The 57671-nt window shown below is 42.5% G+C and carries 36 protein-coding genes and 1 pseudogene (1 of these 37 cut by a window edge); 14 read left to right on the top strand and 23 right to left on the bottom strand.

Translation table 11 applies throughout. From position 1 onward, the window contains the following. The 4 genes from ACFQ1M_RS12715 to recA form a co-directional block, all read right to left on the bottom strand. Positions 1-1418, bottom strand: the 5' portion of a protein-coding gene (locus tag ACFQ1M_RS12715; protein ID WP_386408779.1) for an outer membrane beta-barrel protein. The gene continues 247 nt to the left of window position 1, outside the view; the window shows 1418 of its 1665 coding nt (coding positions 1-1418); it begins with the start codon at positions 1416-1418; the stop codon falls past the left edge of the window. Continuing rightward, entirely contained in the window at positions 1419-1970 is a 552-nt protein-coding gene (locus ACFQ1M_RS12710; protein ID WP_386408778.1) for an RNA polymerase sigma factor, read from the bottom strand. A 29-nt stretch (positions 1971-1999) separates the two neighbouring features. Beyond that, positions 2000-2413 (bottom strand): hypothetical protein, encoded by a 414-nt coding sequence (locus ACFQ1M_RS12705; RefSeq protein WP_386408776.1) that lies wholly within the window; start codon positions 2411-2413, stop codon positions 2000-2002. A gap of 95 nt (positions 2414-2508) precedes the next feature. Beyond that, entirely contained in the window at positions 2509-3516 is a 1008-nt protein-coding gene (recA, locus tag ACFQ1M_RS12700; protein ID WP_386408774.1) for a recombinase RecA, read from the bottom strand. Between the two features lie 471 nt (positions 3517-3987). Here recA and trhO point away from each other — a divergent pair, with 471 nt between their 5' ends. The 9 genes and pseudogenes from trhO to ACFQ1M_RS12655 all read left to right on the top strand — a co-directional run bounded on the left by trhO (position 3988) and on the right by ACFQ1M_RS12655 (position 20757). Then, on the top strand, positions 3988-5019 hold the full coding sequence (gene trhO / locus ACFQ1M_RS12695) for an oxygen-dependent tRNA uridine(34) hydroxylase TrhO (protein ID WP_386408772.1): 1032 nt from the start codon (positions 3988-3990) through the stop codon (positions 5017-5019). Positions 5020-5197: 178 nt separating this feature from the next. Next, positions 5198-6514 carry a PSP1 domain-containing protein gene (locus tag ACFQ1M_RS12690; protein ID WP_386408770.1) on the top strand — a complete coding sequence of 439 codons (1317 nt, stop codon included), beginning with the start codon at positions 5198-5200 and terminating at the stop codon, positions 6512-6514. After that, on the top strand, positions 6507-6983 hold the full coding sequence (locus ACFQ1M_RS12685; RefSeq protein ID WP_386408768.1) for a gliding motility lipoprotein GldH: 477 nt from the start codon (positions 6507-6509) through the stop codon (positions 6981-6983). Before ACFQ1M_RS12690 ends, ACFQ1M_RS12685 begins: the two co-directional genes overlap by 8 nt. Positions 6984-7063: 80 nt before the next feature. Beyond that, positions 7064-9415 carry a penicillin-binding protein 1A gene (locus tag ACFQ1M_RS12680; RefSeq protein WP_386408766.1) on the top strand — a complete coding sequence of 784 codons (2352 nt, stop codon included), beginning with the start codon at positions 7064-7066 and terminating at the stop codon, positions 9413-9415. A 156-nt stretch (positions 9416-9571) separates the two neighbouring features. Next, a complete protein-coding gene (locus ACFQ1M_RS12675; RefSeq protein ID WP_386408764.1) occupies positions 9572-10273 on the top strand; it encodes a CoA transferase subunit A in 702 nt (233 codons plus the stop codon). Between the two features lie 33 nt (positions 10274-10306). Beyond that, positions 10307-10670 (top strand): annotated as a pseudogene (locus ACFQ1M_RS12670) (four helix bundle protein). A gap of 98 nt (positions 10671-10768) precedes the next feature. Next, positions 10769-11425: a CoA transferase subunit B gene (locus ACFQ1M_RS12665; RefSeq protein WP_386408762.1), complete on the top strand. Its 657-nt coding sequence runs from the start codon at positions 10769-10771 to the stop codon at positions 11423-11425. A 381-nt stretch (positions 11426-11806) separates the two neighbouring features. After that, positions 11807-18208: a fibronectin type III domain-containing protein gene (locus ACFQ1M_RS12660; RefSeq protein WP_386408760.1), complete on the top strand. Its 6402-nt coding sequence runs from the start codon at positions 11807-11809 to the stop codon at positions 18206-18208. A gap of 248 nt (positions 18209-18456) precedes the next feature. After that, the gene (locus ACFQ1M_RS12655; RefSeq protein WP_386408758.1) at positions 18457-20757 is read left to right on the top strand and encodes a GEVED domain-containing protein; all 2301 of its coding nucleotides are present in this window, start codon (positions 18457-18459) and stop codon (positions 20755-20757) included. A gap of 126 nt (positions 20758-20883) precedes the next feature. On the opposite strand, the gene ACFQ1M_RS12650 is transcribed toward ACFQ1M_RS12655, so the two are convergent. From ACFQ1M_RS12650 to ACFQ1M_RS12615, 8 genes are all read right to left on the bottom strand, one after another. Continuing rightward, positions 20884-22422, bottom strand: coding sequence for a carboxypeptidase-like regulatory domain-containing protein (locus ACFQ1M_RS12650; RefSeq protein WP_386408756.1), 1539 nt, complete (start codon positions 22420-22422; stop codon positions 20884-20886). Between the two features lie 321 nt (positions 22423-22743). After that, a complete protein-coding gene (locus ACFQ1M_RS12645) occupies positions 22744-25800 on the bottom strand; it encodes a type I restriction endonuclease subunit R (protein ID WP_386408754.1) in 3057 nt (1018 codons plus the stop codon). Position 25801: 1 nt separating this feature from the next. Continuing rightward, the gene (locus tag ACFQ1M_RS12640) at positions 25802-27184 is read right to left on the bottom strand and encodes a restriction endonuclease subunit S (RefSeq protein WP_386408752.1); all 1383 of its coding nucleotides are present in this window, start codon (positions 27182-27184) and stop codon (positions 25802-25804) included. Further along, on the bottom strand, positions 27172-28917 hold the full coding sequence (locus ACFQ1M_RS12635; RefSeq protein ID WP_386408750.1) for a DUF262 domain-containing protein: 1746 nt from the start codon (positions 28915-28917) through the stop codon (positions 27172-27174). Before ACFQ1M_RS12635 ends, ACFQ1M_RS12640 begins: the two co-directional genes overlap by 13 nt. Further along, on the bottom strand, positions 28917-31262 hold the full coding sequence (locus ACFQ1M_RS12630; protein WP_386408748.1) for a type I restriction-modification system subunit M: 2346 nt from the start codon (positions 31260-31262) through the stop codon (positions 28917-28919). The genes ACFQ1M_RS12635 and ACFQ1M_RS12630 overlap by 1 nt, the downstream gene beginning before the upstream one ends. Continuing rightward, the gene (locus ACFQ1M_RS12625) at positions 31259-31408 is read right to left on the bottom strand and encodes a helix-turn-helix domain-containing protein (RefSeq protein ID WP_386408746.1); all 150 of its coding nucleotides are present in this window, start codon (positions 31406-31408) and stop codon (positions 31259-31261) included. Before ACFQ1M_RS12625 ends, ACFQ1M_RS12630 begins: the two co-directional genes overlap by 4 nt. Before the next feature lie 269 nt (positions 31409-31677). Continuing rightward, positions 31678-31827, bottom strand: a complete 150-nt coding sequence (locus tag ACFQ1M_RS12620; RefSeq protein ID WP_386408745.1) for a hypothetical protein — start codon at positions 31825-31827, stop codon at positions 31678-31680. Between the two features lie 189 nt (positions 31828-32016). Then, the gene (locus ACFQ1M_RS12615; RefSeq protein ID WP_386408744.1) at positions 32017-33702 is read right to left on the bottom strand and encodes an ABC transporter ATP-binding protein; all 1686 of its coding nucleotides are present in this window, start codon (positions 33700-33702) and stop codon (positions 32017-32019) included. 179 nt (positions 33703-33881) lie between these two features. On the opposite strand from ACFQ1M_RS12615, the gene ACFQ1M_RS12610 reads away from it, so the two are divergent. The 3 genes from ACFQ1M_RS12610 to ACFQ1M_RS12600 all read left to right on the top strand — a co-directional run bounded on the left by ACFQ1M_RS12610 (position 33882) and on the right by ACFQ1M_RS12600 (position 45076). Beyond that, a complete protein-coding gene (locus ACFQ1M_RS12610) occupies positions 33882-37460 on the top strand; it encodes a S8 family serine peptidase (protein WP_386408742.1) in 3579 nt (1192 codons plus the stop codon). A gap of 211 nt (positions 37461-37671) precedes the next feature. After that, the gene (locus tag ACFQ1M_RS12605; RefSeq protein WP_386408740.1) at positions 37672-41181 is read left to right on the top strand and encodes a S8 family serine peptidase; all 3510 of its coding nucleotides are present in this window, start codon (positions 37672-37674) and stop codon (positions 41179-41181) included. A gap of 178 nt (positions 41182-41359) precedes the next feature. Next, positions 41360-45076: a S8 family serine peptidase gene (locus tag ACFQ1M_RS12600; RefSeq protein WP_386408738.1), complete on the top strand. Its 3717-nt coding sequence runs from the start codon at positions 41360-41362 to the stop codon at positions 45074-45076. Between the two features lie 56 nt (positions 45077-45132). Here the strand turns inward: ACFQ1M_RS12600 and ACFQ1M_RS12595 are convergent, their stop codons facing one another. The 3 genes from ACFQ1M_RS12595 to ACFQ1M_RS12585 are packed head-to-tail and all read right to left on the bottom strand — an operon-like array spanning position 45133 to position 47509. Beyond that, positions 45133-45846 (bottom strand): 3'-5' exonuclease, encoded by a 714-nt coding sequence (locus tag ACFQ1M_RS12595; protein ID WP_386408736.1) that lies wholly within the window; start codon positions 45844-45846, stop codon positions 45133-45135. Then, positions 45836-46987 carry a serine hydrolase domain-containing protein gene (locus ACFQ1M_RS12590; RefSeq protein ID WP_386410857.1) on the bottom strand — a complete coding sequence of 384 codons (1152 nt, stop codon included), beginning with the start codon at positions 46985-46987 and terminating at the stop codon, positions 45836-45838. The genes ACFQ1M_RS12595 and ACFQ1M_RS12590 overlap by 11 nt, the downstream gene beginning before the upstream one ends. A 48-nt stretch (positions 46988-47035) precedes the next feature. After that, positions 47036-47509 (bottom strand): methylated-DNA--[protein]-cysteine S-methyltransferase, encoded by a 474-nt coding sequence (locus ACFQ1M_RS12585; RefSeq protein WP_386408734.1) that lies wholly within the window; start codon positions 47507-47509, stop codon positions 47036-47038. A gap of 147 nt (positions 47510-47656) precedes the next feature. On the opposite strand from ACFQ1M_RS12585, the gene ACFQ1M_RS12580 reads away from it, so the two are divergent. Further along, a complete protein-coding gene (locus tag ACFQ1M_RS12580) occupies positions 47657-48160 on the top strand; it encodes a hypothetical protein (protein ID WP_386408732.1) in 504 nt (167 codons plus the stop codon). Positions 48161-48220: 60 nt separating this feature from the next. Here ACFQ1M_RS12580 and ACFQ1M_RS12575 read toward each other — a convergent pair whose 3' ends face one another. The 4 genes from ACFQ1M_RS12575 to hemB all read right to left on the bottom strand — a co-directional run bounded on the left by ACFQ1M_RS12575 (position 48221) and on the right by hemB (position 51287). After that, positions 48221-49315 carry a CNNM domain-containing protein gene (locus tag ACFQ1M_RS12575; RefSeq protein ID WP_386408731.1) on the bottom strand — a complete coding sequence of 365 codons (1095 nt, stop codon included), beginning with the start codon at positions 49313-49315 and terminating at the stop codon, positions 48221-48223. Between the two features lie 61 nt (positions 49316-49376). Next, positions 49377-49787 carry a c-type cytochrome gene (locus ACFQ1M_RS12570; protein ID WP_386408729.1) on the bottom strand — a complete coding sequence of 137 codons (411 nt, stop codon included), beginning with the start codon at positions 49785-49787 and terminating at the stop codon, positions 49377-49379. Positions 49788-49881: 94 nt separating this feature from the next. Beyond that, the gene (locus ACFQ1M_RS12565; RefSeq protein WP_386408727.1) at positions 49882-50250 is read right to left on the bottom strand and encodes a tellurite resistance TerB family protein; all 369 of its coding nucleotides are present in this window, start codon (positions 50248-50250) and stop codon (positions 49882-49884) included. Positions 50251-50297: 47 nt separating this feature from the next. Then, positions 50298-51287 carry a porphobilinogen synthase gene (gene hemB, locus ACFQ1M_RS12560; protein ID WP_386408725.1) on the bottom strand — a complete coding sequence of 330 codons (990 nt, stop codon included), beginning with the start codon at positions 51285-51287 and terminating at the stop codon, positions 50298-50300. Positions 51288-51350: 63 nt separating this feature from the next. On the opposite strand from hemB, the gene ACFQ1M_RS12555 reads away from it, so the two are divergent. Beyond that, positions 51351-53993, top strand: a complete 2643-nt coding sequence (locus ACFQ1M_RS12555) for a DEAD/DEAH box helicase family protein (protein WP_386408723.1) — start codon at positions 51351-51353, stop codon at positions 53991-53993. A 1-nt stretch (position 53994) separates the two neighbouring features. Here ACFQ1M_RS12555 and hemF read toward each other — a convergent pair whose 3' ends face one another. The 4 genes from hemF to hemE all read right to left on the bottom strand — a co-directional run bounded on the left by hemF (position 53995) and on the right by hemE (position 57660). Then, positions 53995-54897 carry an oxygen-dependent coproporphyrinogen oxidase gene (gene hemF / locus ACFQ1M_RS12550; protein WP_386408721.1) on the bottom strand — a complete coding sequence of 301 codons (903 nt, stop codon included), beginning with the start codon at positions 54895-54897 and terminating at the stop codon, positions 53995-53997. After that, positions 54897-56081, bottom strand: a complete 1185-nt coding sequence (locus ACFQ1M_RS12545; RefSeq protein ID WP_386408719.1) for a GNAT family N-acetyltransferase — start codon at positions 56079-56081, stop codon at positions 54897-54899. The genes hemF and ACFQ1M_RS12545 overlap by 1 nt, the downstream gene beginning before the upstream one ends. 62 nt (positions 56082-56143) lie before the next feature. Next, complete coding sequence (locus ACFQ1M_RS12540) at positions 56144-56629, bottom strand: DUF6973 domain-containing protein (protein ID WP_386408717.1); 486 nt, start codon at positions 56627-56629, stop codon at positions 56144-56146. Continuing rightward, the gene (gene hemE / locus ACFQ1M_RS12535) at positions 56629-57660 is read right to left on the bottom strand and encodes a uroporphyrinogen decarboxylase (protein WP_386408716.1); all 1032 of its coding nucleotides are present in this window, start codon (positions 57658-57660) and stop codon (positions 56629-56631) included. Before hemE ends, ACFQ1M_RS12540 begins: the two co-directional genes overlap by 1 nt. Between the last annotated feature and the right edge of the window lie 11 nt (positions 57661-57671).

Below are 57671 nucleotides of genomic sequence, written 5' to 3'. Positions count from 1 at the left end.
AATAATGTGCTCGCGCCCGCGATGAGGTTAATTCCCAGTTTGTTACCAACAACACGATATTTTATCTCTAAAGGCACTTCTAAATAGCCCATTTGCTGATTCATCGCCCCATCAAAGGCGGTGGCATCAATAGCACCCAATTCTGCAAAGGATTCTGTACTGGATATAACAGCTGCGCCGCGATCCGCAATGGCCATTGTGGCAAGTGAGCCATCATAGGTAATGGTAGAAATGGTGGTAGGAGCCACTGTAGGCGCAAATGAAATGTCATTGGTAGTATATCCCACGGTCACCTTGTTAATTCCCGAGCGTACGCTAAGACGGTCTGTGACGTTGTAGGCCACGTTAACACCATAACTTAAATTGACATCGCCATTTTTTCCGTTGTCACTAAATTGGGAATGTATCGGAGAACCTTCACCGATAGTATTGTAATATACTGGGGCCACAACAGGATTGACACTCCATTTTTTGTCATTATTGTTAGCCGCAATGGCTTCTTTTTCAGAATTCATAGTCTCTAACTCCTTTTCACTGATCACATCGAATAAAGATTTCTTTTTAGAAATTTCCGTGATGTCCTCTTCAGCTTCTCTTTCGGGAGTTATATCTTTCAATTTTTCGGATTCTACGATATCTGTTTTGACTATGGTCTTTTGCGTATTAGGCAATTCGGTGCTCAAAAATTCACGCTTTTCTTGGTTTTGATATAAAAGCGGAATATTGTTCTTGGCCAAGGCATCTTTAGTGACGGGAGCTATGGCCTTGTCTGTGGTAAGATTTTTCTTTTCGTTTTGAAAGTTTGTAGGAGTATTTTGCTTTTCATGCCGTTTCTGGGTATCGTTGTCGATACCGACAATAGCATCTTTTTCCTGTTGCTTTTGAAGTGGAGCCCTACCCCGTTGCTCTATTTTTTGATCGATCTCAGCTTCCAGTGATGGCTCATTCTTGTCTTGAGAGACAACAGGCTTGTTATTAGGTTCTAAAATAGGTGTTGCCAGCTCTGTTTTTGAAGAAGGAACTTCTTCGTCAATTTTTTCTTTTTCTTCAGTACTGGCAACACCATTCGTTGTAGCTTCTTCGTCTATGGTTATACCGTTGTTTGGCGATGCTTCTGTTCCTGTACCACTATCACGGGCACTGGGATCAGATGCGGCGTCACTCGTATTTTTAACATCTGTAATCGGTGTATTACTATCAAAATCTGTTTTGGTATCAAAGTCGTAGCCAATCATAAAAAGAAGGGCCAATACGGCGGCGACACCACCTAGTTTCAACCAAAGAGGGATGATCCGTCTCTTTCGTTTTTTTTCTTGAAGCGTGGCTTCGATATTTTCCCACACGCGATCTTCAGGAACAACCTCAAAATCTTTGAAGCGTTCTTGAAACAGTCTATCTATATTTTTCTGATCACCCATTTATAACGAGTTTACATTTTTTTTTTCGAGCGCTTGATGCGCTATGATCTTTTCTTTCAAAATTGCTCTACCTCTTGCCAAATTGGATTTTGAGGTTCCCTCACTGATGTTGAGCATGTCGGCTATTTCTTTGTGAGAATAGCCATCCAACACGTAGAGGTTAAAAACCAGACGATATCTATCTGGTAATTCCTGGATTATCTTCAATAAAAAATCCAAGGAAAGATGGTTCTCATCGACTTCAAGGGAGGTTTCTTCTTCAATTTGATTTTCATTCACCAGATTGAAAACGCCCTGGCCACGATATTTTTGAAGCACAGTATTGATCGTAATTCGTCGCAACCAACCCTCAAACGAGCCTTTGCTTTGATATTGTTTTATCTTACTAAAAATAGTGATGAAACTATCTTGTAAATTATCCTCTGCTTCACTCTTATTCCTTGAATATTTGAGGCAAGTAGAAAAAAGCTTGTTCGCAAATAAGCGATATAGTTCCTCTTGCGCCTTACGGTCACCTTTCTTACACTGTTGTATGAGTCTTTCTAAACTCAAGATGGTTTGTTGGTGGTTGAATGTTAAGATTACTCTATAACGGGCACTTCGATTATTAAAAATAGGTCTTCACCGTTGTCATCTTTCCCTTGCCAAAATCGAAAGGTATACGTACCGGTGTAAACGACCGAAAAATCGAAAGTGAAATCCCTAAGTTCGTCTGTCAGTTCGGTGCAATCAGCACTGTTCGCCACAGTATTTATAACGGCCACCGTACGTTGCAACTGAGAATCTCGAGAAAAAGAAACATCGAAAAATCCGTGACAGGTGGAAGGACGAAAATAGTTTAGAGTAATCTGATGTGTTTCGTTGAGCATAAAAGTATCTGGCATCTCTACCGATACTATAGGAACAAACTCAAATGTAAAATCATTTGAATCATCGTCCAAACTACAGGAAGACACAAAAATGGTCAAAGCTAAAAGGGCAATTATTTTTTTCATGATATAACTATTACTTTTTATAGATGCATCACCATACAAAAGGTTGCTTATATAATCAAAAAAATCCCGTAATGGGATTTTTAAGTAAGGCTTTCTTATTCAGCTAAGATTTTTATGGCTTCTTTAATTTTGCCTTCTAGCTCTTCCAAGAGCTCTGGATTGTCTTGGAGCAGCGTTTTCACCGCATCGCGTCCCTGCCCGATCTTGGTGTCTCCATAGCTAAACCAAGAACCACTTTTCTTAATGATCTCATAATCCACACCCAGATCGATGATCTCGCCAATTTTAGAGATGCCTTCTCCGTACATGATATCAAACTCGACCTGTCTAAATGGAGGTGCCACCTTGTTCTTTACAACTTTTACACGAGTTTTGTTCCCCGCGACCTCGCCATTGGTATTCTTTATTTGTGTGGACCGTCTAATGTCCAATCGCACGGAGGCATAAAACTTCAGTGCATTACCACCTGTAGTGGTTTCAGGATTTCCAAACATGACCCCTATCTTTTCTCTCAACTGGTTAATGAAGATCACCGTGCAATTGGTCTTACTTATGGTAGAGGTAAGTTTTCTTAGGGCTTGAGACATTAGTCGTGCGTGCAAGCCCATTTTAGAATCACCCATTTCTCCCTCGATCTCACTTTTTGGCGTCAGTGCTGCAACCGAGTCGATAATTACAATATCGATAGCGCCAGAGCGAATTAGGTTGTCAGCGATCTCTAGGGCCTGTTCTCCGTGATCTGGCTGCGATATAATTAAATTGTCAATATCTACTCCAAGCTTTTCTGCATAAAAACGGTCAAATGCATGCTCAGCATCAATAAAGGCCGCAATTCCGCCTGCCTTTTGTGCTTCCGCAATGGCATGCAAGGTCAATGTGGTCTTTCCAGATGATTCTGGACCAAAAATTTCTATGACCCTTCCTCTGGGATAACCTCCTACGCCTAGTGCGAGGTCCAAACCAAGTGAACCAGTAGGAATGACCTCGACCTCCTCGACCACAGAATCACCTAATTTCATCACTGCACCCTTACCGTAGGCCTTATCTAGTTTATCTAATGTGAGTTTTAATGCTTTTAATTTTGCATCTTTTTCAGAGCTCATATACTTTTAAATATTTCAGAATTGAATAATAAAGCTAAAATACTACTTCTTTCACAGCGCCCCAAAATTATGACGCAACCTTTTCGTAGTTGCAGTATCTAATTAGGGAAAGCAATGATTACCCTCTTTATGAGGACAAACAAGAAAATAATAGTTTTTAAAACATTTGTGATCCAAACGCTCAATGGATTACTTGATGGTGGCTAGCTTCGTTATTGATTGTACATAGAAATGTAATAAAATTAATAACGAATTAGCTAGTAAAAGAGCCGCAAACCTGTGGCTCTTTTATTTTTTGATAGGACCCAATGCCCATTTTGCAACCGAAGGTCAACTAACTCCGAATATAGTTCAAGGGTCTAATTTCGTGAATAGCATTTAACCCACTTTCAACTTCCGTGCAAATCCAGAGAAAATCCTATATTTGCCGCACCTTAATTGATTCTTTTTAACTTAAACTATTGGTATAGCATGCAACTGTACAATACATTAAGTGCAAAAGAAAGAGCGGCGTTAATTGAAGAGGCCGGCAAAGAGCGCCTCACACTCTCTTTCTATCAATATGCACATATCGGAAATCCCGAAATTCTAAGAAATCATCTGTTTATCACTTGGGACAAGCTAGACGTTCTCGGTAGGATCTATGTGGCCAAGGAAGGGATCAATGCCCAACTTTCCGTGCCCGCCGAAAATTTTGAAGCTTTCAAGGAGCATTTGGATAGCATCTCTTTTTTGAATGGAGTTCGATTGAATATCGCCGTGGAGCAAGACAATAAATCATTCTTAAAACTTAAAGTGAAAGTACGACACAAGATCGTCGCAGATGGATTGGATGACCATACTTTCGATGTTACCGACAAGGGAGTCCACGTAGATGCAGAAGGATTCAACAAATTGCTGGACGATCCAAATACCGTCTTGGTAGACATGCGCAATCACTATGAAAGTGAGATAGGTCATTTTAAAGGAGCCATCACTCCAGATGTAGATACCTTTAGAGAATCATTGCCCATCATCGAAGATGATTTAAAAGCGCATAAGGAAGATAAGAACCTGGTCATGTATTGTACTGGTGGTATTCGATGTGAGAAGGCCAGCGCCTATTTCAAGCATAAAGGATTTAAGAAGGTATTTCAACTGGAGGGTGGTATCATCGAATACACCCGACAGGTTGAAAATAAAGACCTTGAGAACAAATTCATAGGAAAGAACTTCGTATTTGATGAGCGACGTGCCGAACGAATTTCTGAAGACATCATCGCCAATTGTCATCAATGCGGAAAACCATGCGACACTCATATAAATTGTGCCAATGAAGGCTGCCACCTCTTATTTATTCAATGCGAGGAATGTGCAGAAAAGATGAATCATTGTTGTTCGGAAGACTGCAAGGACATCGTAGCACTTCCTTATGAAGAGCAAAAATCACTGAGAAAGGGAAAGAAGGCCAGTAATAAGATCTTTAAAAAAGGACGATCCTCCGTCCTGAAGTTTAAGAGCTGATCATAGTTTCAACCACCTGCAAAGGTGGTTTTTTTTATGCCTATTGTCCAAAACAATATTTTAATTTACCCCTATTAAATAGTATATTTACCAAATTGTATTAATGGTTATTAACGGATACAACCATCGACAAGATCAACTATTCAGATAGGTCGATGTTCCACTATATATAATAAGAATGGGATGTACCAGTTGTTCTACAGGTAAAGACGGACAACCTAGAGGTTGCAAGAATAACGGCACTTGTGGCTCCGATGGATGTAATAAACTCACAGTTTTCGATTGGTTATCAAACATGGCATTGCCAAATGGTCAAAAACCTTTTGATTGCGTCGAAGTAAGATTCAAAAATAGCAGAAAGGCGTTTTTTAGAAATACGGAGAACTTATCCTTAAGTATTGGTGATGTTGTTGCTACCGAGGCATCCCCAGGACACGACGTTGGTATCGTAACACTGACGGGCGAGTTGGTAAAGGTGCAAATGAAGCACAAAAAAGTATCGCTCGACTCTGACGAGATCAAGAAAATATACCGAAAAGCCTCGCAAAGAGATGTAGAAATATGGTCGGCATCTAGAAATAAGGAAGCGGAAGTTCAAAAACGTGCAAGGGAACTGGCCATACGGCTTGGATTGGAGATGAAGATCTCTGATGTCGAGTTTCAAGGCGACGGGTCTAAGGCGACCTTCTACTATACTGCCGAGGGGCGTGTCGATTTTCGTCAACTCATAAAAGACATGGCCAAGGCTTTCAATATTCGTATCGAAATGCGGCAAATAGGATACCGACAGGAAGCTGCCAGATTGGGAGGTGTGGGTTCATGCGGAAGAGAACTGTGTTGCTCTACATGGCTTACAGATTTCAGATCGGTGAGTACGGCTGCAGCTCGATATCAGCAACTTTCATTAAATCCTCAAAAGCTTGCAGGTCAATGCGGAAAGCTAAAATGCTGTCTCAATTTTGAGTTGGATGCTTACTTGGATGCGCTGAAATCTTTTCCAAAAGCAGATACCAAGGTGATGACTGCAAAAGGAAAAGCAGTATGCCAAAAGATCGACATCTTTAAAGGATGGATGTGGTTCGCCTACGAAGGTGAATGGATGAACTGGTACAAGTTAAAGACCTCTCATGTTCACGAGATCTTAGAGCTTAATGCCAAAAATGAACCTGTGCCAAGCCTGGAAGAATATGCCTCAGAGTTAGAGGAAGATACCAAAATCGACTTTGAGAACGTTGTAGGACAAGATAGTCTTACGCGATTTGATCGTCCGAAACGAAAAAAGAGCCGGAGAAAGAATCAAGGAAGAGGAGGACAACAGGCAACAAAAGGTCAGCGAGGAAAATCTAAAGGGAATCGACCTCAAAAAGAAAGCAGCGGAGCAACAAAGGATCAACAACAAAAGCAGCAGAAAGGCGGAGGCAATCAAAAGAAACGAAGACCTAACAAAAACCAAAGAAGAAATAAAGCCAGACAACAGGGAGATAAAAATGAATAGGACATTTCTATGGATGGCCATAGCCATTTTATTTATTTCCTGCGATGGGAAGCAGGTCTACGATGAGTATCATAGCTTCTCCGATGGATGGGATGCCAAAGAACAGGTGTCATTCAAGTTCGAGCAACCCGTGGAATCCGACAGATATGATCTGTTCGTAAACCTCAGAAATGACAACAGTTTTCCATTCAGCAACATTTTTCTCATCATTGAGATGAATTTTCCCGAAGGGAAAGTGATCACCGACACTTTGGAATATGAAATGGCCAGACCTGATGGCGAATGGCTTGGTAAAGGGTTCACCGATGTAAAGGAAAACAAGCTCTGGTATAAAGAAAATATCACCTTTCCCGAAGAAGGGGACTATAGCGTGACCATAAAACATGCCATGCGAAAGAATGGCGACGTGTCCGGCATCGAAAAGTTGCCGGGAATATTGGACATTGGCTTCAGAATTGAAAAAAAATAAACGTACTTCGGGGCATGCCCTCGAAAACCCGTATAAGAGCGGTCAGGTTGAAATAAAGATTATCGAATAAACCTACATTTATGGCGATAAAAAAGACAAAAAAGAAAGGAATGTCTGCAAAAGAAACGCAGAATAATTGGAAGTATATAAAGTGGTTTTGGATCTTGTTTGCGAGCGGATTTGCAATGGTGACCCTTGTTTTCCTGATGGCCTCATGGGGTTGGCTAGGCGAAATGCCCACATTTGAAGAATTGGAGAATCCAGAGACCAATTTGGCAACCGAGATCATCTCTTCCGACAATAAGACACTGGGAAAGTTCTTTAATGAGAATAGAACGCCGATCAGTTACAATGATCTGCCAGAAAATCTGATCAAAGCCTTAGTGGCAACCGAAGATGAACGCTATTACGATCATTCAGGAATCGATGCGCGAGGAACACTTCGAGCGATGGTCAAGATGGGAAAAGGAGGCGGAGCAAGTACCATTACCCAACAGTTGGCCAAATTACTATTCACAAAAAAAGCCTCACAAAACTCAGCAGAACGCGTTCTTCAAAAGGTAAAGGAATGGGTGATCGCCATACGCTTGGAACGACAATATACCAAAGAGGAGATCATTACAATGTATTTGAACAAGTTTGGTTTTCTCTTTCAGGCCCATGGTATTCGGTCTGCCTCTAGAATATATTTTGGCAAAGAGCCAAAAGATCTAAAATTGGAAGAATCAGCGGTACTGGTAGCTATGCTAAAAAATCCCAGACAATACAATCCGCACAGAAAAATATCTTTTGAAAAATCCAAACAACGAAGAAATCAAGTTTTTGTACAGATGTATAAAAATGGTCTCTTAGGGGAGGCGGAAAAAGATTCCTTGCAGCAATTGCCTTTAAAGTTGAATTTTTCGCCAGAGGAACATAGCGACGGATTAGCGACCTATTTTAGAGCGTATCTCAAGGACTTTGTGAAGGATTGGATCGAAAAAAACCCAAAACCAGATGGAACGAATTATAACATCTACAGAGACGGCCTTAAGATTTATGCTACTATAGACAGTCGAATGCAAGAATATGCGGAGGAAGCAATGAAGGAGCATATGAAAAAGCTACAAGCGGAGTTCTTCGTTCAAAACACAAAGAAAAGAAATCGTACGGCGCCTTTCGTGGACCTCGAGAGAGCACAAATAGAAAAGACCATGAAAGATGCGATGCGCAGATCGGATCGATGGAGAAATATGAAGAATGAGGGCTACTCCGAAAAAGAGATCTATGCCTCTTTTGAGAAAAAGGCCGAAATGAAAGTCTTCTCGTGGAAAGGAGATATCGATACCATTATGACGCCGCGAGATTCGATCAGATACCACAAGCATTTCTTGCGTTCTGGGCTCATGTCGATGGATCCTCAAACAGGCCATGTAAAAGCATGGGTCGGAGGTTATAACTATAAACACTTTCAGTACGATCATGTGCATCAAGGACGAAGACAGGTCGGGTCTACATTCAAACCGTTCGTTTATGCTACTGCGATCGATCAGCTAAAACTTTCGCCTTGTGATTCTTTACCGGATGTACTTACATGTATCCCTGCTGGAAAGTATGGAAATATGGAAGATTGGTGTCCTAAGAATTCTGGAGAGAAATATGGCGGATATCGAACCCTTAAAAATGCATTGGCCAATTCTGTGAATACCATTACTGCACAACTGATGAACCAAGTAGGACCCGAACCAGTGGTCACTTTGGCTCAAAATATGGGCATCACTAGCGAGGAATTGATACCAGTACCCTCCATCGCTTTGGGAACGCCTGGCATTAGCCTTTTCGAAATGGTCGGCGCCTACGGGACCTTTGCAAATCAGGGAATCTATCAAAAACCCGTAATGGTCACACGAATCGAAGATAAGAATGGTACTATATTGTACGAGTTTACGCCAGAGACCAAAGATGTCCTTAGCAAGGAAGCTGCATATGTTACCGTAAATCTAATGCAGGGGGTCACCCAGCACGGATCTGGTATGCGATTGAGACATGCGAGTCAGAAGAACGATATCGTCTATAAAGAAGTGGTCACAGGCTATCCGTACCAGTTCGACAATCCGATCGCTGGAAAGACCGGAACCACACAGAATCAAAGTGATGGTTGGTTCATGGGAATGGTACCTAATCTTGTTACCGGTGTCTGGGTTGGAGGTGAAGACCGGGCAGTACATTTCAAAAGTATCGCCTATGGGCAAGGTGCGTCGATGGCGCTGCCGATTTGGGCACTTTACATGAAAAAATGCTATGAGAATAAGGATTTAGAGATTTCCAAGGAAGATTTCGAAAAACCGGACAATCTGAAGATCAATGTCGATTGCAGTAGGGCCGTGGCCTCAGATGGACTCGAAGATCTTTTTAAGAATCAGGATGAAGATCTCGAAGATCTGGGATTCTAAAAAGAATGATAACATTATAGAAAAAGCACCGCGAGGCGCTTTTTTTATTACTGACATGTGGCCATAGGAATCATGAAGAAAATGAAGCTTATATCTTTCATAAAATGAACTCTTAATCTTTAAGAATTTCGTAATTTTCGGATAAATTTTATACCGATGATCAACAAAAAAGTAGCAGGTGTTCGCGAGGCACTCAACGGGGTAGAAAGTGGTATGACCTTTATGCTTGGAGGCTTTGGGCTTAGCGGCATTCCTGAAAATGCCATTGCCGAGCTAGTAAGACTTGGAGTCAAAGACGTCACCTGCATATCCAATAACGCAGGAGTGGATGATTTTGGCCTTGGGTTGTTACTTCAAAAACATCAGATAAAGAAGATGATCTCTTCCTATGTCGGAGAGAATGACGAATTTGAAAGACAAATGCTCAGCGGCGAATTGGAGGTGGAGTTGATTCCGCAAGGAACGTTGGCAGAACGTTGCAGAGCGGCCCAAGCTGGCTTTCCAGCTTTTTATACGCCTGCAGGTTACGGTACAGAGGTGGCCGAAGGAAAAGAGACTCGCGAGTTCAATGGCAAGATGTATGTGCTTGAAAATGCCTTTGATGCCGACTTTGCATTTGTGAAAGCTTGGAAAGGAGATGCAGCAGGAAATTTGATCTTCAGAGGAACCGCAAGAAACTTCAATCCATGTATGTGTGGAGCTGCCAAGATCACCGTTGCCGAAGTTGAAGAACTTGTGCCACTGGGTACTTTGGATCCCAATCAAATTCATATCCCTGGGATATTCGTGCAGCGGATCTTTCAAGGCGAGAAGTATGAGAAGCGAATAGAACAACGAACGGTTAGAAGTAAAGTTTGATTTGAAAATTTAAACAATGTGAAAATTTGAAGATTGAGAAATGACAAAGAAAATATCATCGTACAAAAGACATTTGATTTTTCCTTAAAAGGTCATTGAGTTTACTGAACTCCTGAGAAAAAAAGAGAAGTATGAATTGGCTTCTCAGTTTTTTAAAAGCGGAACATCAATTGGCGCTAATTCTTGGGAGGCGCAGAACGCCGAAAGTAAGGCAGATTTTATTCACAAGTTTAAAATCGCAGCAAAGGAGGCCGATGAAACAAATTACTGGCTAAAACTTTGCAAAGAATCAACTCGACTTCCAAACCCAAATCAAGAGCTATTGAAAGAACTAGAAGACATTGTCAACATAATCTCTAAGATCATAGGAAGCACGAAACGATTGAAGAAGAAATAAGAGCAATAACAAATTACCGTATTTTCAAATTATCCAATGTTCAAAATTTCAAATTACCTGATCAACCGATTTTCAAATTACCAAATTTTCAAATCAATATGAGTCTAGATAAGAACCAAATAGCCCAACGCATCGCCAAGGAAGTAAAGGATGGTTACTATGTAAACCTTGGCATTGGAATCCCAACCTTAGTTGCCAACTACGTTAGAGAGGACATTCAAGTAGAGTTCCAAAGCGAAAATGGAGTGCTGGGAATGGGGCCTTTTCCTTATGAAGGCGAAGAGGATGCCGATATCATCAATGCGGGCAAACAAACCATCACCACGCTTCCAGGCGCGTCATTCTTCGACTCTGCCATGAGCTTCTCTATGATACGAGGGCAACATGTAGACCTTACCATCCTAGGAGCGATGGAGGTGGCCGAAAATGGCGATATCGCAAATTGGAAGATCCCTGGCAAAATGGTGAAAGGTATGGGCGGCGCGATGGACCTTGTAGCTTCCGCAGAGAATATCATCGTAGCCATGATGCATACCAACAAAAGGGGTGATTCCAAACTACTAAAACGATGCTCGCTTCCGCTTACGGGTGTAGGTTGTGTGAAGAAAATTGTCACCAATCTTGCCGTTCTAGAAGTCACAGGAGATGGATTCAAACTCTTAGAACGTGCACCAGGCGTTTCAGTCGAAGATATAAAGAATGCCACGGAGGGCAATCTGATCATTCAAGGAGAGATTCCCGAGATGAGCATCTAAAAAGTTGTCCGATATACGACATGAAGCCGTTTATTTTAAACGGCTTTTTTCATTATTTTTTATGTCATTTCATCATCATTTATAGCGACCCGTAGCCAGCGATATACTACGGCTTTCCCGTAACACATTATAAATCAAATTCTTTGTATTGCGGTCGCATGATTCGAGCTCACCACAAGTATGATCATGCTGATAACATAAAGAGGTCGTTTCACAACAATTAGCATTCTTATTAGCAATAGAATTCATAGTTTGAATAAGTAATTACCCCAAGTTACTTTAAATACCCCCGCCCAAAAGATTACGATTGATAGCTTCATGGGAACAGATGATCCATCTTTTCCGATAAAGTTTATTTGCTCAATTTAACCTATGAAGATCATGAAAAATTTGTCTAGAATTGCAGGTCGTAGTTTGTACCTACTATTATTTTTGTTGTGTACCAACTATGGCTTTTCTCAAGGAAATGGGAACGGAAACGGAAACGGAAACGGAAATGGAAATAACAACGGACAGGGACAGGGCCAAGGTGCCGCCAAAAGGATCCTTGTCCATGATCCGTCAGAAGCAGACCTACGAAATCTGCGAGCTATAGGTATCGACTTAAGTTGCGGTACCATTTATGAGGAGGACGATCTAAGGCTCGAGCTTCCAGCTAATGAGCTAAAGGAGCTCAAAAAATTAGGTATTCCATTTACTGTGGAAATACAAAATCTTACCGCCTTCTATAAAAAAAGGGCTGAGGAAGACATGCCAAATGCGCGGGCAGCTATCAATCAAGAAAGATCAAGTTATAGTACGACTGTTCAGCGATCGGTTTCAAACCTTCTGTTGAACAACTACTTGCAATATGACGGTTGCGATGAGGTAAATTGGGCCATCCCCGCAAATTTTAACCTTGGAAGTATGGGCGGTTGTCTAACGGTCAGCGAGGTCGAAGCCGAACTCGACCAGATGCGGTCGTTATTCCCCAATTTGATATCAGCAAAACAAAACGCTTCTCCAACAGGCCAGCTCACTTACGGAAACAACCTGAGTAGTGGAGCCAACAATTGGGCCGGACAAACCGTATACTACGTTCGGATCACAGGCGATCAGGCATCACCAGAAGGTTCCAAGCCACAGATATTATATACTTCGATGATCCACTCTAGAGAGGTAAGCGCGCTGATGAGCAATATGTATTTTATGTGGTATTTATTGGAAAATTATGCGACAGATCCCATTGTAAAAAATATCGTAGATAATAACGAACTCTATTTCATCCCAGTGGTAAATCCAGACGGGCTACGCTGGAATGAGACCATAGCTCCAGGTGGAGGAGGGATGCAACGAAAGAATCTTCGAGTGAACTCTGGAGATTCTGGAAGCACCAGCTCTAGCAATTCGTTTAGAGGGGTCGACCTTAATAGGAATTTCGACTATTTATGGGGTTCCGCGGGTACTGGTTCTTCTGGCACGCCAAGCAGCGATACCTATAGAGGGCCATCGGCCTTCTCAGAACCAGAATCACAAATTCTTAGAGACTTTGTTCTTGCGAGAAACTTCGAAACCTGTACCATGAGTCATTCGTTCGCGAATGGAATTCCACATCCTTACGGTGGAAACCCAACACAAGCCTCCGGTAGAGAAGACGAGATGCATAAGTGGCATGAGGATATGACAAGATATAATAGATTCGTCTATGGAGCTACCATTTTCTCTGCTGCCAATGGTATTGCAGACGATTGGATGGTTGGCGGTGCTACAGACGGCAACGGTTCTGTTGGATCCGGAAGAAATATTCTAGCGACCACTCCAGAACTAGGAAATTCTGGATTTTGGCCTGCGCCTTCCGAGATCGTACCTATCGCCAAAAGCGCTATGCGTATCTTCTTTATGAATGCCTATTACGGCGGAAAATATGCACGCCTTCACGACCTTACTCAAAGCGATATCAATACACTCTCATCCAACCTTACATTTGGGATAGAGCGTCTAGGACAAACCGCGAGCGACTTTACCCTGACGGTCACTCCGATCTCTTCCAACATTACTTCGATCACCTCACCTGCTACACAATCGGGGATGTCGATCTTGGAACAAAGAAATGTAACGGCTTCCTTGATCCTTGATGCTGGAATCTCAGCGGGCGAGAAGATTGAATACAATGTAAAACTTTCCAACGGTGACAATGTGGTGTTCTACGATGCCAACATAGAAAAGTATTACCAGCCAGCGCTACTTTTAGCAGATGATACAGACACCAGCGGACTAGCAAACTGGACTGCCTCAGGAGGCTGGGTGACCACCACATCTGATACCTACACTGGGAGTACGGCCATAAAAGATGGCAATGCGATTCCTTATGCAAATAGCGCTTCCAGCACCTTAACTACCTCGAACACATATGATCTGTCTACGGCTAGCGAGACCATCATTCAATTCTATACCAAATGGGATCTGGAACGAAACTTTGACTTTGTAGAGATTCTAGGGTCAGCGGATGGAACTACCTGGCTTCCTCTTTGCGGTATCTATAACAAGCCAAGTGCTACCAACAATACAAACGATGCACATAGCGGAAAAAGTGGCTCGAGTCACATCTTCCAATCAGGTAGTAGCTCTGGAAGGGTATATGATGGTGATCAGATGGATAAGTGGGTGATGGAAGAAATAGTGATCGACGCGACCAATAATTCTTTCTTGCAAAATGCGACCAACGCACGATTTCGTTTCCGGTTCGCTTCCGATGCGAACAACAGACCGGAGAGCTATTCGACTACCTATGAAGGCTTTTTTATAGACGATTTCAAAATTATCAACATTCAAGAACCTTGTGTGGCGACAACTCCGACTGGACTTGTAGCTTCGGACGTCGGCATCAATTCTGCAACCTTGAGTTGGAATGCTGTTACTGGTGCGACCTATGATGTTAGATATCGCGAAGTAAGTGCGCCGACCTCATCTTGGACAAACATACAGCTGTCTACGACATCGACCATTATCTCTGGATTGAATGCCTCAACGCAATATGAGGCACAGGTAAGAAGTGTCTGTCCAAACGGCTCAAATTCGGCATACAGTACTTCTGTTAATTTCACGACACTCGATGTTTCGGCCTGTTCAGGGATCAACACCTTTCCTTATAGCGAGAGCTTTGAAAGCGGGATACCCTTATGGATCAATGTAACAGGAGATGATATTCAATGGACACGCGATTCAGGCGGAACACCTTCTAATGGAACTGGCCCTTCGACTGGCCAAGATGGTTCGTTCTACCTCTTTACCGAAGCTTCCTCGAATGTAACACCAGTAGGAAACCCTACTAAGGTTGCGCTACTCGAAAGCCCTTGTATCGACCTAACAGCCAACTTCGATTACTTCCTAGACTTCGGTTACCATATGCTTGGAACTTCGATGGGAACCTTAGAAGTATTGGTAAGTACCGATGATGGCGCTAATTACAACCCTATCTGGTCACAAAGTGGCAGCCTAGGTAATGTATGGAATCAGGCTTCCTTAAACCTTAACGCATATCGCGGTTCGGTGATCAAATTACAATTCAAAGGAACTACAGGAACTAGTTGGAGCAGTGATATGGCCATTGACAACATCAATATTCTTGCACTTACGCCAGATACAACAGCGCCCTCGGCCATTACGGACCTTGCCGCTTCCAATACAACGGCCTTTAGTACCGATCTGTCCTGGACGGCTGCTTCAGATAATGTGGGTGTAACGGAATATGATGTGTACCAAAACGGAACGCTTTTGACCACCGTGACCACCAATTCCTTGGTAGTTACCGGGCTAACTGCGGATACAGCATATACCTTTATGGTAAGAGCAAAAGACGCTGCCGGAAATATTTCTGCAGATAGTAATGTGTTAAACATAACTACACAGAGTCCACCGCCTTGTTCTGGAATTTCTAGTTATCCTTATACCGAAAGCTTTGAGAATAATTTTGGTGTATGGACCAATGATACGGGAGATGATATTCAATGGACACGCGACTCAGGAGGAACACCGTCTAATGGAACAGGTCCTACCACAGGGCTAAACAGCGCTTTCTACATATATACAGAAGCTTCTGGAAATGGAACTGGGTTTCCCAACAAAGTGGCATTGTTAAATAGTCCTTGTGTGGACCTTACCACTTATTCAGGGGCTACCCTAGAATTCGGCTATCATATGCAAGGTACTTCCATGGGAACACTTCAGGTTCTTGTAAGTACCGATGATGGAGCCAATTATAGCGCTCTATGGTCTAGAACAGGAAGTCAAGGAAGCGCCTGGAATCAGGCAAGTATCGATCTTGCTTCCTATGTTGGTTCTGTGATCAAACTTCAAATGAGAGGAACCACAGGTTCAAGCTGGAGTAGCGATATCGCTATCGATAATATAAATATTACAGTATCGGCAGTTGATACCGAAGCACCTTCGGCACCGGCGAACCTTGTAGCGTCCAATATTGGTGAAACGAGCGCTGATCTATCTTGGGATGCATCAACTGATAATATCGGAGTCACGGGCTACGATGTATATCAAGATGGAATATTTTTAGCTACCGTGACAGGTACAACTTATAGTGTTACTGGATTGAGTACAGGAACGAGCTATGCTTTTACCGTACAAGCAAAGGATGCTGCTGGAAATCTATCAGCTTTCAGTAATACAGCGAACGTAACCACCCTTATACCTGATACGGAAGCGCCGACAGCGCCAACAGCTTTGACTGCCTCCAATGTCACACAGACAACGGTAGACCTTTCTTGGACGGCTTCCACAGATAATATCGGAGTTACGGGATATGACATCTATCAAGATGCGACCTTGCTTACCACGGTAACAACGACCACTTATACGGCGACCGGATTGTCGGCTGCTACTTCGTACACATTCTCGGTCAGAGCTAAGGATGCGGCAGGGAATGTTTCGGCAGATAGCAACTTGGTGAATGTGACCACGCCCGATACAGAGGCCCCATCGGCACCGACAAATCTGACAGCGACCAATGTTACGCAAACGACCTTGGATCTCTCATGGGATGCTTCCACAGACAATGTTGGCGTGGTAGACTATGATGTGTATCAAGGAACGACCTTATTGGCGACAGTAACCGGAACGACCTATAGCGTAACAGGTCTTACCGCAAGTACGAACTACGATTTTACCGTAAGAGCAAAAGATGCAGCAGGAAATGTATCGGCGGACAGCAATGTGGTCAATGTGACGACACCGTCGGAACCAGATACGCAAGCGCCGACAGCGCCAACGGCTTTGACCGCCTCCAATGTCACGCAGACAACAGTAGACCTTTCTTGGACGGCTTCCACAGACAATGTTGGTGTCACAGGCTATGACATCTATCAAGATGCGACCTTGCTTACCACGGTGACAACGACCACTTATACGGCGACCGGATTGTCGGCTGCTACTTCTTACACATTCTCAGTCAGAGCCAAGGATGCCGCAGGGAACGTTTCTGCAGATAGCAACGTCGTGAATGTGACGACACCAGATACAGAGGCTCCAACGGCACCGACAAATCTGACAGCGACCAACGTTATGCAAACGACCTTGGATCTCTCATGGGATGCTTCTACAGACAATGTTGGCGTGGTAGACTATGATGTGTATCAAGGAACGACCTTATTGGCGACCGTTACAGGAACAACCTATAGCGTAACAGGCCTTACCGCAAGCACGAACTATGACTTTACCGTAAGAGCAAAAGATGCCGCAGGAAATGTTTCTATAGATAGCAATGTGGCCAATGTAACTACGCTATCACCACCAGATACTGAAGCGCCGACAGCGCCGACCAGTTTGACAGCTTCCAACGTGACTCAAACCACAGTAGATCTTGCGTGGAATGCTTCGACTGATAATGTTGGTGTCACAGGCTATGATGTTTATCAAGGAGCCACTTTGTTGACCACTATTCCAGGAACTAGCTATACCGTGACTGGCTTAACCGCGGATACGAATTATAACTTCTCAGTTCAAGCGAGAGATGCAGCAGGTAATATTTCACCATCGAGCAATACCGTCAACGTGACCACTTTGGAGAATGTTCTAGTGTATTGTAATTCTAGCGGAAGCGATGTTAGCTTCGAGTACATCGACTATGTGGGAATCGGAGGAATAGATAATCCAACCGGTCCTAATGGCGGCTATGCAGACTTTACATCGCAAGTGGGTAATCTATCATATGGCACGAATGCCATTATACTTAGTGTTGGCTTTACAGGAAATTCGTATAACGAATTTTGGAGAGTCTGGATCGACTTTAACAAGAACGGTATTTTTGATACTGCTGAACAAGTGGTTGCGGGATCGACCTCGAGCGCAGGCAATCTCTCGTATAATTTTACAGTACCTACTTCTGCCGTAGCAGGAAATACCAGAATGCGAGTTTCGATGCAATGGAACGCTGCCGCAACAGCCTGTCAGAATTTCCAATATGGTGAGGTGGAAGACTATACTGTGAATATTGGAGGCTCAACTTCAAGAGGAATTGCTAGTACCGTACGTATCGATGGAGAACTCGGAGACGAGAGTGCCATATTCGACTTTACCGTGTATCCAAATCCAGTGAAGGAAGGCTTCATAAACATCAAGATGGCCGATGAACGAAATGCAAACTTCAGCATCATGAATTATTTAGGACAACGTGTGCTTGAAGGTGAAGTGACTAACAACCGCATTAGTATTGATGCACTACCTGCTGGCGTATATATCGTAACGGTGGATGACACCCAACGATCGATCAGTAGAAAGTTCATTAAGAACTAAGCATACCCCCAAATTTACGCCTACTTTAAGTGCCTCCCTCTTTTTTGAGGGAGGCATTTTTTTATAATGTTATCAAATGCTATGCACGCATAATCAATTGAAAAAGAGCAGAATATACAAAGTACATTATTTAACATATTCATAGAAAAAACCCTAATTATATGAGGGTTTTCCCGTAAATCATAAAAAAACTTGAATATTATGCAAATAATTGTATATTTGGCGGAATAATAATCAAATAACACAAAATGAGAAGAAACTACACTTTCGGTTGCTTCCTTATTCTATTCTTTATGTTGGGAATTTCAGTTGCGCAAGAACGCAATTGTTCCACCATGGAAAATTTAGAATACAGAATGCAACAAGACCCAGGTTTGGTCCAAAGAATGGCCCAACTCGAGACCTACACTCAGACCAAAGCTCAAGAACTCTTACAGAGCAAGATCGTTGGAGATATTATCACGATTCCGGTAGTTGTACACATTGTGTATCGTACATCACAAGAAAACATTAGCGATGCACAGATACAATCGCAGATCGATGTGTTGAATGAAGATTTTAGAAGACTTAATAGCGATGCCGACAATACATGGTCGCAAGCTGCGGACATGCAGATCGAATTCTGCCTGGCCACCGTAGATCCTAACGGAAATGCCACCACCGGTATCACCAGAAAATCATCGACAAGAACTTCTTGGGGTACGAACGACGCTGTAAAAAGCGTATCCCAAGGTGGTGTTGCTGCTTGGAATACTTCAGAATATTTGAACATGTGGGTCGCCAATATAGGAGGAGGAATCCTTGGATATGCGCAATTCCCAGGAGGTGCCGCTTCAACCGATGGGGTAGTGATGAGCCCACAATATTTTGGAAGTAGCGATAAGGGAACAGGATTTTACCTTTCCGCTCCTTTCGACAAAGGAAGAACGACCACTCACGAAGTAGGTCACTTCCTCAACCTTCGCCACATTTGGGGTGATGGTGGTTGTGGTGTTGACGATTTTGTATCAGATACACCAACATCAGATGCTTCAAATGGCGGATGTAACATTGGTCATGTATCTTGTGGAACCGTAGATATGGTTCAGAACTATATGGATTACTCAGATGATGCTTGTATGAACTTGTTCACCAACGGACAGAAAGCACGTATGCGTGCAACACTTCTTCCGGGCGGCATTAGAGCTAGTCTTGGAGCTTCTGACAAATGTGGTGGAAGTACACCAACGCCAACATGTAACGACGGTATCCAGAACGGAGATGAGACCGGAGTTGACTGTGGAGGTTCTTGTGCGCCATGTACCAGCGGACCGCAGTACTGTGCGTCTAACGGAAACAGCGTAGCTGACGAATATATCAGCCGTGTGCAACTTGGAAGTATCAACAATGCTTCGGGAGCTGCAGGTAGCGGATATGCCGATTTCACATCTCAGTCAACGGATCTGACCAAAGGCGCTTCAGCAACGATCACTATCACACCGACTTGGACAGGTACGCTCTACAATGAAGGGTATGCAGTATTTATCGACTATAACCAAGATGGTGATTTCACCGACAGTGGAGAAACGGTGTATACCAGAGCAGCCTCACAAGCTTCCCCAGTAAGCGGAAGTTTCACAGTGCCATCCTCGGCACTTTCTGGAGCAACTCGTATGCGAGTTTCCATGAAGTACAACGGAATTCCTACTTCTTGTGAGTCTTTCCAATATGGAGAGGTAGAAGATTACACCGTAAATATCACCACGGGTGGTGGAAACCCAGGTGGCGGTAACGGCTGTACAGGTGGTGTTAGCAGTTTCCCTTACACTCAAAGTTTTGAAGGTTCTAGCTTCCCAGGATGGTCCAATGCTTCAGGAAATGATATCAACTGGGCAACGGACTCGGGAGGAACACCTTCAAGCGGAACAGGTCCTAGTACAGGAGCTGATGGAGCGGTATATGTTTATGTGGAAACCTCTGGCAATGGAACCGGATTTCCTACCAAGACAGCTGTTCTTAATGCGCCTTGTTTCGACCTAAGTTCGGCTTCTTCGGCAACCTTTAGCTTCCAGTACCATATGTTAGGAAATGCCGTTGGCTCGCTTACCGTACAGGCAAGTGACGACAATGGTGCAACCTGGACCAGTATCTTCTCAAGATCTGGAAGTCAAGGCAGCTCATGGAGAACCGCTAATCTGAATATCGCATCCTATACAGGAGGTAGCGTTCAGTTTAGATTTAACGTAGTAACCGGCACTAGCTGGCAAGGTGATATTGCAATCGACAATGTACGTGTCACTACAGGCAATACCCGACTTGAAGATGATGCAGCGATCAGAGAAGGTGGTTTGGACTTTAAACTATATCCAAATCCTGCGACGACGCAATTGAATGTGAGTGGAGCGGCAAACAATGCGAGCTATACCATCACGAATATGGTTGGACAGCAGGTTGCCAAAGGCAGGTTGACCAACAACCCGATAGACGTTTCTAGCCTTTCTAAGGGCGTATACTTCTTAACGGTTGATACAGTTGACGACAGTGCTGTAAAACGCTTTATCAAGGAGTAATGAAGTAAGTATATAATTTGAGCAGAAACCCCGCTGAAAGGCGGGGTTTTTTGTTTTTATACATTATCATTCTTGGTTCCTTTATTCCAAAGAAATCAGTTCTCTATAAGATGGTAACAGGATAAATCATTTTGGTGCTTCCAAGGCTTTTAAAGGAGTGTTCATCCAAATTTCGAATTTACCGATTGGTTTTGCCAGATCCTGCTTGCCAAATATCGGTTGCTTATCGTTCATAAAAGGTCCTTCAGCCGGAAAGGCTACTGTTGCATTGACCTTGTGAGCAAAGAACTCCCTGAACTGATAGTATCTTTTGATTTGCCTTTCATCTAAGACGTCCCCATCAATGCTCCTGATGTTTTTGATCTCCACTTGTATCGCCTTGGTATCATTGGTGTTTTCAACCTGATCATTTTTCAAGGAATTCACCGTTGCAAGCATCATAGCCTTGTCGATCTCTGGGTAGATACGAACGAATCTACCTTCAACTTTGATGCTACGGATCTTTAAGCGTTTCTTTTTCAACCTTAGATCGTAGGCATTCGGTTTCAAAGCACTGACAAGATCTGGTTTTTTGTTCAATGTGACTGTGATGCGCTTTTGTTTGAGGTTCAGCGAAACCTCTTCCACTCGAAAAACGGGTGGCATCTTTAAATCGAATGCATTTTGAAAGGAGGCATAGTTGAGGTACATCTTTTCGCCAATTTTTCGATACTCGGTGATCGTTTCGAAGACAAGGTTATTTTTGATCTTCACCTCCTGATGTTTGAAGGGCTCTTTTTCAATACGCTTATCGTATACGGCATATTCAACTTTATGGATGGCAAAATCATATTTTGAAATGTACAGCGTTCCCTTAACACTATGGTCGGGATGATCATTTTTTAAACTGATAACATGGATCGGCTCATCGTTTAGAAGGATGTCTCCAAGCTTCTTGAACCTGTGATTCTTTACGAAATCCCTTCTCAACTCGTTGACAAAGTCAAATGAGTTGATGGTATAGTTGCGAATGGGGTCATGAACCCTTAAAATAACGAATTCATTGCCTCCATAGGCTTGTAGAAAGGCCTTGTTGATGATCTTTTCGCCGGTTCGATAATCATAGGGTCGACGGGCCAATGTGTCGATCCTAAAATCACTGTTCAGTTTTCGGTCATAGATACTGACTTTGGTGGTTAGTTTGTCGTTATGATCAAAACCCTTGTCAAAGACCTCCAGGATCGCCTCACTCAAATTAACATAGGCACCATCGTCATATTGGTATTCGCGATAATATCCGATCAATGAGAAGGGGTCGGTCGCATAGTTCTTAGGGATGGACTCAATGGCTTTTTTTACAATTTTCCGAGCAGATAGTTTCTTTGCCTTTTCATATTGGAGGGTTACATTGTCCAGGACCATCACTTCGACCGTGAGCGGTATTATATTGATCTGTAATGGGTCCAATGTTGAAGTTTCCATCTCCACCGTTTTATAACCTAAGCATGAAACGACAAGCACATCTCCAGTGCCAGAATAGAGATCGGGGATCTTAAAGCTACCATCTACATTGGAGATCACCCCGATGGATTGACCTTTTAGTTGTATGGAGGCAAAGGCGACGGGCTCATTGTTGGATGCATCGACCAACTTGCCGGTGAGGAATTGGCTTTCTTGTGAAAACATCGACCACGAAGAGAAAAGAAAAAAAAGAAATGCTAAAGAGGAACCTTTAAAGCTCGGCATAGATAGTATCATTTTCTGGTGCAACTAGGAGCATCACATCCAACTGTGAGACACGATCAACTCCATGTTAATGATCAATTTAAAGCTACATAAAAGATAAGAAATATCCTTGACCAGTTGTCTTAAAAGTATATTAAGAGTTTGGTTTAGAGTTGCTGTTTTTTTGAGAGGTAATTCTAAAAAAATAGGTCAAAAAGAAAACCCAGCTGAAGGATGGGGTTTTTGTTCTGTGGTAGAAGATCGGAGGAGAATAGTGCTTGATTATACCGATTTTCCAAAGTTAGGATTTTCAATCATTCGTTTCATAGTGTCAAAAAAGGCCTGGTAAAAGGAATCGTCTTTTGCATAGAGTTTATACAAATCCAACTCTTTTTTCCTTTGCTGGCTCATTACATCATCTAGTATTTTCTTAAATGCCAAATCTCGGTTCTGTACATCTTTGTTGTCAGCTACTTTGGATTGATAGTCTGGGTGAGCTTGGATATGCTTACTCAAAGTCACAAACTTCACACGTTGGTCTTCTGGTGTTGCATCCCAACCATGAAACCATCTTTCATTAAATGTTCTGATGATTTCATCCAGTGGATCTTTTTCTTCTTCTCCGCCATGCGCTCCTCTTGGATTTGGGTTTTGTGGATCTACTTCGGTTTCAGAATCATCCAACCCAATAGTGTGATTCAATTTTGTGCGTTCTAAGCCGTAGGTGGATAAATCAACTGATTCCAATAGCTCATCAATCAATTCATCTTCTTTGGTTTTCACAATCAATTTGGGAACTAAGAACTTTAAGAACCAAAACAACTTTTCCCAATCTAGTACCTCATAGGGCATAATGGAAGCCATTTGACCGTAGATCTTAACAAACTGCTTTGCCTTGATTTTAATGTCTGCTTTTTCATCATCTTCCAATTCTAATTCCTGATTGAAACGATTGGCAGCAACATCAATAATTGGACTGAGTTGTTGTGCATCTACACCTTCAAAATACTTGTTTACAAAGGTTTCTACTTCTGACCATTCGTACACTGCTGCATCATCTAAAGTACCTTTCAATTCGTGCAGTACATTGATGTCTGTTGCGCCACTCAATGAAGTAGAAGTGTAAAATGGATCAAAGGATGCTTTGATATCATCTACTTGATTGAAGAAATCCAAAATGAACAAGTCTTCGGTTTTCTTACCTAGTTTATCAGCAGAACGATTCAATCTACTCAAAGCCTGAACAGCCATTACACCTTGTAGTTTCTTATCTACGTACATGGTACAAAGCTTGGGTTGGTCAAAGCCTGTGAGGTATTTGTTAGCTACTACCAACAATCGATATTCGTCCGAGTCAAACATGTCTCGGGTATCTTTTTCCCCAAATCCGTTTAAATCCGCTTCGGTATATTCAACGCCATCTACCTTTTTCTTGCCCGAAAACGCTACGGCAATTTTGAACGGATTTCCTTTCTCTGCTAAAATGCGTTTGATGGCTAAGTAATAACGAATGGCTGATTCAATATTTTGAGTCACCACCATACCCTTGGCTTTTCCTTTTAGCTTTTTGGTGTTGTACACCTTGCTGATAAAGTGCTCCAACATAATTTCAGCTTTAGTAGCAATGGTGCGTTTGTCTCGCTCTACATAGGCACGCAATTTCTTTTGTGCTTTCTTCGTATCAAAAAGTGGATTGTCTTCAATCGACTTTTCTATTTCGTAGTAGCTTTTGTAGATAGTGTAATTCGCTAAAACATCCAGAATAAAGCCTTCCTCAATGGCTTGCTTCATGGAGTACAAGTGGAAAGGTTTGAAAGAACCATTTTCCTGTTTGCTCCCAAAGCGCTCTAAGGTGGCATTTTTTGGAGTTGCCGTAAAAGCCAAATAAGATGCATTGCCTTTCATTTTTCGGGCTTGCATGGCTTTTAAGATTTTATCCTGTGCGTCTTCTTCCTCTTCTTCATTTTCACCCATGCCCATGGCTTGGTTCATCTTTCCTGCGGCTGTTCCGCTTTGTGAACTATGTGCTTCATCTATGATTACTGCAAAGCGTTTATCGCTTAAATCAGCAATGCCGTCTACTATAAATGGAAATTTCTGAATGGTGGTAATGATGATCTTTTTGCCTTGCTCTAGATTGTCTTTTAAATCTTTGGATGAAAAAGCAGGGGCGACAATATTTTTAACCTCAGAAAATTCCTTGATGTTCTCTCGAAGCTGTTTATCTAACAATCTTCTATCTGTTACCACAATGACCGAATCGAACAAGGGATTTTGAATGCCTTTTGAACCGGGTAATCCTTCCTGTTCGGGGTACGTTTCTATCAACTGATAACCCGCCCAAGTAATGGAATTAGATTTTCCAGAACCTGCGGAATGCTGAATTAAATAGGTGTGACCCACGCCATTTTTAGAAGCATGGTCGAGAATTTTACGTACCACATCCATTTGATGGTAACGCGGAAAAAATAAGGTGCGCTTGCTTAACGCATCTGTGGCTTTACCATCAAAGCGGACAAAATGCTGAATGATGTTTGCTAAACTTTCTCTAGTAAAAACTTCTTCCCATAAATAGGCCGATTTATGCCCGAAAGGATTGGGTGGATTGCCTTTTCCGTTATTGTGTCCTTTGTTAAATGGTAGAAAGAATGATTTGCTTCCATCAAGCTTGGTGCACATATACACTTCATCCGTATCTACTGCAAAATGAACAATGGCACGACCAAAATTCAGCAAAGGCTGGCGAATGTCTCTGTCATATTTGTATTGTTTAATGCCATGTACTTTGGCATTTTGACCAGTCCATTGGTTTTTAAGCTCCAAGGTGGCAATAGCCAAACCATTGACAAATACCACCATGTCAATTTCTTCTCTTGTATTATCTAGGTTATAGCGAACTTGACGGGTAACGCTAAACTCATTTTTGGCAAAATTATCTTTCACCGATTGGCTGCTGCTTGCCATAGGCAATTGATACAGCAAAGTGAAATGGGCATCTTCTACTTCTAAGCCTTTACGTAATAAACGCAGGATGCCGTATTTCTTCACCATACGGTCGTAGCGTTCCAGAATTTTAAGTTTCCAGTCGGCTGAACGTTGCAGTTTTTCGAGTTCTTCTTTTTGAGTTGCTTCTAAAAAGTGCCAGAATCGGGTTTCGTCTAAGGCGTATTTAGCATTAAAATCATTAGTATCACCAATGTAATAGCCATTGCCTGAACGGTACAAGGCTTGCGCTTCTTGTACGGTATTCCCAGCTGCTTTTAAATCTTCTAAGCAAGCACCCGTTAAGGCTTTTTCAACGGCAGCTTCCAGTGCCTGTTCATTTGTTTGTGATACCATGTTAACACACTTTTATTTTACCCGTTACCGCACTGTCAATTAGTGTGGCTTTGTATTCTTTGAGTTTATTGATTTGCCTTACATTCAGGTTAATAGATTGATCGTACATAATGCATTTATTATCTAAAAATGCTACTATTTCTTCTTGCTCTTTTATTGTTGGCAACCATACAACTGGTTCACTAAGAATTGATTGAGTTATGCTGTATACTTTAACTCCCTTAACTTTATTTCTTATTTGATTACGAAATGATAAAGAATCAAATGAATACGCTAAAAATCTTGAATTGACAATACGTTTTGGTCTTGCTATTACAGTATGGTAACCGGCAAATGTTTTTTGCTTACTGTTTAAATAGGTGAAATTTCCTGAGCCTTCAATATCTTCAGATGTATCTGCGAAAACGAAATCGCCTTGTTTAAGTAGGGCGTTTGGCGAACTTTTCAGATACTCAATGTCTACACATTTCAGTTCATGAATCTCAGGGTTGACTTCAAAACCATACTTCGAATGGATTTCACCATAGTTTACACACGCAATTCCTTCGTCCTGTAAATTCTCCTTTGTAATGGTTAAACCTTTACCTAGGTTGAATACATAACGGAACTTCTTCACCTCCCAATGTTCCGGTATCTCCCCAATCCATTCCACACCACTGTGTTTCATTTTGGCGTTTGGGTCAAGGCCTTTAGTTACCGCATTTTGAATGATGATTTGCTTGCGTTCTTTGAGCAATTCAATCATCCTTTCTTTTTGGGTAATGGCTCGGTCTATTTTGGCGGTTTTGTCGTCTAGGAAATTGGCAATGGCGGTTTGTTCTGAGAGTGTTGGAATAGTTATCAGAGCATCATTAATAAATTCTTGCTTTAAATTTATTCTAGTAAAACCTCTTCCTACAAGAGCAAAATAATTTCTATAAATTTTACTTGAGAATAGATAGTTTATATACTTTGGATTTATGTCGGGATTTGAAATTCTAAAACCTTTGCAAAATGAATTCAAATATAGCTCTTCATTCATTCCCAAATAAATTGAGCATTTGGCAATATCATCCAATGTTTCACTACTCATAAGAAAAAGAATATCATTTGCTTTCACTCTATTCTGGTTCTCCTTTTCATCAATCTTAACAAATTGATATTGAATCTCATCTATTTTTGAATTATTACAAATATTTGTAAAAGGAATAAATGGCTTTAAACCTTTTTTATATTCTTTACTGAAATCATCTCCTTTTTTTCCATTGATTCCTGCGTAAATATTTCCAACAAATTTTAATTTCTTTACTTCCCATTCCTTAGGAATCTTACCCAACCATTCAACACCCGATTCTTTGTAAGCGGGATATTTTTGGAATGTTGTTTTTTGTGCTACCATGTCCATATGTCAATTGCTTTAGTAGCCAATAAATTAGCCCGTTCTTCAATGGTGTCTTCGTTCCACTGTTCCTTATCCAAAAATGCAGTGGTCATTTTTAAAGAAGAGTACTCTTTGAGCGTTTTCTTTTTGTCTTCCCAGGCTTGGTTCCTTAGCTTGCTGTTTAGGTTTTTAGTGATGAGCGTAAGATTACCAAGAGTCAACAGCTTCTGCTTTCTTTTATATTTTGCCAATTCGTCAAAATCAGGTTCGCCCCAATTTTCTTCCCACTTTTTGGGCATCATATGTTCCACCGAAAAGGATTTGGATGAAAGCGTTTTAGAATCGGAATATTCAGAATCCAAGTCTTTCAAAGCAATAATAAACAGCAGTTCACCCGCTTGTTTATTGGATAACACACTGCCTTTAAATGCTTCTTTGATTTCAAGTTCTGTCGGGAAACGGTTTCCAAACTCAGTAAACGATGCTAAGATTTCTCGTAAATGAGTACTGCTAATGTCAACCGAAGTTGGGCCTTCTTTGTCTATAGGTTTTTCTAAAGCCCTAATGATTTGAATAAAGAGGTTGTTGTAGTTCTTAGTAGTGAATTTGCAAATCTGCCTTAAGGCCAAATATGATTCCAACAACGCAAATGCTTTGAGTAAATCTTGTTGATCGGTGATATTCTTGTACAAGTACAATACCAATGGAAAGATAGTCGTGATTTCAAGATTTTCTAGCAAGTGAAAGAAGCGCTTTTCCGAATCGCTGAACTTGATTTCCACCAGTTCTTTTTCTTGCGGCATCTTCGAATAAATATTGGCCAGATTACTCAGGCGCAACAAAAAGTCCTTTTTTTCTTCTACTGTTTTATCTTTTAAATACAGTTTGTATTCCTTAAACAAGCGGTCGAGGCGTATCTCTTTTTTGGTTTCGATAATTAAAAAGCAGTAGAGCAACAATTCCATGTTGTCACGCTTTACCCGCCCCGATGAACGCTCAGTACTCCAATAATCAACTTGTTCTTCGTCATTTTCAAAAATCGCCAACCATTTACTATCATAAAGTTCAATCAATGATGACTCTTTGAACATATAGTTCTTGAGCAGTTCTCCAATAGTGAGCCTAACACCCAAAGAGTTGATGGTGTCAAATATTTCCTGCTCGTCATCATTTTTATCCAGCAGCATGCTAATTACAGGGATTTTGTGCAATAGCACCTGTTTGAGCTTTTCTCTTTTTTGGTCATTGATGTCCTTAAGTCTTTTAAGAAAATAGCTGTACGCTTGAAGAATAGAACTTGAATCTTCATCAGTAATGGTTTCTGGTGTTTCCATCGCCTTTAAAAAATTGGGAGCGTCGATGCGGCTATGTCGCATTCTGTAATGGCGTTTGCCATAGCTATCTTCAAACCACAACAAATTCTCTAGGCTATTTTTAAGATTGGGTAGTTCGCCGCTTACTGTATCGGCAAGTGCTTTTAAGAAAATGGAAATGGTTGTCAATCGCTGTTGGCCATCAATAAGTTCTACCACGTTCTCACTCAGGTTTCTGCTTTCCTTTTGTTTGGTGATGATGGTGCCAATAAAATGTTCGCTATTATCGCCCTTTTCGTATGCTTCCAGTTCGCTAAGTAAATGTTCCCAGAATATAGTCCAATTTTCTTCTGACCAAACGTAAGCCCTTTGGAAAAATGGGATTTCATATTGTAAATTTCCTTGATAGAAGGACTGTAGTTTTTCTTTATTCGCGTTTATCATTACAATGCCAAAATTTCTTTGATTAGCCCTTCGTTTAATTCTTCTAGTTCCAGTATTTCTGCACTTACTGCCTCAATAGGTCTTAGTGGCTTGTGCTGGTAGAAATACTTGTTAAAGCTGATTTCATAGCCAATTTTGGTTTTGTCCAAATCAATCCATGCTTCTTCTACATGCGGTTTTACTTCACGTAAAAAGTAGTCGTGTATGTTTTCTGCCAAAGGCACGCTTTCGTTATCGCGCAAGTCGGTTTGGTTTTCGTAAATAATGAATTCATTGGCTTTTCCGCTAGGGTAATAGCCGAAATCCGCTAATTGTTCTTTGGTACAATCCAAATGATGCAGGAGTTGGTCTAATTTATCACCACTCAACTTTTGTGTTTTCTTAATCACCTTTTCGGCTGTTTCATCATACCAACTTACGGCAGCCAAAATTTGGTTCTTTTCACTAGCAGAAAGCTTCGTTTTTTTAGCTTTTAATTCTTGGTTCACCTCATCCAAAAAGAGGTTGTAATCGCTGTATTCTTCCGTGCCAATGGCAGCCATCAATGCTTCCGCAGTTTCCAGAATTTCCTTTTGCTTTTTCCAGGTTGCAGCAGCCGTTAAAGTTTTTCGCTTTTTGGCGTTTAAATCAAGGTCGTTTTTCTCACACCAATCCAGTATCTCTTTTTGTATGGACTTTAAATCGGAATACACTTGTTCGCCATAGGTCCCATAGGCCCATTGCATGGCTTCTTTGAGGGTTTTGTCGTAGCGTAAATCGGCAATGCGTTCGGTTGAGAATTGGGCTTTCAGTCGGGCAGGGCGGTCAATAGTTACTTTGTAATAGCCAAAATCTGTATTGTTAAATACCTTAGCTGCTAAACCATCTTCGCCTTGCCGTTCAATCGGTTCAAAATTGGCATAAGCCTGTTGAATTTCTTTGATGTGATTAGGGGTCAATTCACAGTTTTTGTTCCCCAAATTCTTACGCAGTTTGGCAAAACGCTGTGAAGCATCTATAAGTAGTACTTTACCTCTTCGATTGGCTGCTTTATTGTTATTCAATAGCCAGATGTAAGTAGTTATGCCTGTATTGTAAAACAAGTTATTGGGCAATTGAATGATACAATCGAGCCAATCGTTTTCAATGATGTGCCTGCGTATGTTGCTTTCTCCACCACCAGCATCACCGGTAAACAGACTAGAACCGTTATGAACCGAAGCGATACGAGAACCTAACGGACTTTGGCTGGAGGATTTCATTTTGTTGACCATCTCCATTAAAAACAGCAACTGTCCGTCTGATGAGCGTGGCGTAGCATCAGCTTCTTCGGCATTGCCCCAATAGTCTTTTAGGGTAACTACAAAACGTGGGTCAATGATGTCTTTTCCGTCTTTGATGTATTTTACCTCACTACTCCATGATTTGCCATAAGGAGGATTGGAAAGCATAAAATCAAAGGTGTTTCCAGAAAATTCATCAGTAGAAAGCGTAGAACCTACACGAATATTTTCAGGATTGTTGCCTTTAATCATCATATCGGACTTACAGATGGCATAAGTCTCGTCATTGATTTCTTTACCATACAAGTACACATCACCTTTGGCCCTGATTTCGCCTTCTTCGTCCTTGATAAAGTTTTGAGATTCGGTCAACATTCCGCCAGAACCACAAGCAGGGTCGTAAATGGTCATCACAGGCGGCAATTGGTCTTTGATAGGGTTAAATACAATATGTGTCATCAGGTCAATCACTTCACGAGGTGTAAAGTGTTCTCCTGCTTCTTCGTTGTTTTCTTCATTGAACTTTCGAATAAGTTCTTCAAAGACATAACCCATTCCTAAATTAGAAAGCGGTGGAAGTTTTCTGCCGTCTGGATCTTCCTTTTCAAAAGGAGTTAGGTTGATATGTGGCGAAGTGAATTTCTCCAAGACATCCAACAACACATCTTTGGAAGCCATGTGTCGGATTTGGCTTTTCAGCTTAAATTTCTCGATGATTTCTTTCACGTTAGGACTGAAACCATTCAGATAATCTTCAAAGTTAGCTTGAAGAATTTGTTGGCTGTTTGTTGCCGTATCGTACAATCGTTGCAAAGTCCATTCGCTGGTGTTGTAAAAAACATAGCCACTCGCATCTTTCAAACCTGTTTCATCCCATTCGGTAAATCCTGCTTCGTCTCTTTGAAATGCCAATTCTTCCATCACCGCTTCTTTTGTCGGTTCGAGCAAGGCATCAAGCCTACGCAAAACCACCATTGGGAGAATGACATCACGGTATTTACCTCTTACATAAACGTCTCGTAGGCAATCATCAGCGATTGACCAGATGAAACTTATTAATCTATTATGTACTGCTTGGTTCATTTATTTTCTTTTGTGCTCATTATTAATTCTTTAATGTCTACATCCAAGATTTGAGCTATTTCCATCAAGGTTTCTAAGTGTGGTTGTTGTCGGTTTTGAACACAACCGCTAACCATGTTGTAGCTTTTTCCCAGTCTTTGAGCCAACCAAGATAGTTAATCACTTTAAATTATTCTTCTATACATTATAAAAGCACTTGTTCAATTGTTAGATAAGCCGGTGGCAGTCGGATTCTTTTTCTATTTCCAACAATGTCTCAACCATCAGAGCAGAATTTATATTGTGCAATTTTTCAATCAGTTCTGGTTGGTAGTTGTAGTTCAATTCCAAAAGTTCATCTGTACTTGGATTCAATTCTTGTAACATCTTAATAATAAATAAAACACGATTGCAGTGTCAATCGTGTTTTATTGTTTTACTTCTTGGAACTTCCTTTCGAACCAGAGGAAGAACCTTTCGAACTTCCACCTGATTTGCTTGGTGCATTACTTCTTCCAGTTCCAGATGGCTTTCCTGTTTTAGATGGCCAACCACCCGCATTTCCTTGTCCCTTACCTTTGCTCATTGTTTTAGATTTTAAAGATTAATATTTGATTTTTGTTTTTCGTTTAAATTGCACAGAGTTCATACATAAAACAATACCATTCAACCCCCAAAATACAACATCCCCACCTTTTACAATTATGGGAAACCCTTATAAAATAAAAGGGAAAAGCGTATACCGATAAGTATATGGAAGGAAAGGGAATGTTTATTAAATACCTTTCGGTATGGCGGCGATCAGCTTTTTGGTATAGTCTTTTTCGGGATTGGCATAGATGCTATCCGCTTCGCCCAGCTCTTCGATCTTCCCTTGATTCATCACCATCAGTTGATCGGCCATATATTTTACCACCGCTAGGTCGTGGGAGATAAAAATATAGGTAAAGCCAAAGTTTTCTTTCAGTTCATTCAGCAGATTTAACACCTGCGCCTGTACGGAGATGTCCAAGGCAGAGACCGACTCGTCACAGACGATCAGTTTGGGTTGTAAGGCAATGGTGCGTGCAATTCCGATCCGTTGGCGCTGCCCACCGCTAAACTCATGCGGATAGCGGTTAAAATGTGTGGCGGAGAGTCCTACCCGCTCTAGAATTTCCAGCACCTTTTCTTTGCGTTCGCTTTCGGAATTATACAGTCCATGTACCTTCATCGGTTCCATGATCGCTTTCCCCACAGGAATTCGAGGATTCAACGAGGCATAAGGATCCTGGAAGATGATCTGGATCTCCTTTCGCAAAGAACGTACGTCCGCAGTGGAAAGTTTGGTGATATCCTCGCCTCGATACAGGATGCTGCCGGCAGTGGCCTTGTCCAGCTGCAGGATCGCATTGCCCAAAGTCGATTTTCCACAACCGCTTTCGCCCACCAACCCTAAGGTCTCGCCCTCATAGACCTTAAAGCTCACGCCATCGACCGCCTTAAAGGAAGTCGCCTTCTTAAAGATCCCGGAGGTTGAAAAATATTCCTTTTCCACATCGACTACCTCCAATAAAGGCGGCTGGTCATATATTTTTTGGTGCTGTTTTGCTCGTAGATCGCGGGTGATCTCCTCATTCGGCACTGTATCATTTAGAAAATCATCGATGGTTGGGAGTCGTCTCAGGCGTTTTGTGCCAGAAGGCCGCGCGTTGATCAAGGCTTTGGTATAAGGATTCTTTGGCTGGTGAAAGAGTTCTTCGACCGGACCTTGCTCTACGATCACCCCGCGATACATCACCACGACCCGATCGGCGATTTCCGAGACCAAGGCCAGGTCGTGCGAAATAAAGATGATGCTCATGCCTGTTTCGGCCTGTAGTTCTTTAAGTAATTGAATGATCTCTTTTTGCACGGTCACGTCCAAAGCGGTGGTCGGCTCATCGGCGATCAACACTTTTGGTTTACAGGCGATCGCCATGGCGATCATTACGCGCTGCTTTTGTCCACCGCTGATCTCGTGCGGATAGGCATCAAAGACACGATCTGGGGAAGGCAGTTTCACTTTTTCAAACAGGGCGAGTGTCTCGGCTTTGGCCTCATTTTTAGAGATTGTCAGGTGCTGAAGTAAGATCTCCATCACTTGCTTTCCACATTTCATAGAAGGATTCAACGAACTCATTGGCTCTTGAAATATCATCGAGATCTCCTTTCCGCGGATATTCTTAATTTCTTTATTAGACAAGGCTAATAAATTTTTTTCTTCAAACGAAATACTGCCAGAAGTGACTTTTGCGATCTTTTTGGGAAGCAAATTGAGAATCGCGAGCGAGGAAACCGATTTTCCACTTCCCGATTCCCCCACAATTCCTAATATTTCATTTTCATTCAAATTGAAAGAAATGCTATGAATCACCTCCTTGTATTGACGATCTGATAAAAAAGAGACACTTAGGTTATTAAGTTCTAAAATTGAAGCCATATATATTCAAAAATAAGCAAAATATTGTTCAAACGTTCAATTGGAATTATTCAACAAATTTGTGAAAAAGATGCATTTCATCGAATAATTTATATAAAATGATACAAATTAATAAAAAATTAACATTTTTGCGGCGATTAATAACCTAATCATAGTAACTAACTAACCAAACTATTCAAATGAGACTAAGACTACCTTTTAGCAACTTGGCTATGGCCTTTTTGCTAGCGTCGACCTTTGTGGGTTTTGCGCAAACGCAGCGTCAAAAAGAACAGATCACAAGTCGATACGACAAGACCACCATTTCCCAACTACACAACAAATTTAGTGAGCAATCGGCAAAACAAAAGGAACAAGCCTTAAAGATTGCGAAACAAAAAGGATGGCCGATCAAACTTACCTTAGAAGATGGCAGTTTTACCGAATTGCAACGCGTGGCTTTCGACGGTTCACCGATCTATTACAGTACGCGCAATGTAGCAGCTGCCAGATCTACGAGAGCGGATCATCTAAATATTGGAGGATCGCTTGGACTCGACTTGGACGGTCAGAACATGACGGCTCATGTTTGGGATGGAGGACACGCCCGCGTTACGCATCAAGAATACGATGGCCCCGGAGGAAATGACCGAGTCACCATCATCGATGCTGCTTCTGAAGGTGGCACACAACTAAATTTCCATGCAGCCCACGTTACTGGGACCATTATGGCATCGGGTGTGCAGGCCAATGCAAAAGGAATGGCGCCACAAGCCAAAGTACGCGGATCCATGTGGAACGATGACGTCGCAGAGGCTACTGCCGAAACGTCCAACGGGATGCTGCTTTCTAATCATTCCTATGGTTTTAGAAGTGATCTGGTGCCCGACCAATATTTTGGTGCCTACATTGACGAATCTCGCAACTGGGATGAGGTGATGTACAACGCGCCGTATTATTTGATGGTGGTTGCCGCAGGAAACGATGGCAACAGTAATTATAATGGACAACCATTGGATGGGCAATCGGCATACGACAAGCTGACCGGACATTCAGTTTCTAAAAATAATATGGTCGTTGCCAACGCCCAAGATGCCAATATCGATTCGAACGGTAATTTGGTAAGTGTTACGATCAATAGTTCTAGTAGCGAAGGACCTACGGATGATTACCGTATCAAACCAGATATCACAGGAAACGGTACTTCGGTCTATTCTACCTATCACAATAGCAATACCGCTTACAACAGCATTACCGGAACTTCAATGGCTTCGCCGAATGTTACCGGATCCTTGCTTTTGTTACAGCAACATGCCAACAATACCTTCGGAAACTTTATGCGTGCTTCAACCTTGAAGGGCTTGGCACTTCATACGGCGGACGATGTCGGTGCTACGGGTCCAGATCCAGTGTATGGTTGGGGATTGATGAATACGAAAAGAGCCGCAGAGGCAATTTCTGCGCAGCCTAGTGGCGATGCGATCATCGACGAATTGACGCTTACCAGCGGACAGTCGTACACCATCAACGTGGATGCCGATGGCGTGAATGACCTCGTCGCCTCCATTTCTTGGACAGATGTTCCAGGAACAGCGACCACAGCAACAAATTCTACTACAGCGCGCTTGGTAAATGATCTGGATATCAGAGTTGCTAAAGGAGGAACAACATACTTCCCTTGGAGATTGACAGGCGTGACCACCAATGGTTTGGGAGATAACACCAAAGATCCCTACGAAAGAATTACGGTAGGCGCAGCTTCAGGAAGCTATACCATTACCATTACCCACAAAGGATCACTTTCTGGCGGAAGCCAAAACTATTCCCTGATCGTCACTGGTATCACTGGAACTCCAGTGCAGTGTACCGCAACGACTCCTACGGGTGTAAGCACCTCCAATGTAGGATCGGGTGGCGCAACAGTAAGCTGGAATTCAGTGCAAGGGGCCTCTTATGATGTGCGTTACCGTGCAACAGGAACTACAACCTGGACGACGATCGACGCTGGTGCTACCAGTGCTACCTTGTCTGGTTTGAATCAATTGACACAGTATGAGGCACAGGTGAGAAGCAAATGTAGCGACGGAAGCACTTCGGGTTACAGCGGCTCTGTAACCTTTACGACGACCGAAGTTCAGCTCAATTACTGCGCATCAAATGGAAACAGCGTTGCCGATGAATATATCAGCAACGTGAAGATAGGTAGCATCGATAATACCAGTGGCGCAGCAAGCAGCGGATATGCAGACTTTACCGCGCAAGCTACCGACCTTGAAAAGGGTGCTTCGGCAACGATCACCGTGACACCGACTTGGACCGGGACCTTATATAATGAAGGGTATTCGGTTTGGATCGACTATAATCAGGATGGCGACTTTGCCGATAGCGGAGAGCAAGTTTGGACAAGCGCACCATCGCAGACAACGCCAGTGAGTGGATCTTTCACCGTTCCTTCCACAGCAATAGATGGAACTACCAGAATGCGTGTCTCAATGAAGTACAATGCCATTCCTACTGCCTGTGAATCCTTCCAATATGGTGAGGTGGAAGACTATACCGTAAACATCACCGAAGCAACAGCCGATACCGAAGCGCCAACGGCTCCTGCGAGTCTTGCAGCATCCAATGTGGCGGATACTACGCTTACCCTAACTTGGAATGCCTCGAACGACAATGTTGGTGTAACGGGTTATGACGTATACGAAGGCGGAAGTCTTATCGGCAGCGTGGCGGTAACCACAGCCAATGTTACGGGTCTAACGGCAAATACGGCATATAGCTTTAGCGTAAAGGCGAAGGATGCTGCCGGGAATGAATCGGCATTCAGTAATACTGTGAATGTAACTACCACAGGTGGATCCGGAGGTGGATGTACGGGAGGCATTGCTTCCTATCCTTATAGCGAAAGTTTTGAAAATACCCTTGGCGCTTGGAGTCAAGATACGGGTGATAGCCATAATTGGACAGTACGTTCTGGTGGCACACCTTCGAATGGTACTGGACCTTCAGGTGCTTCCGATGGAAGTTATTATATCTATGTAGAAGCTTCAGATCCTAACTTCAACAAGACGGCTATTTTGAATTCACCTTGCTTTAATTTGGCAGGATTGTCTCAAGGATTCCTTTCGTTTAAATATCAAATGAATGGAAATGCTGTTGGAACCTTAAAAGTAGAAGCAAGTTTGGATGACGGAACCACTTGGAACTCGGTGTTTACAAAGAGCGGGTCTCAAGGAAGTGCATGGCTCACCGCCAGCGTGGACCTTGCTGGCTATGTTGGAAGTGCTACGAAACTGCGTTTGGTGGTCAACACTACAGGCTCATGGCAAGGAGATATTGCTATCGATGCGCTGAGCATCAGCGATACGCCGCCGGCAACAGATATTTGTGAAGGGGTAGCGCCATGGTCGAGCTCGCAAAGCTACCAGGTTGGTGATAGAGTCACCTATCAAGGATTCTTGTACGAGCGAACGGCTTCAGGTTGGGATAATCTGGGTGCCTGCGGAACCACGGCTTCTACGCAATACACGACTTACAACGATATTTCCGATGGCCCAATTGCCATTGTACTATCGCCAAATCCAGTGGCTGGGAGCGAGTTGTTCATCGGCACGAATGCGACGATGAAGTTCCGTATTGTAAATACCCTTGGCCAAAAGGTGAGAGAAGGAGTTTCCAACGATGGAACGATCGATGTATCCTCACTTCAGGTGGGAGTCTATATCGTAGAATTGAACAATGACCTTATCAGTGTAAACAAACGTTTCGTCAAAGAATAGCATAACTAAGTAACCAATTTTTTTGACACAGTTAAGGCCCGGGCAATTTGCTCGGGCTTTGATTTTTAGGGTTTTATAGGAAAAACCTTTATAGTATCTATCAGATTAATCGTTCATAAAAGGCAGTTCATCGAAGTTTTCTGAAATGTTAAGAAAGACAAAATAAAAAATCACATATTAGCGCCATCAAAACCAAACAACCTTTTCAAACATGAAAAAACAGTTTCCCCTAAACCGTTGTTTTCTAATCCTTCTATTATTTACTGTTTCGTACTCTTTTGCTCAAACTAAAAAGCAGCAAGGGCAGATCGTGAACAGTTACGATGTAAAACAACTCAAGCAATTAGAAACCGAATTTGCCCTAAGAGCGGCAAAACAAAAAGAAGAAGCGCTAAAAGCGGCCAAAGCCAAGGGATGGCAAGAGACCATCAAATATCCCGATGGCAGTACCGCTTATTTGATGGGCGTGGACGACAAAGGTGAGCCTATCTATTACGCTACCAGAAACAACGGTGCGGCAACCACCTCGCGTGCAGACAGACTGTACACCGGAGGTTCTTTGGGCCTTGACCTTCATGGCGAGAACATGATCGTCGGTGTCTGGGATGGCGGCATTAGACATTCGCACGAATCTTTTAGCGGACGAAGCGTTCAAAAAGATGGCTCAACCTCGATCTCTGATCACTCCACCCATGTTACGGGTACGATGATCGGTACCGATGCGACCAACAATGGCAGTCGCGGAATGGCCTTCAAAGCAAACAGTTGGAATTATACCATTGGTAATGACCTCGCCGAAGCGGTTTCGGCGGCTTCACAAGGACTTTTGGTATCCAACCACTCGTATGGCCCAATTATCGTGAATCAATCTGGGCAAGTGGTGGCCGAGCAATATATGATCGGAAAGTATAGCCAGCAGTCCAAGGACTGGGACGAAATACAGTACAATGCGCCGTATTACCTTCATGTGAATGCCTGCGGAAATGATCGAAATTTTGCAAATGTGATCAATGGCAAAGGTGGATATGACCTGTTGATCGGAATATCCACAGCAAAGAACTCTATGATGGTCGGCGCCGTCGGTCAAATGGATAATTACACAGGACCAAATGATGTGGTAATGTCGTCCTTTAGTAGCTGGGGTCCAACCGATGACGGTCGTATCAAGCCAGATATCGTTGGAAAGGGAGTGAGCGTATTTTCAGCCACTTCTGGAAGCGATACTTCGTACGGTTCCAAATCGGGGACCTCCATGGCATCTCCGAATGTTGCTGGAACGCTCATTCTTTTACAGCAACATTATAGCAACATCAATGGTAATTTTATGAAGGCGGCCACACTCAAAGGACTCGCCTTGCATACGGCGGATGAAGCAGGAAATAACCCAGGACCAGACTACGAATTTGGCTGGGGTTTGATCAATGCTGAAAGAGCTGCAAATACCATTACCAACAACGGAACTTCGACACTTATTGTTGAAGAAGTGTTGGTACAAGGACAAACCAATACCATTACCGTAAACGCTGATGGCTCGGAACCCTTGATGGTTTCTATCTCTTGGACCGATCCTGAAGGAGTGATACTCGAGAATATCGTAGACCTGTCAACACCAGCGCTGGTGAATGACCTGGACGTACGAGTGACGAAAACAGGAGAGACGCATTTCCCTTGGAAATTAGATGTGGCCAACCCAAGTGCGGGCGCTACCACTGGAGATAATATCGTAGATAATATTGAAAAAGTAGAAGTCCAAGGCGCTGTTGGTGAATATACTATCACAGTCACCCATAAAGGAACGCTTACGGACGGACTTCAACATTATGCCTTGATAGTAACAGGCGGTTCCGCCGAACCTTTGGTATGCCAAGCAACAACACCTGAAAACCTATCGGTATCTGATGTGGCCGTAACCACCACCAGATGTACTTGGGAGCCAGTGGCAGGAGCTACGTATGAGCTGCGCTACAAAGAGGTGGCAGCAACCACTTGGACCACCATCAATAGCGATATTCAGACATTGGTATTAAGTGGCTTGTCGTCTGAAACAGCGTATGAAGTTCAGGTAGCTAGCAAATGTGACGATGGAACGGTATCAGCTTTTAGTGCTTCCACAAACTTTACGACCAACCCGATACCTCGATGTTCTGGTATCAGTAGCTTTCCTTATAGCGAAAGCTTCGAGAATGGCTTTGGACTTTGGAACAACGCTTCGGGCGACGATATACAATGGACGCGCGATTCTGGAGGAACACCTTCAAACGGTACAGGACCATCAACGGGACAAGCTGGATCATACTATCTATATACCGAGGCCTCAACAAATGTATCTCCTCCAGGTAGCCCGAATAAGGTGGCATTGCTAGACAGTCCATGTATCGACCTTGCAGGCGATTACAATTTCAAATTGGAATTTGGCTATCATATGATTGGTAACAATATGGGCTCTTTAGAATTGTTAGCGAGTACCGACGACGGACTCACCTATTTGTCCATCTGGTCTCGAACGGGAAGCCAAGGAAGTGAATGGAATACCGCTGAGGTTAGTTTAACACCTTATGCTGGATCGATCATCAAGCTTCAATTCAACGGAACAACAGGCAGCGGTTGGAGTAGTGACATCGCCATCGATAATCTAAAGATCACCCGCACCATTCCTGATATAGAACCTCCGTCGGCACCTACGGATCTACTAGCATCCAATGTTACATGGAATTCGATTGAGATTTCTTGGACGGCAGCTTCGGACAATGTAGGAGTTACAGCATATGATGTTTATAAAGATGGCGTCTTGTTGGATTCCGTGACGGGAACTACCTATACACTCGGGGGATTATCTCCCGAAACAAGTCATGTTTTCTCAGTAAAAGCGAAGGATGCGGATGGTAACGAATCTTCATTTAGCAATAGTTTGAATGTGACCACCTTACCTGCACCACCATGCGATGGCATCAACAGTTTTCCTTATACCGAAAGCTTTGAAACAGGCTTTGGAGTTTGGACCAATGCCAGCGGTGATGACATAGAGTGGACGCGTGACGCTAGTGGAACCCCGTCGAGAGATACGGGTCCTTCTACAGGTCAGGATGGCTCTTACTATCTATATACTGAAGCTTCGACCAATGTGACTCCTCCTGGAAGTCCTAACAAAGTTGCGATCTTAAATAGTCCTTGTGTTGCGATACCAGCTGGTGCTGCAATGTCATTAACATTTGGATATCATATGTATGGAAGTGCCATGGGAACCATGGAAGTTTTGATAAGTACTGACGATGGTGCAAGCTACACTTCCGTATGGTCGCAGAGCGGAAATAAAGGAAACTCTTGGAATTCAGCTAGCATTGACCTTTCCACCTATGCAGGTCAGGTTGTGAAACTTCGATTTAAAGGAACTACGGGATCAAGCTGGAGAAGTGATATGGCCATCGATAATCTTAAAATTGATCTGACTCCAACAGCCAGAGATGAGAACGATTCGTTAGCTGAAGATAAATTTGATGCATCGCGATTAAAGATCTATCCAAATCCGGTGAAAGGTAGCGAATTGTATATCGAAGGGATGTCTAAAATGAACTATAGCATTTTGAATACGCTCGGACAGAAAGTTGGTGGAGGAGTGGTCACCAATGGTATTGTTAATGTTTCTGCGCTTAAGGCTGGCGTATATATTATTGAATTGAATACGGATACTTTTAGCACGAGCAGGCATTTCGTTAAAAAGTAAAAGACCATGATCATCTATGGAGAAGCCCGAACAATTGTTCGGGCTTTTTCATTGTTATTTTGTTAAAATACTATTGAAATGTTGTGAATGTCTAAGGAAATGTTGTGAAAAAAAGAATGAAGCAATAAGAGTTCTTTATCTTGCAATTCGTTAAATAATTGTTAACCCCGATCACATCATGAATAAAAATTATCTTCTCAAGGCAAGCCTTTTCTGCTTGCTTTTTTCAATGACTTCTGTCGTATTTTCGCAAAGCGACGAGCAGCGACAGAAGATCACAAAAGACTACGATAAAGCAGAATTGAATAGGCTTCAAGCAGAATTAAGTCAAAACTTCAATATCGAAAAGAAACGGGCGATAGCCATGGCCAAGAAAAATGGCTGGCCTATCTTCATTGAAAAGGAGAACGGAAGCTATGAAGAGCTTATGAAGATCTCTCCAGACGGAAAGCCGATCTATTACGCTTTGGACAATGTAGACGCTGCGATATCTACGAGAGCAGATCACCTAAAAACGGGAGGGTCTCTAGGGTTGGACCTTGAAGGAGAAAATATGATTGTCCGAGTTTGGGATGGTGGGCCGACACGGCCGACGCATCAAGAGTATCAGAATCCAGATAATTTGGGTGAGACAAGAGTTACCATTTCAGATGGAAACACCACTTTGGACGGCAATAGTTTTCATGCCTGTCATGTTACAGGAACGATCATCGCACGTGGAGCCCAAGCGGCTGCCGAAGGGATGGCCATAAGAGCAACTGCCAGGACATTTGATTGGAATAACGACGAAGCGGAGGCTGCGGCCGAAGCGGCAGATGGAATGCTCTTATCCAATCATTCTTATGGTGTTCCAGTAGCCAATGCTCCAGGACCTTGGTTCATTGGCTCCTATACCTCAAGTTCTTACAATTGGGATCTCATCGCCTATAACGCGCCTTACTATTTACCAGTTTTATCTGCTGGAAATGATGGGAACAGTACCAATGCCAATCCGACAGGAGCTGGTTATGACAAGCTGATCGGAAACAAGGTGTCCAAGAACGTATTGGTGGTGGCCAATGCTCAAGATGCCAATGTGAATGGCAACGGGGATCTCATTTCGGTGGCGATCAATTCGGGAAGTAGTGAAGGACCTGCGGATGATGGTAGAATTAAACCAGACATCACCGGAAACGGAACGGGACTATACTCTTCATACGATAGCAGTGATACTGCATACAATTCTATAAGCGGTACCTCGATGGCCGCACCCAATGTTACAGGGACGCTTTTACTGCTTCAACAACATTATAATGATATAAATGGTGGTTTCATGAAATCGGCCACGCTTAAAGCCTTGGCGACGCATACCGCAGATGACGCAGGAAATCCTGGTCCGGACGCCGTATTTGGCTGGGGATTGTTGAATGGAAAGGCAGCGGCTGAAGCGATCTCGGATAACGGATTTGGTAGTTGGATCTCGGAAGAAAGTTTAAGTCAAGGAGAAACGTTTACCATGCAAGTTGAGTCAGATGGCTCTGGGCCTTTGATGGCAACCATCGTTTGGACAGACCTTCCAGGAACGCAAACCAATGATACGGCCCAAGAGGTGAATCCAACATGGGCGGCCCTTGTCAATGATCTTGATATCAGAATAACGGATACAAGCAACAATACCTATTACCCCTGGAAATTATCATTGTCTGATGTATCGGCAAACGCCACGAGGAATAGCGACAATGTTGTGGACAACGTAGAACGAATCGAGATCGATGCACCAGCCGCTGGAACCTATACGATCACCGTTACTCATAAAGGGACTTTGGCAGGTGGGCCACAGAATTTCTCGTTGGTAGCCACCGGATTGACCTCAAGTTTCAGAATAACTTCGACAGAACTTACAAAGACTGCTTGCTCTGGTAATGGAGACGCCAATTTTGCGTTTGATTATACGCAAGTTGGAGGAGGCACGACCAATTTCTCTGTCACAAATTTGCCAACGAACGCGACTGCAAACTTCGATGTAAATTCTTTGAGTGCTTCTGGTTCGTTCAATCTTTCGATAGGGAACTTAACAAATGTTGCGAATGGCGAATATGTGATCGACGTCATAGCAGACAATGGTACAGAGACCGAAATAAGAAAGTTGAACCTTAAAGTATTGCACTCAAGTTTTGGCCCTTTGGCGTTGACAGCTCCTGTGAACGGCGATACAAACGGAAACACGAGCATGACCTTGACCTGGAATACGGATGTGAATGCAGAGAGTTATGATGTTGAGGTTTCAACGACACCTACATTTAGCAGCTTGGTGGCTTCAGGAAATGAAAGAGACACAAACTTCAATGTTTCAGGTTTGATGACCGAAACCATCTACTACTGGAGGGTGAAGCCAAAAAACACTTGTGCAGAAGGGACCTTTTCAGAAATATTTAGTTTTCAACTTGGAACGCAGGATTGTTCTAACACCTATACATCTACGACCTCGGTGGCTATTAACAATACAGAAGACAATAGTGGTGCGGCGGCCTACGGAAATGGTTGGAGTCGATCAGTGATCAATGTTCCGGATAACTTGAATATTACCGACATTACTGTTCAAGTGGATGTCACGCACACTTGGGTTGAGGATCTTACCCTCTATCTTGAATCTCCAGCGACATTCAACACTTTGGTGCCTCAGGGTTCTTGTGGGCAGAACGACGACATCAATGCGACATTCACAGATGCTGGTACCGCTCTTAACTGCGTCACGGGGCCTCCTACCATTACTGGAAACGTAGCGCCGAATACTCCATTTTCTGTTTATGGAGGAACGGCCTCGGCTGGAGAATGGAGTTTCACGACAAGGGACCAATTTAATGGCGATAATGGAACCATCAATGGTTGGACGTTGACCATTTGTGGCATCACTGCAATTACCAACGTCCCAAGCTTGGTCAATAATGGGTTAACAGTGCCTGGAAATTCTTCCTACGCCATTTCGGCTTCTGATCTCATGGCGAGCACGACTTCTGAAACTGCTGCGCAACAAGAGTATAAGATCATTCAGTTGCCAGCTTTGGGAACCATTCGATTAAACACCACCACGCTTGGGGTGGGAGATACCTTTACGCAAGATGATATTGACAATGGTTTTGTCACCTTCGACAACACAGAGACTTCGAATACATCAGATTCGTTCAAAGTCGAGGTAAAAAATGCCGCGAACGGTTGGTTAGGAAACCAGTCCGTTTCTGTAACGATACAAAGTGCTGTTGCCGTAAGTCCGATCGTTTTCTTGGAAGGATCAGCGATCAACCCTGTCGGAGGCGAAGAGCAGCTAATGAGGGAGGATCTTCGTGTGGCAGGAGTGATCCCAACAACTACGCCATATACTGACAGCGCTACCTGTAATACTTCGGTATTTAGCGTCACTGGTAGTGATGCCATTGTAGATTGGATATGGCTCGAATTGAGGTCTGCCGCAGATCATAGCGTAATGATCGCTGGTCGATCTGCTTTACTGAAGCGAGATGGTACCATCGTGGACACGGATGGGGTGTCTCCTGTAAGTATCAATGCCGCAACTGGAAATTATTATATTGCAATCAACCATCGAAATCACTTGGGAATCATTTCTTCTTCGACCTACGCTTTGTCATCGGTCGCGACCATCGTAGATTTCACTACAAGCAGTGCAATGACCATCGGTGGCACAAATGCTGTAAACTTGCTGGCGAATAGTAAGTACGCGATGATCTCTGGAGATAACGATGGGAATGGGCAGGTGCAAAATACCGATGTTTCAGGTTTAAGGCCTAAATTGGGAACGGCAGGCTACGATGCTGCAGATCAAGATATGAATGGTCAAATTCAGCTAACCGATGTTAACAACGCATTACGCCCTAATATTGGAAAAGGCGAGCAGAACTAATTAATGGTAAAAGTTAAAAAGAGAGGCCGAGAACTGATTTTTAGTTCTCGGTTTTTTTATACCGAAAGAATTTCGGAATCATCTAAAAGCGCTTCGTTTCTCAAACGCAACAATATCTGAGCAACGGCCACAGTATCGCGTTCGCAATATTTGATGATGCGATCTATGTCCTTTTCTACATAAAAGACATCCCTAACCTGGCTTCCATCAATATCTTCCTTAGGCGATGGGATACCCAAGATGTTGGTCATTAGCTTCAATGATGTATAGTGTTTATAATCACCAAACTTCCAAAGTTCCATGGTGTCTAAATGTGGAACTTCCCATGGTTTCTTTCCAAAGAGATTGAGTTTTGAGGGAAGTTTTATGCCATGGATGATCATCCGTCGGGCGATATATGGAAAGTCAAATTCTTTACCATTATGAGCACAAAGCAGATGATACGAGCTATTGAAGTGTGTTTCTAACAAGGCGTTAAAATCCAACAACAATTGTCTTTCGTCCCCATGAAAAGAAGTGACCCTAAAGCTTCTTGTACCACCTTTGAAATGAAAATAGCCGACAGAAATACAAATGATCTTACCGAATTCGGCCCAAATACCTGCGCGCTCATAAAAGTCCTCCGCAGTGAACTCATCCTTGCGTTGATATTGAGTTTTGGACTCCCAAAGCTCTTTCTTAGTTTCATCTAGATCCGAATAGTGTTCGTATTGCGGCACGGTTTCGATATCGAGAAAAACAACATGCTCTATACTCAGTTTATGTAGCATTTTCAATCATTTTATAGGCCTCATCGATATAAATATAGAAATCACTCCAATGTACTTTTCCTGGAACAGGTTGTCCTCTGTGATGCCCTAGACGGGTAATGATCAAGTCGTCTTCGGGAATCACAATTACATATTGGCCCAAGATACCTCGCATGTAAAAAATGTCTTTACCTTTATAGGTGTCCAACCAAAATCCGTATCCGTATACACCATTATCACCGAAGCGAGATTTGGTCGATCTGTCAACAAACTCGGCGTCTAGCAATTGCTCTCCCTTCCATTTTCCTTGGTTCTTGTATAGTTTTCCAAAGCGAGAGAAGTCTCTTGCATTTGAAGCGATACAACAGAAAGCCTTTTCCAATTGATGTTCATCATCATCCAATTGCCATAAAGCATCGTGCTCTACCCCTAGAGGTTGCCAAAAACTCTCAGAGAGGTATTGCGAAAGTGATCTACCTGTGGCTTTCCTGATCACCATGCCAAGAAGTTGTGTATTGCCGCTCATATAGGAAAAGGAGGTGCCAGGTTCTGTAGTTACCTCAAGGCCAAGGATAGTTTCTGCAAGGTCATCATCATAGTATCCTCTGGCGGTGATCGAAAATGGATTTTTGTAGTGTTCATCCCAATTGAGACCACTGGCCATCGAAGAGAGGTCACCGACGGTAAGCTTGGCGGCCAAACCTTCTGAAAACTTTGGGAAAAAATCGGATACCGGTTGGTCCAAGCTTTTGATATATCCATCCATGATCGCTTTACCTAATAAGGCCGAGGTGATACTTTTGGCCATAGAAAAAGAATTGCTCTTGGAGGTGGTTCCGTAGTCTTCATAGTATTTCTCGAACCAAATGCTATCATTTTTAATGATGAGAAAGGCCACAGTACCGAATCGCTCGTTGGCATTTTCTAGCCTGGGCGTAGCTTCCACCGAATTATAATCCTTGTGCAGATCCCATGGCTGCCCTTGGTCGCTAGTACTTATGGTATTATTTTCAAAATAGGTGTAGTCGCTGATGAAAGCACTGTTGTGCCCAGTGAAATAGGAAACGCGAACTCCTTTCAGAATATAATCATAATCAAAAATATAAAGTAAGGCGACGGCGAATAGCACCAATAATAGAAGGCCTTGAAAAAAGCGTTTCAGAAACTTCATCAGTAAAAATTATAAGGACTAAATATACGCAATCTTCAATTAAAAAAGAGACTGCTGAGCTGGCGGAGTTTCGTGTTCCAACAACCATTTCTTTCTCCATAGGCCTCCAGCATAGCCGGTTAAGGAACCATCGCTGGCAATGACCCTATGACATGGAACCACGATCCATAAAGGATTTTTGCCGTTTGCAGCAGCTACGGCCCGGATGGCTTTCTCATCTCCAAGTTCTTGTGACAACTTTAGATAGGAAGTGGTCTTTCCATAAGGAATTTTAAGCAATGCCTGCCATACACGTTTTTGAAAATCGGTTCCCTGTGGGTTTAGTTTCAGGCTAAAGGTCTTTCTTTTACCTTCGAAATACTCCGCTAGTTGATAAGCACAATCCTCCAAGGCTTCAGGGATAATTTCTGAAACATCGGCTACATCATCTAAAATTCCGATACGCTGAACACCATTGGCATCACCAATAATTTTTGCAGTACCTACAGGCGTCTTAATAATTGCTTCTTGCATGGCAAAGAAAATATAGCCTCTAAATTATGGATTAGTTCTTTGAAATAATAATTTGATTTATGGTTCGTTATGCTTGCATAGTTTAATGGTTTTTTTATATTTGAAGAACTACTTTTTTAAGAATCTATCAAAATAGCTCCCTGTTTAATGAAAAATCTACTTTTAGCGCTTCCTTTTATTTTTTTGTATCTTAATAGTGACAATACAACTTCTTTTAAAATAAAAGATGATCAACTTGTTTGGCAAAAAGTCTATCAGGAAGGAATTGATCTGCATAGAATGGCTTCCGTCTTATTAACTCAGCCAGATACAAAAGAGGCCTATGTGAAAAATGGGGTATTATTCTTTAAAAAGGAGTTTGACAATACCAAGGATCTGTCCCCTTTGGGCTATTCTAAGATAGAATATCCTAGCTACTTAGGATTTGGTGGAATCTATTGGGGCAATATTCAGAAAAGGGAAGGTGTTTATAAAGTTACTATAGATGAAGTTCATTTGATAGAGGACGAGAAGGGAGTTCTTACGGAGAACCTCGAAAGTCTCATCGCTAAGAAGGGAGCTTTAAAGCAAAATAAAAGAACGATGAAGGTTTTATCCTTATTGGATGAATATTTTCTAACGAAATTTGTGTTGACCAAGCACAAACCTTAACTGATGGGTAAGAAATTACCGGATTAGTTTGTATTTCATGTGTGATTTTAGCCCGAAGACCTATTCTTCGGGTTTTTTTGTCTCCTCATCGATGATACCTAGTCGTTGCGCACGTTGTTCCCAGTTTCGGCGAGCTAGCTGCTGTAGATCGGCAACATTATCCATTTCATCCATGATCTCCAGTCCTAAAAGTGTTTCGATCACATCTTCCATGGTCACCAGTCCACTTACCGAGCCATATTCGTCTACAACCAAGGCGATATGCTCGCGTTTCCCTATCAACGTCTCAAATAATTGCGGAATAGGCATATTGCGTTGGGTAACGGAGATATCCCTACGAATGGTAGATAATGGTTTTTCCCCTTGGTTTGCGATCATTTCTTCGAGAACGGCATCTTTTAACACAAAGCCAGTAATATGATCGGGGGTACTCTGATACACAGGAATTCTAGAAAAACGCAACTTGGGATTGGCCTCAAAAAAAGCTTTGATGGTCGTATTTTCGGAGGCCGACTTCATTACGGTGCGAGGAGTCATAATGTCCTTTGCCTGTACTTCATCAAACTTTAGAAGGTTCTTTATCACTTTACTTTCAGATTCCTGAAAGACCCCTTCTTCATGTGCGATTTCGGTCATTGCATGGAAATCCTCACGACTCAATACACTTCCGTGGTGACCTTTTCCTCCAATAACCTTCGTAGTTAGTTGTAGTAACCAAAGGAGACCTGTCCACTTTAAGGGAAATATGAGTGCCTTTAGTGCAACGGTCGTAAAGGGAGCAAGTCCTTTCCAATACGTTGCTCCAATGGTCTTAGGGATGATTTCGGAGACCACTAAGATCAAGAAGGTCATGATAGCTGAAACGACCCCTACTATATTTACGCCTAAGACCTCAAAGTCATAGGGCAGTGATTCTGCCTGTACACCAACGAGAATGGCCCCTACCGTATGGGCTATAGTGTTGAGGGTAAGAATGGCGATCAAAGGTTTATCGACATCCTTCTTCAAGGCCTCGAGCCCCTTCGCATAATTCTTTCCTTCCTGCTTCTTTACATTGATAAAGGTTGGTGTAACACTGAGCAAGACCGCCTCGAGTATAGAACATAGAAACGAGAAGAATATGGAAATGACGGCATAAAATATGAGTAAGCCCATGGGTAGTAATTAGTTTCGGCTAAAATAACAAGACCTCACAGGTTTTCAAAGCCTATAATGTCTATTCTTCAATATAAACCAAAATATCATCTATTTCAGCATCAGAAAGCAGCGGAAATGCATTCATAGTAGTTGGACTGTATTGACTTATTTTTATTGCCAATGCATCACCAGAAGTAACAAGCGCTGTATTATTCTTTATCCAAGAGTACAACCAGTCCTTTTCATATTTTTCGGAGACCCCATTGAGTGCGGGCCCAAGCAATTCCTTGGTTGGATGATGGCAGGCCGCACAGTTCATATTGAAGAGCTTTTTCCCAGAAAGATACTCGGCGCTCTTTGGAGTTGCCAAAGCGATATCTATGGTTTGATTGGTTGTTAGAATATCTTCCGCAGGAAGGTTGAGAAAATAGAGTAGAGAACAGATAGAGAGAACAAAGAAAAACGAAAAAAAAGAGAAGAATAACCTCATGAATTCATGGTATTTGAATCTACCTATAAATTTACGAAAAGGCTACTTTTAGGCGAAGTAAAATCAGCAGAAACTCCTTTCAAAAATTATGAAATCAATCTTCCCTGAGATCCTCTTTGAAGCGCTCGATCAAGTCGGTCGAAAATCGATGTATCACCCGTTGTTCTGTCCCATTGATACCATCACTAGCGGCGGCAACACGTTCCAATGCGGAGATCACAAAATCATAATCCTCACTAGGGCCATGATCTTTAAAGATTTCAACGACTTTACGGTAAAGTAGGTCGATGTCGCTTTCTTTTTCGGCCTCATAGTTAAAAGACCACTGAATCACTTCAGCATAGGGATGGTCGTTTAAAATATTCTGTAGTGCCTCGCTTTCTTCTGGCTGAATGGCATCATCGGCCATGGCAACTACATACAAGAGCTCGCCGACGGTACGGTAGAAGTGTTCTTTATTCATTAAAAGACCATTTTGTGATCAACTCCGTTGAATCCATTTACGGCAAGTTAAGATAATAATTTCACAACATCTTTGGCAAAATAACTCGCAATGATATCTGCACCGGCTCGTTTGATCGCCGTTACCTGTTCCATCATAACCGCGTCATGGTCCAACCAGCCCTTTTCGGCAGCAGCCTTGAGCATGGCATATTCTCCTGAAACTTGATATACTGCGATCGGGACAGCAATTTCATTCTTTAGGTCCCGAACGATGTCCAAATAGCACAAACCGGGTTTTACCATGACGATATCGGCCCCTTCATCGATGTCCATCTGTGTCTCTCTTATAGCTTCGATACGATTGGCCGGGTCCATCTGATAGGTTTTCTTGTCTTTGGGAATATCTTGTTGGTCGACCGGTGCGGAATCTAAGGCGTCCCTAAAAGGGCCATAAAAAGCAGAAGCATATTTGGCACTGTAGCTCATAATGCCTGTGTTGATAAAGCCTTCCTCATCTAAACCTTCACGAATAGCTAGCACGCGTCCATCCATCATATCGCTTGGCGCCACAAGATCTGCGCCAGCCTGTGCATGCGAGATACTCATTTCTGCCAACACCGATGCGGTCTCATCATTTAGGATGCGGCCGTTCTCAATAATGCCGTCATGCCCATAGATAGAGTAGGGATCCAGGGCTACATCGGTCATCACTAACATGTCTGGGCAGACATTCTTTACCGTCTTAATGGCGCGCTGCATCAGACCATCGGGATTGTAAGCTTCGGCTCCTTTGTTATCCTTTAAGTTGTCGGGCACTTTAACAAATAGCAGTACCGACTTTAGACCCATTGCCCAAAGTTGCTTTATCTCAACTTCTAAGAGATCCATACTATATCTAAAATAGTTTGGCATGGAAGCGATCTCTTCTTTGATGCCTTTTCCTTCCATGATGAAAAGGGGCACTAAAAAATCATTGGGGGTAATTATGGATTCTCTCACTAACGACCGTATGGCCTCATTGGCGCGGAGTCTTCGGTTTCTTCTTAACGGGAACATAAATATTTTCCTATTTTAGTATGCACAAATTTAGGTAGATCTAAGCAAACAATTCTTCTTACGTTGAGTTACTTACCAGAAAATTTTAAGTTCAAATACTCTTGGAGGAATTACCAACAGAAGTTCTTAGATAATTTTCAGGGACATATTCACGATGACCATCTGCATGTGGTAGCGCCTCCTGGCTCGGGAAAGACCATTCTTGGAATAGAGATGATCGGGCGCATCAATAAAAGAACACTGGTGCTTTCTCCTACTTTGACCATTCGCAATCAATGGAAGGATCGATTGTTTCAATACTTTTTGAAGGACTCAAAGTTTAAGCAATATTCTTTTGATATTGAAGAACCATCGATGGTGACTTTTACCACCTACCAGTCCTTGCATGCTCTAGAAAAGCGTATGATCTCTGAACAGGAAGGTTCGCTCGCAGCATTTTTTAAAGAAGAGGGAATTCAGGTCATCGTACTGGATGAAGCTCATCACCTTAAAAATGAATGGTGGAGAAGTCTGTTTGCGCTAAAAGAGATCAATGATGTCGTCATTATTGCATTAACGGCCACACCACCGTATGATAGCACCCAAGCGGAGCTTAAGAAGTATTTTGATCTTTGTGGTCCCATAGACGATGAAATTGCGGTTCCAGATCTTATTAAAGAGGGAGATCTATGTCCACATCAGGATTTTGTATATCTCTCAACCCCGACCAAAGCCGAAATAGATCACATTATTAAGTATCGAAAAGAAGTTTTGGCTTATACGATGAATTTAGAAAAAGATGCGGACTTCATCAACCTTCTCCTTTCTCATCGATTCTATACTTCAACCGAGCAACATCTAGAGGAGATATATGAGAAGCCTCAATACTTTTCTTCCTTGCTTATTTTTTTGAATGCTTCAGGGTATCAACTCGATAAAAAGAAAGTTAAGATCTTGGGTTTGGACGTGAAAAAAACCGAGATACCCAATGCTACTAACGAGTGGATACAGTTATTGCTACAGAATTTACTAGTAGACGATCGCAAAGCACTGATTGTTCACGAGGATCAACTGAAAAGTATAGAAAAAGGACTTAGAAAAATAGGAGCATATCGCTCTAGCAGCGTCGATCTGATAGGCAGTGCCAATTTCTTTAGAAAATTGGCCGAAAGTCCTGGTAAACTTGATGCTATCCAAGAGATCGTTCAGCAGGAATATGCGCATCTTGGAAATGAGCTTGGCTGTGTGATCCTGGCAGACTACATCAGAAAGGAATATCTCGATTTTAAAGTAGATGCAGACCAATCCCTAGACAAGTTGGGGATCGTGCCAATTTTTCAAAGATTAAGAATTGAATTTCAGGCAAAAGAGACGATCGCGGTATTAACGGGCTCTCTCGTTATTGTGCACGAGCGCTGCCAGCCCAGCTTACAAGAAAAAATGGCATTCTCTGACCTGTCATTTGAGCCATTGAAGATCGCACCTGAATATTCGACAGTTAAATTGGGAAGCAAGGCCAGAGGAGGTATTGTAAAAGCTATGACCGCTTTGTTTTCTGAAGGGAAGATCAAGGTGCTTATCGGAACCAAATCGCTTTTGGGAGAAGGTTGGGATGCGCCATCGATCAACACTTTGGTGCTCGCGTCCTATGTCGGGTCCTTTGTGCTCTCCAATCAGATGAGGGGTCGCGCCATCAGGACCGAGAAGGACAACCCGAACAAAACGGGAAATATTTGGCATTTGGCCAGTATTGATACCACTATCGAAACAGGTGGGTACGATATTGGAAAGCTCACGAGGCGCTTCGATGCATTTACGGGAGTTTCTTTAAAGGGAATACCATACATACGTAATGGAATATCTCGATTGGATTTGCCCCTTTCCTATAATTCTGAGATCGATTTTGAGCATTTGAATAAAGAAACATTTAAAGTTGCCAGACAACGAAGCGAACTCATTAGACGATGGACTTCTGCAATTGAAAAAGGAGATGTATTGATCAACGAGCTTACTTATGCTTACCAAGGAGAAGAACCGTTCAAGCGACAAAGGCGCCTTTATTATTTGGATGCTGTAAAATACGTGTTCTTTCAGCTTGGACTTTCGTTGACCTATTTCCTTTTCGAGTTCATATTAAAGAACATGCATGTTGTTCTTGGTAAAGGATTACTTAATTTTCTGTACACCTTGCTGTTGGCGCTGGTGCTAGGTTTTTTGCCAAGGACCTATAAGGCAGTCCGATTATATGTGATGTTCGGCAGAATGGATAAGATCATCCATAAGATGGCATATACTGTTTTTTACGCTATGTGCGACTTAGCAATGATCAAAACACCAGAGAACGAACTCACGCTTGAGATTGAAAGATCTATAGAAGGGAGTGTGATGTGCAGATTGAGAGGAGCGACCACCCATGAAAACAACCAATTCTTAAATGGCCTTCAAGAAATATTAGAACCAGTTGAAAATCCACGGTACCTAATAGTAAAGGCAGGATGGCTACGACGAAAGTTAGGATTAGGTAATTACTATGCCGTACCTACTATTTTTGGAAAGAAAAAAGAGATGGCCCAGCTGTTTTTTAATCACTGGAAGAAGCATGTCGGAAGATCAGAAATGATATTCACCAGAAACAAGCTTGGCAGAAAAATCCTGCTGAAAGCACGTTTGACCCATATACGACATGAACTAGAAGAGCAGACGAAAAAGTCGATCTCTTGGAAATAGTCTACACCCAGTCAATTGGTTTTTGCAAAACCTGAATCAATTTCGCTTCTTCGCTTCCGTCCTCTGGATGATGATCATAACGCCATTGCACGTGTGGGGGAAGGCTCATCAAGATACTTTCAATGCGGCCATTGGTCCTTAATCCAAATAGGGTGCCTTTGTCATGGACTAGATTGAATTCGACATAACGACCGCGACGTATTTCTTGCCAATCGCGTTGTGCAGAAGTATAGGTAAGTTCCTTTCTCCTTTCTACAATAGGAACATAGGCCTCTAAAAAACTATCGCCAACTTCGGTCACAAAGTCATACCAAGCTTGCATATTCATGTCATCGGTCTTCTTGCAATAGTCAAAGAAGAGTCCACCAACGCCACGTGCCTCATGGCGATGTGCGTTCCAGAAGTATTCATCGCATCTTTTTTTATAGGTAGGGTAAAATTCTGGGCGATGCGCGTCACAGGCTCTTTTACAGATCTCATGAAAATGCTTTGCATCTTCGTCAAAAAGGTAGTAGGGTGTAAGGTCTTGGCCTCCCCCAAACCACTGATCGACAATATGACCTTCCTGGTCATACATCTCAAAATAGCGCCAGTTGGCATGGACAGTTGGTACCATCGGATTTTTGGGATGCAGCACCAAACTTAGGCCACAGGCAAAAAAGTTAGCATCCTTTACACCAAAATACTGCTGCATCGTTGCTGGCAATTCGCCATGCACCGCAGAAATATTGACTCCGCCTTTTTCGAAGACATTCCCATTTTCGATCACACGAGTACGTCCACCGCCACCTTCGGGACGTTCCCAGAGGTCTTGTTTGAATGTAGCTTTGCCATCAAGGATTTCCAACTTAGAAGTGATGCTGTCTTGTAGTTGTTGGATGTATGTGTAGAATTGGTCTTTCATTATTTAAGATCTGATTTTAATAACCCAAACTGGAGAAGGTCCTCCAATTGACCATTGTATTTTTTGTACTCTTTTCTTAAAATGCCTTCTTGTAAGAACCCGTTTTTTAGGGCAACCTTCTGGCTTGCATAATTTGATTCAGCCGTACAAATAATGATTTTATTCATACGCAACTCATCAAAGGCAAATAATATCATTTGGGTCATTAATTTGGACACAACGCCTCGCCCTTCAAAATTCTGGTCAATGAAATAGGCAAATTCACATCTTCCAATTTCAGTATTGATGTTTTTCAAACTAAAATATCCTATGAAGCCATCTTGTTGAGAATGTTGTAACAAGAAATAACGTCCTTTTTGCTCCTCTTCAAGTTGCAACCGTTCTCTATATGTTACTTGAGCTGCATCGAATGTTTGGCATTTTCTTACCGTCGTTGGAAAACCATCACAAATATGCGCTCTATTGGAGTTGATAAGTGTGAAGAATGCCTCAACAGTCGCATCTATAAGACGTATAAGTGTGTAGCATTCGTTTTTTATTTCAACTTTCGCGGTCAGACCTGCAAGGTGTTGCTCCGACGATTCGGAGCTTCCTTGTAGGTCTGTTGGGCTTTCATCCCCGACCATGTCAGTAAACTGCGGATACAAGTCATCACTTTTCCCTGCTGCTTTTGTTTTGTGAACGAAAAGATAATTCTCCTTATCCTCGAACAGAGAAATGAGTTCTTCTTTCTGGATAAATGAAACTTTTTCCTCTAATAGGTGGGAAAACGAGGAGAAGACATAAGTTCTATAGTCGGATACGTTATGATGCGTGGGATTTGTATGAACATAGACAATGAGATCACGAAGATATTGCTCATCATGCAGGCGGATTCTTTTAAAATGCTTTTCGAACAAACTTCCCGTTCTGTCATACATTTTGTTGAATGCTTTTGCATAAGCATTAAAAAGGTTTGAAAATGCTCTTGTCGCCTCTAATGGTTCACAATCGACCCTGATAACAAGGTGATAATGATTTTTCAATAGGCAATATGAAAGAATAGCAACTTTATTTACAAGATATTTTTCAACCAATTTTAGAAAATATCTCATATTTTCTTCACTAAGAAATAAAGGAGCACTATTTATACCTCTATTAAAAATATGATAGTAGCAACCTTTTTCTAAAGTTTCTAGTTTCATTTGTCGTTAGTTGGTGTTCTATGGAATAGACCTACAAGGTTTTCAAAACCTTGCAGGACAAGTCAAACAATATGCACCATTTGATTTTTATAGTTTGCAATATTATCAACTGTGTCGACCTTTGTCGAATCTTTGGTCATTTTCTTCAAAATTAAGATAACATCATCTATGCCTTTATCCTTGTGTTGAAGGAATATAATTCTTCCTATTTCATTATTGTGGACATCCATCATTTGGGCCAACTCGCTATTGGGTGAAAAATCCTCGTGCCAATCGGTCACTTTTTTTGCCCATCTCACTGCTTTTTCGTCTTTTTTTGTCCATCTCGCACAGCGTCTGGCGATGAGGTAATTCCAAACTGCATGTCGAAAGCCATTTGCTGGGCCATTTGTATGGTGAAGCTTTCCATAATGTTCATTAGAAAGTTTCACACACTTTCTGGTAGCAATGATTGTTGGAATCACAAATAATGGATGCGTCACACAAAGTTTGGACAAGCTCCATACATGTTTTGGCTTTACCAGTTTGATAAGACCCCAAACGTTCATTAGCCTTTATATTCTTTTACAGCTTCGATAAAGGCTCCGGCATTTTCGAGCGGGATATGTGGCAAAATGCCGTGACCGAGATTTACAATATATCGGTCCTTACCAAATTCGTCGATCATCTGTTTTACCATCTCTTTGATCTTTGCGGGAGGTGAAAGCAGGCGCGAAGGATCAAAATTACCCTGTAACGTTATGTTTCCACCTGTCAGATAGCGTGCGTTTCTCGCCGAGCAGGTCCAATCGACCCCTAAAGCAGAGGCGCGACTCCTTGCCATGTCATTCAAAGCAAACCAACAGCCCTTACCAAAGACAATGACCTTGGTTTCATCGGCCAATGCCTCCACGATCTGATTGATATACTTCCAGCTGAACTCTTGATAATCGGTAGGTGATAGCATGCCACCCCAGCTATCAAAGATCTGCACCGCATTAACTCCGGCCTTTACCTTTTCCTTTAAATATAGAATTGTAGTGTCGGTGATCTTTTGGAGCAAAGCATGCGCTGCTTCGGGTTGTGAAAAGCAAAAGCCTTTGGCCAAGTCAAAATTCTTAGATCCTTGGCCTTGCACCGCATAGCATAAAATGGTCCATGGAGAACCGGCGAAGCCGATAAGCGGTACTTCGTCATTCAGTTTTTCCTTGGTCATTTTTATGGCATCCATCACATACCCTAAGGTCTCATCGATATTAGGAACAATCACCTGTTCTACATCTTGTTTAGAACGAATGGGTTCTGGCAACCAGGGACCCACACCTTCTTTCATTTCGACATGGATGTTCATCGCCTGCGGAATAACCAAGATATCACTGAATAAAATGGCAGCATCCATACCGTATCTTCGGATCGGCTGTACGGTGATCTCTGAAGCGAGTTCAGGGGTTTGACAACGCGTAAAGAAGTCGTATTTTTTCTTCAGCTCCATGAACTCTGGTAAATATCTTCCCGCCTGGCGCATCATCCAAACTGGTGGGCGATCCACGGTCTCGCCATTTAAGGCTTTTAAGAATAGGTCGTTTTTGAGATTCGTCATTTGTTGTCGTT

This window comes from Sungkyunkwania multivorans, from assembly GCF_042675645.1.
Classification (GTDB): domain Bacteria; phylum Bacteroidota; class Bacteroidia; order Flavobacteriales; family Flavobacteriaceae; genus Sungkyunkwania; species Sungkyunkwania multivorans.
The sequence above is the reverse complement of the archived record's forward strand: the minus strand, read 5'-3'. Positions and strand labels throughout refer to the sequence as shown.

What these genes read in the sequence shown, in the direction of transcription:
- ACFQ1M_RS12705 (WP_386408776.1), bottom strand. Translation starts at nt 2,413, where the DNA reads ATGAAAAAAATAATTGCCCTTTTAGCTTTGACCATTTTTGTGTCTTCC.
- recA (WP_386408774.1), bottom strand. Translation starts at nt 3,516, where the DNA reads ATGAGCTCTGAAAAAGATGCAAAATTAAAAGCATTAAAACTCACATTA.
- trhO (WP_386408772.1), top strand. Translation starts at nt 3,988, where the DNA reads ATGCAACTGTACAATACATTAAGTGCAAAAGAAAGAGCGGCGTTAATT.
- ACFQ1M_RS12690 (WP_386408770.1), top strand. Translation starts at nt 5,198, where the DNA reads ATGGGATGTACCAGTTGTTCTACAGGTAAAGACGGACAACCTAGAGGT.
- ACFQ1M_RS12685 (WP_386408768.1), top strand. Translation starts at nt 6,507, where the DNA reads ATGAATAGGACATTTCTATGGATGGCCATAGCCATTTTATTTATTTCC.
- ACFQ1M_RS12680 (WP_386408766.1), top strand. Translation starts at nt 7,064, where the DNA reads ATGGCGATAAAAAAGACAAAAAAGAAAGGAATGTCTGCAAAAGAAACG.
- ACFQ1M_RS12675 (WP_386408764.1), top strand. Translation starts at nt 9,572, where the DNA reads ATGATCAACAAAAAAGTAGCAGGTGTTCGCGAGGCACTCAACGGGGTA.
- ACFQ1M_RS12665 (WP_386408762.1), top strand. Translation starts at nt 10,769, where the DNA reads ATGAGTCTAGATAAGAACCAAATAGCCCAACGCATCGCCAAGGAAGTA.
- ACFQ1M_RS12660 (WP_386408760.1), top strand. Translation starts at nt 11,807, where the DNA reads ATGAAAAATTTGTCTAGAATTGCAGGTCGTAGTTTGTACCTACTATTA.
- ACFQ1M_RS12655 (WP_386408758.1), top strand. Translation starts at nt 18,457, where the DNA reads ATGAGAAGAAACTACACTTTCGGTTGCTTCCTTATTCTATTCTTTATG.
- ACFQ1M_RS12650 (WP_386408756.1), bottom strand. Translation starts at nt 22,422, where the DNA reads ATGTTTTCACAAGAAAGCCAATTCCTCACCGGCAAGTTGGTCGATGCA.
- ACFQ1M_RS12645 (WP_386408754.1), bottom strand. Translation starts at nt 25,800, where the DNA reads ATGGTATCACAAACAAATGAACAGGCACTGGAAGCTGCCGTTGAAAAA.
- ACFQ1M_RS12640 (WP_386408752.1), bottom strand. Translation starts at nt 27,184, where the DNA reads ATGGACATGGTAGCACAAAAAACAACATTCCAAAAATATCCCGCTTAC.
- ACFQ1M_RS12635 (WP_386408750.1), bottom strand. Translation starts at nt 28,917, where the DNA reads ATGATAAACGCGAATAAAGAAAAACTACAGTCCTTCTATCAAGGAAAT.
- ACFQ1M_RS12630 (WP_386408748.1), bottom strand. Translation starts at nt 31,262, where the DNA reads ATGAACCAAGCAGTACATAATAGATTAATAAGTTTCATCTGGTCAATC.
- ACFQ1M_RS12620 (WP_386408745.1), bottom strand. Translation starts at nt 31,827, where the DNA reads ATGAGCAAAGGTAAGGGACAAGGAAATGCGGGTGGTTGGCCATCTAAA.
- ACFQ1M_RS12615 (WP_386408744.1), bottom strand. Translation starts at nt 33,702, where the DNA reads ATGGCTTCAATTTTAGAACTTAATAACCTAAGTGTCTCTTTTTTATCA.
- ACFQ1M_RS12610 (WP_386408742.1), top strand. Translation starts at nt 33,882, where the DNA reads ATGAGACTAAGACTACCTTTTAGCAACTTGGCTATGGCCTTTTTGCTA.
- ACFQ1M_RS12605 (WP_386408740.1), top strand. Translation starts at nt 37,672, where the DNA reads ATGAAAAAACAGTTTCCCCTAAACCGTTGTTTTCTAATCCTTCTATTA.
- ACFQ1M_RS12600 (WP_386408738.1), top strand. Translation starts at nt 41,360, where the DNA reads ATGAATAAAAATTATCTTCTCAAGGCAAGCCTTTTCTGCTTGCTTTTT.
- ACFQ1M_RS12595 (WP_386408736.1), bottom strand. Translation starts at nt 45,846, where the DNA reads ATGCTACATAAACTGAGTATAGAGCATGTTGTTTTTCTCGATATCGAA.
- ACFQ1M_RS12585 (WP_386408734.1), bottom strand. Translation starts at nt 47,509, where the DNA reads ATGCAAGAAGCAATTATTAAGACGCCTGTAGGTACTGCAAAAATTATT.
- ACFQ1M_RS12580 (WP_386408732.1), top strand. Translation starts at nt 47,657, where the DNA reads ATGAAAAATCTACTTTTAGCGCTTCCTTTTATTTTTTTGTATCTTAAT.
- ACFQ1M_RS12575 (WP_386408731.1), bottom strand. Translation starts at nt 49,315, where the DNA reads ATGGGCTTACTCATATTTTATGCCGTCATTTCCATATTCTTCTCGTTT.
- ACFQ1M_RS12570 (WP_386408729.1), bottom strand. Translation starts at nt 49,787, where the DNA reads ATGAGGTTATTCTTCTCTTTTTTTTCGTTTTTCTTTGTTCTCTCTATC.
- ACFQ1M_RS12565 (WP_386408727.1), bottom strand. Translation starts at nt 50,250, where the DNA reads ATGAATAAAGAACACTTCTACCGTACCGTCGGCGAGCTCTTGTATGTA.
- hemB (WP_386408725.1), bottom strand. Translation starts at nt 51,287, where the DNA reads ATGTTCCCGTTAAGAAGAAACCGAAGACTCCGCGCCAATGAGGCCATA.
- hemF (WP_386408721.1), bottom strand. Translation starts at nt 54,897, where the DNA reads ATGAAAGACCAATTCTACACATACATCCAACAACTACAAGACAGCATC.
- ACFQ1M_RS12545 (WP_386408719.1), bottom strand. Translation starts at nt 56,081, where the DNA reads ATGAAACTAGAAACTTTAGAAAAAGGTTGCTACTATCATATTTTTAAT.
- ACFQ1M_RS12540 (WP_386408717.1), bottom strand. Translation starts at nt 56,629, where the DNA reads ATGAACGTTTGGGGTCTTATCAAACTGGTAAAGCCAAAACATGTATGG.
- hemE (WP_386408716.1), bottom strand. Translation starts at nt 57,660, where the DNA reads ATGACGAATCTCAAAAACGACCTATTCTTAAAAGCCTTAAATGGCGAG.